The 57671-nt window shown below is 58.3% G+C and carries 57 protein-coding genes (1 of these 57 running past the window's edge); 23 read left to right on the top strand and 34 right to left on the bottom strand.

Annotated features, from left to right (window positions below; genetic code table 11):
• From NITLEN_RS13940 to NITLEN_RS13895, 10 genes are all read right to left on the bottom strand, one after another.
• Positions 1-493: the 5' portion of a Tll0287-like domain-containing protein gene (locus tag NITLEN_RS13940; protein ID WP_121990243.1), read on the bottom strand. 269 nt of this gene lie to the left of the window's left edge; only the first 493 of its 762 coding nucleotides appear in the window; the start codon lies at positions 491-493; the stop codon falls past the left edge of the window.
• Positions 494-513: 20 nt separating this feature from the next.
• A complete protein-coding gene (locus tag NITLEN_RS13935) occupies positions 514-1599 on the bottom strand; it encodes a substrate-binding periplasmic protein (RefSeq protein ID WP_121990242.1) in 1086 nt (361 codons plus the stop codon).
• Entirely contained in the window at positions 1569-2201 is a 633-nt protein-coding gene (locus NITLEN_RS13930; protein ID WP_121990241.1) for a hypothetical protein, read from the bottom strand. Before NITLEN_RS13930 ends, NITLEN_RS13935 begins: the two co-directional genes overlap by 31 nt.
• Before the next feature lie 10 nt (positions 2202-2211).
• Complete coding sequence (locus tag NITLEN_RS17910) at positions 2212-2457, bottom strand: hypothetical protein (protein WP_146216196.1); 246 nt, start codon at positions 2455-2457, stop codon at positions 2212-2214.
• A 212-nt stretch (positions 2458-2669) separates the two neighbouring features.
• Positions 2670-3629, bottom strand: coding sequence for a multicopper oxidase domain-containing protein (locus NITLEN_RS13920; protein WP_425464145.1), 960 nt, complete (start codon positions 3627-3629; stop codon positions 2670-2672).
• Positions 3630-3810: 181 nt separating this feature from the next.
• Complete coding sequence (locus tag NITLEN_RS13915; RefSeq protein WP_181416873.1) at positions 3811-4503, bottom strand: Crp/Fnr family transcriptional regulator; 693 nt, start codon at positions 4501-4503, stop codon at positions 3811-3813.
• A gap of 4 nt (positions 4504-4507) precedes the next feature.
• Positions 4508-6373, bottom strand: coding sequence for a transketolase (locus tag NITLEN_RS13910; RefSeq protein ID WP_121990238.1), 1866 nt, complete (start codon positions 6371-6373; stop codon positions 4508-4510).
• Between the two features lie 202 nt (positions 6374-6575).
• Complete coding sequence (locus NITLEN_RS18905; RefSeq protein ID WP_181416872.1) at positions 6576-6941, bottom strand: fibronectin type III domain-containing protein; 366 nt, start codon at positions 6939-6941, stop codon at positions 6576-6578.
• A gap of 479 nt (positions 6942-7420) precedes the next feature.
• Complete coding sequence (locus NITLEN_RS13900; protein WP_121990236.1) at positions 7421-8254, bottom strand: sulfite exporter TauE/SafE family protein; 834 nt, start codon at positions 8252-8254, stop codon at positions 7421-7423.
• Between the two features lie 2 nt (positions 8255-8256).
• Positions 8257-8691, bottom strand: a complete 435-nt coding sequence (locus NITLEN_RS13895) for an RrF2 family transcriptional regulator (RefSeq protein ID WP_181416871.1) — start codon at positions 8689-8691, stop codon at positions 8257-8259.
• A gap of 277 nt (positions 8692-8968) precedes the next feature.
• Between NITLEN_RS13895 and NITLEN_RS13890 the strand changes: the two genes are divergently transcribed.
• From NITLEN_RS13890 to NITLEN_RS13835, 12 genes are all read left to right on the top strand, one after another.
• The gene (locus NITLEN_RS13890) at positions 8969-9889 is read left to right on the top strand and encodes a glycine--tRNA ligase subunit alpha (RefSeq protein ID WP_121990234.1); all 921 of its coding nucleotides are present in this window, start codon (positions 8969-8971) and stop codon (positions 9887-9889) included.
• 18 nt (positions 9890-9907) lie between these two features.
• Positions 9908-12091, top strand: coding sequence for a glycine--tRNA ligase subunit beta (gene glyS, locus NITLEN_RS13885; RefSeq protein WP_121990233.1), 2184 nt, complete (start codon positions 9908-9910; stop codon positions 12089-12091).
• A 15-nt stretch (positions 12092-12106) separates the two neighbouring features.
• Positions 12107-12616, top strand: coding sequence for a hypothetical protein (locus NITLEN_RS13880; RefSeq protein ID WP_121990232.1), 510 nt, complete (start codon positions 12107-12109; stop codon positions 12614-12616).
• Between the two features lie 31 nt (positions 12617-12647).
• A complete protein-coding gene (gene ppdK / locus NITLEN_RS13875) occupies positions 12648-15515 on the top strand; it encodes a pyruvate, phosphate dikinase (protein ID WP_121990231.1) in 2868 nt (955 codons plus the stop codon).
• On the top strand, positions 15512-16630 hold the full coding sequence (gene ribD / locus NITLEN_RS13870; RefSeq protein ID WP_245924491.1) for a bifunctional diaminohydroxyphosphoribosylaminopyrimidine deaminase/5-amino-6-(5-phosphoribosylamino)uracil reductase RibD: 1119 nt from the start codon (positions 15512-15514) through the stop codon (positions 16628-16630). Before ppdK ends, ribD begins: the two co-directional genes overlap by 4 nt.
• Before the next feature lie 487 nt (positions 16631-17117).
• On the top strand, positions 17118-18254 hold the full coding sequence (locus NITLEN_RS13865) for a carboxylesterase family protein (protein ID WP_245924490.1): 1137 nt from the start codon (positions 17118-17120) through the stop codon (positions 18252-18254).
• Positions 18251-19042 (top strand): hypothetical protein, encoded by a 792-nt coding sequence (locus NITLEN_RS13860; RefSeq protein WP_121990229.1) that lies wholly within the window; start codon positions 18251-18253, stop codon positions 19040-19042. The genes NITLEN_RS13865 and NITLEN_RS13860 overlap by 4 nt, the downstream gene beginning before the upstream one ends.
• On the top strand, positions 19039-20208 hold the full coding sequence (locus NITLEN_RS13855) for an MFS transporter (RefSeq protein ID WP_121990228.1): 1170 nt from the start codon (positions 19039-19041) through the stop codon (positions 20206-20208). Before NITLEN_RS13860 ends, NITLEN_RS13855 begins: the two co-directional genes overlap by 4 nt.
• A gap of 60 nt (positions 20209-20268) precedes the next feature.
• Positions 20269-20925, top strand: coding sequence for a riboflavin synthase (locus NITLEN_RS13850; protein ID WP_121990227.1), 657 nt, complete (start codon positions 20269-20271; stop codon positions 20923-20925).
• A gap of 128 nt (positions 20926-21053) precedes the next feature.
• Positions 21054-21995, top strand: coding sequence for a TIR domain-containing protein (locus tag NITLEN_RS13845; RefSeq protein WP_121990226.1), 942 nt, complete (start codon positions 21054-21056; stop codon positions 21993-21995).
• A 12-nt stretch (positions 21996-22007) separates the two neighbouring features.
• Positions 22008-22709 (top strand): adenylate/guanylate cyclase domain-containing protein, encoded by a 702-nt coding sequence (locus NITLEN_RS13840; protein WP_121990225.1) that lies wholly within the window; start codon positions 22008-22010, stop codon positions 22707-22709.
• Positions 22710-22831: 122 nt separating this feature from the next.
• The gene (locus NITLEN_RS13835) at positions 22832-23563 is read left to right on the top strand and encodes an abortive infection system antitoxin AbiGi family protein (RefSeq protein WP_121990224.1); all 732 of its coding nucleotides are present in this window, start codon (positions 22832-22834) and stop codon (positions 23561-23563) included.
• Positions 23564-23905: 342 nt separating this feature from the next.
• Here the strand turns inward: NITLEN_RS13835 and NITLEN_RS13830 are convergent, their stop codons facing one another.
• A complete protein-coding gene (locus tag NITLEN_RS13830) occupies positions 23906-24376 on the bottom strand; it encodes an IPT/TIG domain-containing protein (RefSeq protein ID WP_146216195.1) in 471 nt (156 codons plus the stop codon).
• Positions 24377-24552: 176 nt separating this feature from the next.
• Positions 24553-26442 carry an acetate--CoA ligase gene (acs, locus tag NITLEN_RS13825; RefSeq protein WP_121990222.1) on the bottom strand — a complete coding sequence of 630 codons (1890 nt, stop codon included), beginning with the start codon at positions 26440-26442 and terminating at the stop codon, positions 24553-24555.
• Positions 26443-26668: 226 nt separating this feature from the next.
• On the opposite strand from acs, the gene NITLEN_RS13820 reads away from it, so the two are divergent.
• Positions 26669-28033 carry a caspase family protein gene (locus NITLEN_RS13820; RefSeq protein ID WP_181416869.1) on the top strand — a complete coding sequence of 455 codons (1365 nt, stop codon included), beginning with the start codon at positions 26669-26671 and terminating at the stop codon, positions 28031-28033.
• 10 nt (positions 28034-28043) lie between these two features.
• On the opposite strand, the gene NITLEN_RS18175 is transcribed toward NITLEN_RS13820, so the two are convergent.
• Positions 28044-28214, bottom strand: coding sequence for a hypothetical protein (locus NITLEN_RS18175; protein WP_181416868.1), 171 nt, complete (start codon positions 28212-28214; stop codon positions 28044-28046).
• Positions 28215-28392: 178 nt separating this feature from the next.
• Between NITLEN_RS18175 and NITLEN_RS13815 the strand changes: the two genes are divergently transcribed.
• The 6 genes from NITLEN_RS13815 to NITLEN_RS13790 all read left to right on the top strand — a co-directional run bounded on the left by NITLEN_RS13815 (position 28393) and on the right by NITLEN_RS13790 (position 33003).
• Positions 28393-28959 (top strand): LPP20 family lipoprotein, encoded by a 567-nt coding sequence (locus NITLEN_RS13815; protein ID WP_121990220.1) that lies wholly within the window; start codon positions 28393-28395, stop codon positions 28957-28959.
• Between the two features lie 51 nt (positions 28960-29010).
• Positions 29011-29619 carry a penicillin-binding protein activator LpoB gene (locus tag NITLEN_RS13810; RefSeq protein ID WP_219999458.1) on the top strand — a complete coding sequence of 203 codons (609 nt, stop codon included), beginning with the start codon at positions 29011-29013 and terminating at the stop codon, positions 29617-29619.
• Positions 29620-29753: 134 nt separating this feature from the next.
• On the top strand, positions 29754-31124 hold the full coding sequence (locus tag NITLEN_RS13805) for a COG3014 family protein (protein ID WP_121990219.1): 1371 nt from the start codon (positions 29754-29756) through the stop codon (positions 31122-31124).
• Positions 31121-32266: an LPP20 family lipoprotein gene (locus NITLEN_RS13800; protein WP_121990218.1), complete on the top strand. Its 1146-nt coding sequence runs from the start codon at positions 31121-31123 to the stop codon at positions 32264-32266. Before NITLEN_RS13805 ends, NITLEN_RS13800 begins: the two co-directional genes overlap by 4 nt.
• 19 nt (positions 32267-32285) lie before the next feature.
• Complete coding sequence (locus NITLEN_RS13795) at positions 32286-32555, top strand: hypothetical protein (RefSeq protein WP_146216194.1); 270 nt, start codon at positions 32286-32288, stop codon at positions 32553-32555.
• Between the two features lie 4 nt (positions 32556-32559).
• Complete coding sequence (locus tag NITLEN_RS13790; RefSeq protein ID WP_121990216.1) at positions 32560-33003, top strand: type II toxin-antitoxin system VapC family toxin; 444 nt, start codon at positions 32560-32562, stop codon at positions 33001-33003.
• 15 nt (positions 33004-33018) lie between these two features.
• Here NITLEN_RS13790 and NITLEN_RS13785 read toward each other — a convergent pair whose 3' ends face one another.
• On the bottom strand, positions 33019-33528 hold the full coding sequence (locus NITLEN_RS13785) for a hypothetical protein (protein WP_121990215.1): 510 nt from the start codon (positions 33526-33528) through the stop codon (positions 33019-33021).
• A 168-nt stretch (positions 33529-33696) separates the two neighbouring features.
• On the opposite strand from NITLEN_RS13785, the gene NITLEN_RS13780 reads away from it, so the two are divergent.
• Complete coding sequence (locus NITLEN_RS13780) at positions 33697-33891, top strand: hypothetical protein (protein ID WP_121990214.1); 195 nt, start codon at positions 33697-33699, stop codon at positions 33889-33891.
• A 37-nt stretch (positions 33892-33928) separates the two neighbouring features.
• On the opposite strand, the gene NITLEN_RS13775 is transcribed toward NITLEN_RS13780, so the two are convergent.
• The 15 genes from NITLEN_RS13775 to NITLEN_RS13705 all read right to left on the bottom strand — a co-directional run bounded on the left by NITLEN_RS13775 (position 33929) and on the right by NITLEN_RS13705 (position 50651).
• Positions 33929-34795, bottom strand: coding sequence for an HAD-IIB family hydrolase (locus tag NITLEN_RS13775; protein WP_219999457.1), 867 nt, complete (start codon positions 34793-34795; stop codon positions 33929-33931).
• A 392-nt stretch (positions 34796-35187) separates the two neighbouring features.
• Positions 35188-36426, bottom strand: a complete 1239-nt coding sequence (locus tag NITLEN_RS13770) for a glycosyltransferase family protein (RefSeq protein WP_121990212.1) — start codon at positions 36424-36426, stop codon at positions 35188-35190.
• 526 nt (positions 36427-36952) lie between these two features.
• Complete coding sequence (gene sugE, locus NITLEN_RS13765) at positions 36953-37267, bottom strand: quaternary ammonium compound efflux SMR transporter SugE (protein ID WP_121990385.1); 315 nt, start codon at positions 37265-37267, stop codon at positions 36953-36955.
• 67 nt (positions 37268-37334) lie between these two features.
• Entirely contained in the window at positions 37335-38456 is a 1122-nt protein-coding gene (locus tag NITLEN_RS13760) for a calcium:cation antiporter (RefSeq protein WP_121990211.1), read from the bottom strand.
• Positions 38457-38534: 78 nt separating this feature from the next.
• Positions 38535-41693, bottom strand: coding sequence for an efflux RND transporter permease subunit (locus NITLEN_RS13755; RefSeq protein WP_121990210.1), 3159 nt, complete (start codon positions 41691-41693; stop codon positions 38535-38537).
• Positions 41693-42913 (bottom strand): efflux RND transporter periplasmic adaptor subunit, encoded by a 1221-nt coding sequence (locus tag NITLEN_RS13750; protein WP_181416867.1) that lies wholly within the window; start codon positions 42911-42913, stop codon positions 41693-41695. Before NITLEN_RS13750 ends, NITLEN_RS13755 begins: the two co-directional genes overlap by 1 nt.
• A gap of 26 nt (positions 42914-42939) precedes the next feature.
• Complete coding sequence (locus NITLEN_RS13745) at positions 42940-44226, bottom strand: TolC family protein (protein WP_121990208.1); 1287 nt, start codon at positions 44224-44226, stop codon at positions 42940-42942.
• A 43-nt stretch (positions 44227-44269) separates the two neighbouring features.
• Positions 44270-44704, bottom strand: a complete 435-nt coding sequence (locus tag NITLEN_RS13740) for a hypothetical protein (protein ID WP_121990207.1) — start codon at positions 44702-44704, stop codon at positions 44270-44272.
• A 70-nt stretch (positions 44705-44774) separates the two neighbouring features.
• Positions 44775-45167 carry a response regulator transcription factor gene (locus tag NITLEN_RS13735; protein ID WP_181416866.1) on the bottom strand — a complete coding sequence of 131 codons (393 nt, stop codon included), beginning with the start codon at positions 45165-45167 and terminating at the stop codon, positions 44775-44777.
• Positions 45168-45525: 358 nt separating this feature from the next.
• Entirely contained in the window at positions 45526-45933 is a 408-nt protein-coding gene (locus NITLEN_RS13730) for a response regulator (protein WP_181416865.1), read from the bottom strand.
• Between the two features lie 69 nt (positions 45934-46002).
• The gene (locus NITLEN_RS13725) at positions 46003-46275 is read right to left on the bottom strand and encodes a hypothetical protein (RefSeq protein WP_146216193.1); all 273 of its coding nucleotides are present in this window, start codon (positions 46273-46275) and stop codon (positions 46003-46005) included.
• A gap of 139 nt (positions 46276-46414) precedes the next feature.
• Entirely contained in the window at positions 46415-46849 is a 435-nt protein-coding gene (locus tag NITLEN_RS13720) for a response regulator transcription factor (RefSeq protein WP_121990203.1), read from the bottom strand.
• 163 nt (positions 46850-47012) lie between these two features.
• Positions 47013-47654 (bottom strand): response regulator, encoded by a 642-nt coding sequence (locus NITLEN_RS13715; RefSeq protein WP_121990202.1) that lies wholly within the window; start codon positions 47652-47654, stop codon positions 47013-47015.
• Positions 47651-48772: a sensor histidine kinase gene (locus tag NITLEN_RS13710; RefSeq protein WP_121990201.1), complete on the bottom strand. Its 1122-nt coding sequence runs from the start codon at positions 48770-48772 to the stop codon at positions 47651-47653. The genes NITLEN_RS13715 and NITLEN_RS13710 overlap by 4 nt, the downstream gene beginning before the upstream one ends.
• Before the next feature lie 223 nt (positions 48773-48995).
• Positions 48996-50651, bottom strand: a complete 1656-nt coding sequence (locus NITLEN_RS13705) for an alpha-keto acid decarboxylase family protein (protein WP_121990200.1) — start codon at positions 50649-50651, stop codon at positions 48996-48998.
• Between the two features lie 147 nt (positions 50652-50798).
• Between NITLEN_RS13705 and NITLEN_RS13700 the strand changes: the two genes are divergently transcribed.
• Complete coding sequence (locus NITLEN_RS13700) at positions 50799-51992, top strand: class I SAM-dependent rRNA methyltransferase (RefSeq protein WP_219999456.1); 1194 nt, start codon at positions 50799-50801, stop codon at positions 51990-51992.
• A 43-nt stretch (positions 51993-52035) separates the two neighbouring features.
• Here NITLEN_RS13700 and NITLEN_RS13695 read toward each other — a convergent pair whose 3' ends face one another.
• Complete coding sequence (locus NITLEN_RS13695; protein ID WP_121990198.1) at positions 52036-52497, bottom strand: helix-turn-helix domain-containing protein; 462 nt, start codon at positions 52495-52497, stop codon at positions 52036-52038.
• Positions 52498-52667: 170 nt separating this feature from the next.
• On the opposite strand from NITLEN_RS13695, the gene NITLEN_RS13690 reads away from it, so the two are divergent.
• Both NITLEN_RS13690 and NITLEN_RS13685 read left to right on the top strand, forming a co-directional pair.
• Positions 52668-53009, top strand: coding sequence for a hypothetical protein (locus NITLEN_RS13690; RefSeq protein WP_121990197.1), 342 nt, complete (start codon positions 52668-52670; stop codon positions 53007-53009).
• Positions 53010-53063: 54 nt separating this feature from the next.
• Positions 53064-53870, top strand: coding sequence for a TrmH family RNA methyltransferase (locus NITLEN_RS13685; RefSeq protein ID WP_121990196.1), 807 nt, complete (start codon positions 53064-53066; stop codon positions 53868-53870).
• Positions 53871-54087: 217 nt separating this feature from the next.
• Here the strand turns inward: NITLEN_RS13685 and NITLEN_RS13680 are convergent, their stop codons facing one another.
• From NITLEN_RS13680 to NITLEN_RS13665, 4 genes are all read right to left on the bottom strand, one after another.
• Positions 54088-54510 (bottom strand): Na-translocating system protein MpsC family protein, encoded by a 423-nt coding sequence (locus tag NITLEN_RS13680; RefSeq protein WP_121990195.1) that lies wholly within the window; start codon positions 54508-54510, stop codon positions 54088-54090.
• A gap of 315 nt (positions 54511-54825) precedes the next feature.
• Complete coding sequence (locus NITLEN_RS13675; RefSeq protein ID WP_121990194.1) at positions 54826-55176, bottom strand: isocitrate dehydrogenase; 351 nt, start codon at positions 55174-55176, stop codon at positions 54826-54828.
• Positions 55177-55210: 34 nt separating this feature from the next.
• Positions 55211-56227 (bottom strand): isocitrate/isopropylmalate dehydrogenase family protein, encoded by a 1017-nt coding sequence (locus NITLEN_RS13670; RefSeq protein ID WP_121990193.1) that lies wholly within the window; start codon positions 56225-56227, stop codon positions 55211-55213.
• 229 nt (positions 56228-56456) lie between these two features.
• Complete coding sequence (locus NITLEN_RS13665; protein ID WP_121990192.1) at positions 56457-57506, bottom strand: L-threonylcarbamoyladenylate synthase; 1050 nt, start codon at positions 57504-57506, stop codon at positions 56457-56459.
• Positions 57507-57671 lie beyond the last annotated feature (165 nt).

The following is a 57671-nucleotide window of genomic DNA, read 5'->3' as shown; positions in this document are numbered from 1 at the left end:
GCGGTTGAAGCGCAGTTTGTTTCAGTTGGACATGAGACCGTTTTGAAAACCGCGCGGCCGCTTGACTGCCGAAGGTGGCGGGAATGAAGTTCTTATAGCCGATTCCTCGCTGATTGATGACGATCTGCGCATCAGAGACGACCTCTTTGCCGGCTTCAATCAGGGCCGGCAGGAGCGTGCGTGCGAGTGGCGGCACGGCCAATGCCGTTTTTGTTGCCGGCGCGCTCAGATCGATTCCGGTTCGCTGTCGAAAGACCTCGTACATCTGCCGTTCGAATACGTCCGGAGCGAAGCCTTTGTCTCCTTTGTGCGCATCATCAATCAGGGTCTGATTCTGCTCGATCACCAGGCGTCCGGCTTGCAGCAGTTTTGCCAGCAGTCGTGCCGTTTCTTCCGCCTCGGCACGGAGCTGTTCAGGAGGCGCCGCGTGAGCGGTATTCAGGCCGATCATCATTGTGAGCAAAATAAGTGAAGTTCCGATAAGGCGTACCATGAGACCTCCTCAACTGCCGACTATCGCGATGATGTCCGGCAAGTTCCCTGGGCATAGTGATCCGGCATCTTGCTCACATCAAAGGGCAGCCCTTCCGACGATGCCCGGCGTGGGTAGGCATAGGCTTCGTCGATCCAGCGATGCCGCATCCGTTCCAACCGTCCTGACTCGTCGAGCTGAAAAATGACGTCGTTGATGAACCGCCGCAAGGCATAGCGTTCTTCCGCCATGACGACGGCATAGTCGGCTTGTGTGAACCGCAGCGGCGCGTGCCCATCTTTTGTCAGAAGCTGCCAGTCTCGGCGGGTGGTTTTCACCATGAATTCTAAAACCGGATGCGCTCCGATGATGACATCAATGGGCGGAGACTGGCCGGTTGCGGCGTGCTCGAATGCGGCGGGCAGAGAACTGCATATGAGCACCGTGGTGGCGGAGAGTTTGGCTTCTGCATAGAGGTGCGCGGCTGTGCTGTCCTGCACGGCGACCGTCATGCCATCCAGGAGGCGGTGGCGATCCGAGACTTCGCCTGAGGTACGAAGGCGTGTCCGGATCCGATCGGCGACCTCGGGGCGTGTGGCGATCGCGCCGATGCCTCCTTGTAAGAAGTAGGGCGTGGAATACGCAAATCCTGACCGGCTTGGCGAGGGCGTTTCAGCAGCGACGGCGGAGACGAAGAAATCCAGTTGGCCTTCGTTCAAGAGCAGAAATAAATCCCGGAATCGGACCAGATGCAAGACAGGAATGACAGGGGTATTGCAATGAGCGGTCAGCGCATCGCTCACGGCACGCACCAGTTCAGTATCGAGTCCTGTGACTCGGGCGCCTTCATCGGTCCAGATGGCGGGGAACACGAACGGCCGGAAAGGCTCGACTGCCATGCCGACCTGGACCTGCTGCCGCCGGCAGATCGTATCTATTTCGTCGGTTGTGACGGGGTAGATCTGTTGAACGGCATCAAACAGCAGTCCGCAACCGGGTAGCAAGAAAAACAGGCCGTGCAGAGCGATGGCCGATAGCACCGGCTTCCACTTAGGGCGGAAGCCGGCCGTACGGCGGATCGTCCGCAGGAAGCGGCTCAATATCGGAACCCGGTTAGAAACAGCCATTGTTGCGATTGTCCCGACTCTCCGCGGAAATTGACATCGTATTGCGTAAATTGCAGGCTCAGGTCGAGCGAGATTCCCCGCGCCACGGGAAAGCGCACGCCGGTTTGCCCGCCGTAGAGCAAGCCCGGTGAGGTGCGTCCTTGTCCTGAGATGACGGTGCCGAGCAGTGCGCCTACGTAAGGAACGGCGCGATCTTCAAGGGGACCGAAAAAAAGATGTTTGAGCATTCGGCCGATCGGCATCGAGGCCGGAAAGTTGAAAAGGTCTAGGACGTTATTCCAACGCGGATTGAGAAATAGCGCATGTTGATCGGTCTTGAAGTCGTCGGTATGGACGCTGAAATACTGATACCCGGCCCGTATTTCTCCGTCGCCGTATCGTAGTGCCGTGATCCCGGCCTGCAGCGTCACTTCCCGATCGTTCGGGGCGAAGGTTTGCTGGCGCAGGGCGACATCAAAGTTGAACGGCCGTATGGGTAGGATTTCGAGTAACGCCTCTTGCGCCGATGCCGAAAGGGGATCGAAGAGTGTCAGTGCGATTACCCAGAGAAAGAGGTGGAGTCGTAAGCCGGCTGATGGGGCCCGTCGAATATGTGCCGGCATAGCATAACCGTCAGTGAGTATGAGCCGACCCATCGGCCAATTGTGGTGAATCGATGTCCTGGGCGGGCAACCCTGCTGTGATGCAGGATTTCATGATCTCCACCCGGCACTGACTCCCGCGCATGGCTGTATTTGCGATGATGGCAACCGCTTCTTCGGTCAGTTCTTGGCGAACAATGTCGACTAGCACATGGTCCGGCATCAGTTCTGTGTCCACATGGAGTATGCCGGTCTGCTGCCGAAGAGTGGAGGTCATTGCCTTCTGTACTGAAGGGCAGTCAAGGCCGCTTAGCATCAGCGCGACGCGATCGTGTGCCGATTCAGCTTGAGCTGTCTCGTGTGCGGAAAGGAGGAGGCTGAGACCAATGAGCAGGATAGTGAGTCTGTTCGGCATGCGTTTCTCGTGAGTGATGGAGGAGGGATGATACGCTCCGGCTGGTCAAAAGACCAGCCGGAGCGAGAGCAGAATTACTTCTTTGCCGGGAGTTCCCAGGGAACCATAGGCATCAAGTTCGTCGAGGGCTTGGCGTCGGGGGATGCCAAGAGGACGGCGATGGCGCCGCGGAGCGCGCCGGTCAGGGAGTGGGTGACCAGCGGATAGGCACCGGCTGATTCCACGACGACGTCGAACGTCGCGGCGCTGCCCGGTCCCACCACATAGGTCTGCACGCCGGTCAGCTTGTTGGCCGGATTGCCGCTCTCATAGACGTTGTCCCAGATTTCGCCGATCGGGTGGAATGATGAGAACTCGTTCGGACCGGCATTCACGAAATAGACACGCACGCGTTCGCCCGGCTTGGCGTCGAGCTTGCCGCCGCCGGTGACGAAGGGGTGATATTTGAAGATGCCGCCGTTGAACATCATGCCGTCGAACTTCCGGTCGAACATCGCTTGCACATCACCGGGGTTCTTGAAGAACTCGGATTGGATCAGCACGTATTCACGATCCGCCTTAGGCCAGACCGATGCGTCTTTCGGATCGACGATGATGGCGCCGAACATGCCGCGGGCGATGTGTTGGATCATCGGCGGTGCGCCGCAGTGATAGAAGAAAATACCGGGCTTCTTGGCGACGAAGGTGTAGCTGATCGTTTCGCCGGCATTGATGGCCTTGTAGTTCTTCAAGAAGTCGATCTCCGCCGCATGGAAGTCCATGGCGTGCGGGTTCTTATTCGTGGCGGGATTGGTCAGGGTAAAATTGATCGTATCGCCTTCGGTCACGCGGACGACCGGTCCCGGCATTGTGCCGTTGAAGGTCCAGGCCGCGTACTTCTCGCCTCCGCCATCGATGACGATGTCGGACTCCACGGCAGTCATGTGGATGTCATGGGTCTTCGCGGATGCGGGGGACGTGTGTCCCAGCAATCCGGCGAGCGCAATCGCCGCGGCTCCTGCGAGCATCATGACCCGTTGGGATTCTCTTGTCATCATTGGAAACTCCTCTCTGAATGGTTGGTCGAACTCCTGCCGGCGATTGTGCTGATGGTCCTTGTTGTGAAGGGTTCAGGTCCACGTCGACTATGTGCGTGAGGATACGGAGTGTGCAGTCAAAAGAATATGACGTACATCATGTTTTGAAAATATACTGAGCGGGCGAATCTTGGGGTAATCAGGCGGAAGCGAGGGCCTTGAGGCCGGCGAGGTCGCGGATGATGAGGCGGGTTGCCGTTCCGGACACGAGACGATCGCGTTTGAATCGACCCATGATGCGAATGGCGGTTTCGGTCGTCGTGCCGACCATATTGGCCATGTCCTGACGGGTCAGTCGCATCGGCAGTATGATGCCGTTCGGATCTTTCACGCCGTTCTTGGTTGCCAGGTCCACCAGGAGCGAGGCGAGGCGTTGGTCGGCCCGGTCGAGAGCCAGGACCTTGGCTTTCTCCTGGGCTTCGTTGAGGCGGTTGCCGAGGTGCTTAATGACTTCAATGGCGGCTTCGGGATTGCGGCGCAGCATGTCGAAGTAGGACTTTTTGTTCATGCGCAGGATGCTGACGTCGCCCATCGGCTGAGCCGTGCCCGGATGCAGGGCTCCCTCGAAGGCGGCGGCGTCGCAGCAAAAGAGATCGCCGGGCATCAGCATTTTGAGCGTGCACTCTTTCCCTTCCGGGCTCGATTTGACGCACTTGACCGTGCCTTCTTTCACGATGTGAAAGAATTCGGTGGGATCACCTTCACGAAAAATGACGTCGCGTTTGGTGTAGTGCTGCTCGGTCAAGTCCTGAAGCACGCGCTGGCGGTCTGTGCTGGAGAGAATCTTGAGCAGAGGGATATGGTTGAGCTCATCCGAGGGCGATGAGCTCAACCGATTACTTGATGATTTGTCTGGTCGCTTCGACAATGGATCGCGCTCCGATGCCAAAATGATCGACGAGTTCATCGGGCTTGCCGCTATGGGGAATCACTCGGACGGCGAGCTTATGGACCTTCACGCCTTCCGCGCTGACTGCGCTCAGGACGGCATCGCCGAGCCCGCCGTGGGCGTAGTGGTCTTCTACGGTGAGGAGACGTCCGTGAGTGGCGCGCGCACTGGCGATGAGGGTGGCCTGGTCGATGGGCGCGATGCTGTAGAGGTCGATGACGCGCACGGCGATGCCTGCAGCTTTCAATTGATCGTAGGCTTTGAGGGCTTCAAACAATGTCACGCCGGCGGCCACGATCGTGAGGGCATCGTCAGCGCTTTGGCGGATGACTTTACTGCCTCCGATAGGAAAGGTTTCTTCCGGTCCATAGAGTACCGTGGATTTCGGGCGTCCGGCACGGATGTAGACCATCCCTTTGTGGTTGGCGGCGGCTTCGACGAGTCGATAGGTGCAGGTCGCATCCGATGGATAGAGCACAATGACGCCGGGCTGTGCCGCCATCATGGCAATATCTTCAAGCCCCATTTGCGACGGGCCGTCTTCGCCGATGCTGACACCGACGTGGGTGCCGACCAGCTTGATGTTGGATTGACTGATGGCGGCCATCCGAATGAAGTCGTAGGCGCGCGTAAAGAAGGCGGCAAAGGTGGCGACGAAGGGAACTTTTCCGCAGGCGGCGAACCCAGCAGCCGCACCCACCATGTTCTGCTCGGCGATGAAGTTTTCAAGGAATCGATTCGGAAACTTCTTGCCGAACTTGTCCGTATAGGTAGAGTTTTTAACGTCTGCATCCAGGCCGACGACAGAAGAGTTTGCGCTGCCCAATGCTTCGAAGGCCACGCCAAAGGCTTCGCGTGTGGCGGCGGCGTCGCCAACTTTATAGGGTGAAGGCGGAAGCGCAGTTTTTGTCGCCGGTGGGAGTGTGGCCGCGGCGGGCGGGTTGATGTGCACGGTCCCGTTGCCGGGTTTCAACTGCTTGGTCAATTCATCGATCGCCTTTTGAGTCTCTTCTCCTTTGGGGACCGGCTTCCCATGCCAATTGGGACTGTCTTCCATGAAGGAAAGGCCGTGCCCCTTGAACGTCTTCGCCAGCAAGACGGTTGGCTTCCCTTTTGTGCGGGCAGCCTCATCGAAGGCGGCAACGAGCGCGGCAATGTCATGACCGTCGACGACGATGGCATGCCAGCCGAATCCTGACCAGCGTGCGCGATAGCCTTCCATATTGTGTTGCAACATGGTGGGATCGCTTTGTCCAAGCCGGTTCACATCAATGATGGCGCAGAGATTGTCCAAGTTGTATTGCCGGGCCACTTCAGCCGCTTCCCAGTTTGATCCTTCGACGGATTCGCCATCGCCCATCAGGACGTAGGTCCGGTGGTCCAGTTTATCGATAGATTTCGCGTTGAGGGCAATGCCGATTCCAACGGGGAGTCCTTGCCCGAGCGATCCGGTGGCCATGTCGACGAATGGCAGGCGAGGCGTTGGGTGACCTTCGAGGTCCGATGCCAATGTTCGTAACTTCAAGAGGTCGCTCTTGGGAAACAATCCCGCTTCGGCCCAGGCTGCGTAGAGCAAGGGCGCGGCATGGCCTTTTGACAGGATGAATCGATCACTGTTCAGGGCTTTGGGGTTCTTCGGATCGTAGCGCATGACCGAGAAGAAGAGTGTCGCCACGATGTCGGCGGCGGAGCAGCAGCTGGATGGATGGCCGCTGGCCGCTTCAGATGTGGCTCGAACACTTTCGATCCGGAGTTGCGTGGCCTTGTTCTGGAGGGCATAGAGGGACTCTTGGGACAGGGCTGCACTGGCCATCGGAACTCCTTTCTGAAATTGAACGCGTAGTCGGTTGCCGGCACATGCTTCTCTACGTCAGAGATCGGCAGGAACGCGGCGGGACTTGAGGCTAACAAAACGATGGAAGGGAGTCAATGAAGAGCCCCACGCCGTTCTTGCTTGAGGCTCGGAGGGCTCCAGCAAGAACGGCGTGAATCAACCTATGGACGGATGGTTTTGGCTAGGCCTGAGAAGAGGGTGTCACGGTCGAGACTTCGCTAGAACAGTTGCTCTCGAGGCCATTGTAGGAACTGACCGTAAAGAAGTAGCGAGTGTTGGGCTGTAGGTTGGAAATCGTAGCACTCGGCGATTCGACAAATTGGGCCGATTCATACGAGCAGGAGCCCGCCTGCCCGGGAGATTGTCGTCCGTAGTGGACGTAGTACCCGATTATCGACGAATCCTGTATTGGGTTCCACGCAAGCGAGGCAGTCGGAAGTGCTGCGCTTGAGGACGATGAGACCGTGGGGGATCCTTCCCCGCCGCCGCCACAGCCGGTGAGTAGTGCGCAGATGGTCAATAAAATGCTGGTGGGCAAAATACGCATGGATGGGTTTCTCGATTCATCTCTCATGTAATAGGTTTCTTTCTGCTTGAAATTGAAGGCGAGAACTACAACCTCAGAATGTCGAACGGCGCGGGCTGTTCGTCAGAGGCGTTGAGCTAGCACTCAACGCCACAGCCGCCATGATGAGTAATATGAAGAGGATCATTATTGCCTACTTCCGTGTTGATGGAAGTGCTTTAAGCAAAACATAGGCCAAGAATAAATTGATCTCTATCTCAAGCGTCTCATTGATATTTTGAATGCAATCTCTTGTGTGCATAGCAAGATCAGTATGGTTTACCCTTCAGGTATGTGAGTGGCGTAACGGATTTTAATGACATGTATCCTGCAGAGAGTGTAGGCGTATCCCTTCACTTTCTGCATGTATTTTTCTGGATTGAGGTGTGACGACCTGACTGAATGCGAACGGTTGAGGTCTTAAGAAGTCGGTAGGATCTTGATTCGAGGCAATGGAAGATTCACGGAGCTGCGCGGCTTCGAAAATAGCGGTACAGGAGAAATGCATTGAGCAGAACGACGATCGAAAGAATGCTGTAGGTGGTGAAGGAGCTTGCGAGATTCAGTTCGACCAGCACTCGTGACAGTCCGAATCCGACGACGACGGCATCAAAGCTCATGCAGAGCCGCCGGAATGTTTCAGGATCCATCCAGCGGATCAAGAATGCGCCGAGCGGAATGCCCAGTAAGACGCTGGGCACGATGTAAGGCATGACCTTCATGCTCTCAACGCTGTAAAACCCGATGATGCCGTAGGCGATGGCGGTCAACGTCGCTTCAGCCACTCGGATCACGCCCAACGCCGCGCGAAAATCCTGTTTTTCATATCCCTGATTATTGAAGAGGAGCGCCAGCGGAGGGCCGGAAATGGTCGTGACGGAATAGAGCGTGCCGATGCCGACCCCGAAGGGGACACCGATGGCTTTTTCAGCTTTGATCGGTTTGCGGATGCCGGCGGCTTGCAGCAAAATCAATGGGAGCAGCATGAAGTAGGTGACGAATTTTACCCACGCCGGTTGCACCAGCGAGAGGATGTAGCTGCCGATGGCGACGCCCATGGCGAGGCCAATCAGGATGGGCACGACACGCCGGAAAATATTGGGGATGTTTTGCCGATTGAGAAAGAGGACATAGCTATTCAGAACTAGCTCGACGAGTACCATGGCGGGATTCAAAATACGATTGGTATAGAAGAGTAGGGCAACCGGCATGGTAATCGAGGAGAAGCCGTAGCCTATCGCGCCGTTGACGGTGGCGGCGACGAAGGTAATGAGAATGAGGACGATCAGATCCATGGTTATCCTCTGCGATGGCTTGCTGCAAAATCGTTGAGCGTACAATGATCGAGGATGCCGGCAATTGCATCGCGAACCGGTCCCATCACATGCTGGACCGGGCATTCGGCTTTGTCCGTGTAGGGGCAATCCCGGCACTTTTGATAGGCTGTTTTGCTCACACAGCCGATCGGGGCAAGAGGACCATCCAGGATGCGGATCACTTGACCGACGGTGATCTCTCCAGGGGGCTTGATAAGGGTATAGCCTCCCTTGAGACCGCGTCGGCTGGCCAGTAATCCCGCCCGCTTCAATGCCAGAAGGATTTGTTCTAAAAACTCGATCGGAATGTGCTGGCGCTTGGCAATTTGATGGCGCTGTAGTGTCGCTTGTTCGTAAGCAAGCGTGAGCTCAATCAGCGCTCGGAGTCCGTATTCGCTTTTCTTGGACAGCTTCACGCAGTGTCTTTCTAAAATGAATTGACTTAGTCAAGTTTAGCCACAGTAATGGAGGCCGATCAGATTCGTCAAGCTCCTCGTGCCTCGTACGCTTGAGAAGCTATTCAAATGTTGACTCGATACCTCGGTTCGTTTCTCTCTCAGAAATACGATGCAACTCTTTGATCCATGAGGGAATGTTGCTTGACAGCATGAAAGCATTCTTGTTAGCTTGGCACGCTATTTTTCTCAGGCAGCAACTGATGAGTCTTCTCTAGAATCAATCATTGGACCTCGCGTGAATTATCAGGACCTCATTCTGACGTTAAGCAGGTTTTGGGCGGATCGAGGCTGCGTCATTCAGCAGCCGTACGATATGGAAATGGGGGCCGGAACCTTTCATCCGGCCACCTTTCTGCGTTCCCTCGGTCCGGAACCTTGGCGGGCTGCCTATCCGCAACCCTGCCGTCGCCCTACGGATGGCCGCTACGGGGAAAATCCCAACCGCATGCAGCATTACTATCAGTACCAGGTGGTGCTGAAGCCGGCTCCCGACGATATCCAAGAATTGTATCTTGAGAGTCTCGCTCAATTAGGCATCAATCCCAAACAGCACGACATCCGATTTATCCAAGATGACTGGGAGTCCCCCACGCTCGGGGCCTGGGGGTTGGGGTGGGAAGTCCGCTTGGATGGGATGGAGATTACCCAGTTCACCTATTTCCAAGAAATCGGCGGGATCGAGCTGGCGCCCATTACGGGCGAGATCACCTACGGCACGGAACGCATCGCTATGTATCTGCAGCAGGTGAACAACGTCTATGACCTGGCCTGGACCGATCAGATCAAGTACGGCGATATCCATCACGAGACCGAAGTGCAGGGCTCTCGCTACAACTTTGAAGAAGGCGATGTGACGATGTTGATGCAAGCGTTTCAAGCGCACGAGGCCGAGTGTAAGCGGTTGCTTGCGCAGACCGAGAAGCGCTTGACGTTGCCAGCCTACGATTACTGCATCAAGTCATCGCATGTATTCAACATGCTCGACGCGCGCGGCGCGATCAGCGTGGCGGAGCGGACCGGTTACATCGCACGGGTGCGCGCGCTGGCCCGGCAATGCGCGGAACGGTACATCGAAGAACGGGCTGCCATGGGGCACCCCCTCATGGCTCGTGCGACAGCGCCGGGGATTCAACGCACCAGTCGCACGCGATCTTAACTGTTTGAGAAATTGTCTATGCCGAAAGCTCAGAAACCATCTCGCGTCACGGGATCCACGAAGAAGAGTAGCGGGCGGTCTGCTCCGGCAACCGCAGAGTTGCTGCTGGAGATCGGTGTTGAAGAACTGCCCTATCAATTTATCAGCCCCGCACTGGCCCGCTTAAAAGAGTCCGCCGAGCAGTTACTCTCAGAACAGCGACTGACGTTTCAGGCTGTCCGCACACTTGGAACTCCTCGACGGTTGACGCTGGTGGTCGAAGGACTGCTCACGCAACAAGCTTCCGTCATGAAGGAGGCCATGGGGCCGTCAAAGGCCGTCGCGTTCGATCAGGCGGGGCAACCGACCAGAGCCGCAGTCGGCTTCGCCGCCGGGCAGGGTGTGGCGATTCAGGATTTGGAAGTTCGGCAGACGCCGAAAGGCGAGTATCTCTTTGCGGTGAAGCGCGAGGATGGGCGTCCATCCAAAGTCGTCCTGATGGAACTCTTGCCGCAACTGGTGGGCAAGCTGACTTTCCCGAAGGCCATGAAGTGGAACGACGCGGGCGTGCGCTTTGCCCGGCCGGTACGATGGCTGGTTGCCCTCTTCGGCGGTACGGTCCTTCCGATTGAGGCCGCAGGAATCAAGGCGGGGAACCGGACTCGGGGCCATCGGGTGCTGGGCGCGAAGCACGGGGTGGTCGTTCGGGATAGCGCGACGTATGTGAAGGCGCTGGCGAAAGAAGGCGTCATTCCTGATCCTGGGTGCCGCCGAGCGATTATCTCTGAGCAAGTTGCGACATTGTGCGAGAAAACGGGATTTGTGCTCAATCAAGATGACGCGTTGCTCGATCAGGCCGTGTATACGACGGAATGGCCGTGCGCCATCATCGGGTCGTTTAAGGACCTGTATCTAGACGTCCCGGAAGAGATTCTGATCACCTCGATGAAAGAGCACCAGGGGTTTTTCTCGCTTCGTCACAAGACGGCCGGGAAGCTGGTGGCGCATTTCATTGCGGTGGCCAACAATCGAGTCAAGGACATGAGCCTCATCCGTGAAGGCAATGAACGGGTGTTGGCGGCGCGATTGGCCGATGCCAAGTTCTTCTATGACAATGACCGGACGATTAAGCTGGAAGATCGGGTTGGCAAACTCGACGGAGTGACCTTTCATCAGAAAATCGGGACCATGGGGCAGAAGCAGGCGCGTATCGCCGCGCTGGCGGCTTCGCTTGCTCGACTGGCCGGTCTGGACGACTCTGTGGTGAAGGGCTGCGAGCGGGCGGGCGCGTTGTGCAAGGCTGATCTGTTGACCGGTATCGTCGGAGAGTTTCCCGAATTGCAGGGCGTGATGGGCGGGTATTATGCGCGGCACGACGGGGAAGCGCCGGCGGTGTGCCAGGCGATTCTTCAGCACTATCGACCCCAGTCGATGGAGGGCGCCATTCCAGAATCCATCGAAGGGCAGGTCTTATCGCTGGCCGATCGTTTGGACAGCCTCGCGTCGTTTTTTCATGTCGGCATGGTGCCGACCGGCTCCGAAGATCCCTTTGCGTTGCGTCGTCATGCCACGGCAGTGGTGCGCATTCTCTTGGAAGGCGGCGTTCGATTGAACCTGGGCCGTGCGATCAGCGAAGCGCGGGCCATTGTGGCGGCGGCGGGAATCAAGGCTGGTTCAGCGCCGGGCGATGGCCAGCAGCGGCTGGTCGACTTCGCGTTCGAACGCGTCCGTCACTACGCCCGTACCGTCCATGGGTTGAGGGATGATGTCGTGAATGCCGTCGTGAGTGTGACCGATCGTCAGTCATTCGATCTGCGAGATCTCCTGGCCAAAATGCAGGCGTTGCAGGCGGTGACCAGCCGACCGGAGTTCGATCCGTTGATCGTGGGATTCAAGCGCGCCCATCGGCTGGTTGAAAAAGAGCAGTGGGATCGTCAGCCGGTCGTCTCAACAGTCTTTCAAGACGCCGCTGAGTCCGCCCTTCATAAGGCGGTTTCCGAAGAGCGAGGCCGAATGGAGAGTTCGATGCAGGCGAGCGACTACGGCAGGGCGCTGGAATCGCTGGTGTGTCTGAAGCCGGCTATCGACGCCTTCTTTGCCGCGGTGATGGTGAACGCCGACGACAAAGCCGTGCGCAGCAATCGGCTCTCGCTCTTGAAGGGGGTGGATGAGCTCTTCATGTCGTTCGCGGACTTTTCCCAGATTGTGGTACAAGGGAGTTAGTTGAGGCATGGCCTTATGGTGCAGGATTTCCCATCGCAGGTTGACCTGTCCGCACCGGGGAATGCTGCGCTGCGTTCCACCCGTGTGCAGCGGTATGCGCGGGTCATCACGATTGTCCTGATCGTACTATGCAACGGGATTTTCCTGTTCGGCATGTGGGCGAGCGGCGTCAACCTGGATGAGTTGGTCAACACACAGGATCAGTTTAATCCTCAAAATGACGTGTGCCTGCGTCTCAGTTGGCAGCGTCTCGCCGGATCGACTGAGCCCATCCGTCTCTGCTCCGAATGGATCAATCTCTCGGATCCGACAGGCAGGCCTCATGTGCTGGACAAAAACACCAAAGTACGGCAGGGTTCCGATGGGCGCTATTATGTGGACCAGGGCATCAAAGCCGATTATCGTCTCATGGGATTTGTCGGATTTGTCGCGGCGGTCATCGCTTTCGGGATGTTGATGCGGCGGTATCTGGTCAATCGGTATCGGTTGCAACTTGAGTTGGCTGCAGACAGACCAGTCGTCTAGGTTCAGTGGTCGATCGCAAAGGAGAGCAGGCGTGGCAAAGAAATACGTGTACTACTTCGGAGATGGCAAGGCAGAAGGCACGTCCAACATGAAAGAATTGCTGGGCGGCAAAGGCGCGGGTCTGGCCGAGATGACCAACCTGGGCATTTCCGTGCCTCCGGGATTCACCATTACCACAGAGGCCTGTGTCGAGTACTACAAGCTGGGGAAGAAGTATCCGCCCGGGATGTGGGAGACGGCGTTGGCGTCGCTCAAGCGCGTGGAGCGGTCGATGGGCATGGGATTCGGCGACCCGGAGCGGCCCCTGCTGGTCTCCGTGCGTTCCGGTGCGCGCGCGTCGATGCCGGGGATGATGGATACCGTGCTCAACGTCGGCCTGACGCTCAAAACGGTCGAAGGTCTGGCGGCCAAGACGAAGAACGAACGGTTCGCGCAGGACAGCTATCGCCGGTTCATCACGATGTTCGGCAGTATCGTCATGGGTGTGCCGCGCGAACATTTCGAAGCGATTCTGAATCACAAAAAAGAAGAAATGGGTGTGAAGCACGAGACACAGCTCGATGCGCGCGCGTTGCGCGATCTCGTGGAGCGCTTTAAGTCGCTGGTCAAGGAAGAGACAGGCAAAGGGTTTCCGGACGATCCGAATGAACAGCTGAAGCTGGCGATCGACGCGGTGTTTTCCTCCTGGAACGGCGCGCGTGCCATCACGTACCGTCGGTTGAACGGTATTCCGGATCATTGGGGCACGGCGATCAACGTCGTGGCCATGGTCTTCGGGAACATGGGCGACACCAGCGGCACCGGCGTAGCGTTTACGCGCGACCCCAACACGGGTGAGCGGAAGTTCTTCGGTGAGTGCCTGATGAATGCGCAAGGCGAAGATGTGGTGGCTGGAATCCGGACGCCGTTGCCGGTCACGGAACTCGGCCGGACGGTGCCTCCTGCCTACAAAGAATTGGAACATACCTATAAGCGGTTAGAGAAGCATTACCGCGACATGCTCGACCTGGAATTTACGATCCAGGAGGGCAAGCTCTATATGTTGCAGACGCGCGTTGGGAAACGGACCGGCATTTCCGCCGTGCGGATCGCCGTCGAGATGGTTAAAGAGGGTTTGATCACCAAGCGCGAGGCGGTGCAGCGAGTCGGTCCGGATCAGCTTGCGCAGTATCTCTATCCGATCTTCGATACCCAGGCTGAAGCGGGTTCGACTCCGTTGGGCAAGGGCCTGCCGGCCGGTCCCGGTGCGGCGGCGGGAAAGATTGCGTTGACGCCGGATCGCGCTGTTGAGATGAAGGCGGCCGGGCAGCGGGTCGTGTTGGTCCGTGACGAAACCAGTCCCGACGATATTCATGGCATGAACGCCGCGACTGGGTTTGTGACGGCGCGCGGCGGGATGACCTCGCATGCGGCGGTCGTGGCGCGACAGATGGGCAAAGTGTGCGTGGCCGGATGCGAAGCCGTCGAAGTCATCGACAATCAATCGGTGCGCATCGGTTCGAAAGTGTTTCGTGAAGGCGACTATCTGTCGGTGAACGGTTCCACCGGCAATGTCTATGACGGCGATATTCCCGTCATGGAATCCGAGATCATTCAGGTGGTGCAGGGAAAGCTGGATGCGAAGAAGTCGCAGAAGTATCAGCTGTTCTCGACGATTCTTTCCTGGGCGGACAGTGTGCGGACGATGAAGGTGCGGGCGAATGCCGACGTGCCGGATCAAGCCAAGATTGCCCGGGGATTCGGAGCCGAGGGGATCGGACTCTGCCGCACGGAACATATGTTCTTCGCCGAAGACCGTATTTCGATCATGCAGAAGATGATTTTGGCCCGGACGAAAGAAGATCGGGAAAAGTATCTGGAGCAGTTGTTGCCGCTGCAGAAGCAAGACTTCATCGGCCTCTATCGTGAGATGGAGGGATTCCCGGTCACCATTCGCTTGCTTGATCCGCCGCTGCATGAGTTCTTGCCGAAGCGTGAAGAGCTGATGGTGGAAATCGCCCAGCTGGAATTGACCGGCAAGGACGGGGCGAAGCTGGAGGAACAGCGGCGCTTGCTCGCTCGCGTCGAAGAGTTGCATGAATTCAATCCGATGCTGGGGCTGCGCGGCTGCCGGCTCGGCATTACGATGCCGGAGATCACGCGCATGCAGGCGCGCGCCATTATCGAGGCGGCCTGTGAGCTGGCCAAGGAAGGCAAGAAAATCGTTCCGGAGATCATGATTCCGTTGGTGGGCATGGTGGCGGAAATGAAGTCGCAGAAGGATCTTATCCGCGAAGTCGCGCAAGAGACCATGAAGCGATTCAATGTAAAGCTGTCGTATCTCGTCGGGACCATGATCGAATTACCTCGCGCCGCCGTGACCGCCGAACGGATTGCGGAAGAGGCTGAGTTCTTCTCGTTCGGGACGAACGATCTTACCCAGACGACCTTCGGATTCTCCCGCGACGATGCCGCGAAGTTCATCGACTACTATCGAACCGTGAAGATCATGGATGCGGATCCGTTTGCCACGCTTGATCGTGAGGGGGTGGGGTCGTTGATGAAGACGGCGATCAGCGGCGGGCGCAAGTCACGGCCGGGGATCAAGCTCGGGATCTGCGGCGAACACGGCGGCGATCCGAGTTCCGTCGAGTTCTGCCATCAGCTCGGGTTGGACTATGTGAGTTGTTCGCCGTTTCGCGTGGCCATTGCTCGGCTGGCGGCGGCTCAGGCGGCGATTGCCGAAGGCGATGCGAAAGCCACGGTGAAGAAAGCCATTCCGGCGCGGGCAAAAGCCGTCACCGTCGTGAAGGCCGCGCGTCGTACCAAGTCGACCAAACCGGCGAAGGCCGTGAAGAAGGCTGTGAAGGCCACAAAGGCATCGCGCCGTTCGTCTTCAACCACCCGCAAGAAACGGTGACCGTCCGCACGCACGATCTCCACTATATGACGCTGGCCCTTCGCCTTGCGGCGAAGGGCCTCGGTAAGACCAGCCCCAACCCGATGGTTGGGGCCATCGTCGTCTCCAACGGCCGTATTGTCGGCCAAGCCTATCATCACGCGGCGGGCCAGCCCCATGCCGAAGTGCTCGCGCTTCGACAGGCCGGATCTCTGGCGCGCGGCGCCACGCTCTACGTGACGCTTGAACCCTGCAGCCATCTGAAGAAACGCACCCCTCCTTGCGTGCCGGCGGTGATTCAATCCGGCGTGCATCGCGTTGTGGTCGCCATGCGCGACCCCAATCCGGCGGTCAGCGGGAAAGGCATTGCGCAACTACGTCGTGCCGGGCTGTCCGTCACGGTCGGCGTGGCAAGACCGGATGCGGAGGCGCTGAATCGGGCCTATTGCCACTGGATTGTCAGCAAGCGACCCTACGTGACGCTCAAGGCGGGAATGACCTTGGATGGGCAGATCGCGACGGCGCGCGGGGAGTCCAAGTGGATTACGGGATTGCAATCGCGGCAGGAGGTTCACCGGCTGCGCAGTTCGGTGGATGCCGTGATTGTGGGGATCGGCACAGTGCTGAACGATAACCCGTCCTTGACGGCGCGCAGACCGCCTGGTCTCACGGCCCTGGCTGCGACCCAGCCGACGAGGATGGTGGTCGATAGCTCTTTGCGTATCGCGCGCTCAGCGAAAATTCTCACACAACAGTCGAGTTCGAAGACGATCATCGCGACGACGAAGGCTGCACCGCAAGCCCGACGCCGGGCACTAGAGCGACAGGGCATCGAAGTACTGGTGCTGCCGAGTCCGGGTGGACGCGTATCACTCAAGCATCTCCTGACTGTCTTGGGACAGCGCGGGATGGTATCGGTGATGGTCGAGGGGGGCGGAGAGTTGAATGCCGCGTTCCTCAGATCCAAGCTGGTGAATCATGTTCAGCTGTATGTAGCGCCGACTCTCTTGGGTGGGACGCAATCAAAGGGCGTCATCGGAGGCGCGAGTCCGCGTCGGCTGGCTGATGCCTGGAAATTGAAACAGGTGCGTACCAGGGTGCTCGGAACGGATGTCGTCGTCGAAGGCGATGTCTAAGGGGTGCTTCCGAGTTTCGTGTGAGGGCCATTCCAGCTTCTCCCCCTCCTTCGTAAGGAGGGGCGAGGGGAGGTCGAGTCTTCCGGCTGCCGTGCGGGCAGGTGAGGTCGTACGGCGTCGCAACCCAAGAAACTCTACCCCTCCTTGCCTCCCCTTACAAAGGGGAGGAACCGGAAGAGATGGTGATTTTGCAGCGATCAGCGTTCACTCCTTCGTGAGAAGAGGCCGAGGGATGGCCTGTCCACAAGCTGAGGCCACAGAGGATGCGTGACCCATTTGATATCCGAAGGCGACCTATGATGCAGCCATGACGAATTCCTCTACGATCAGACGTGCGATACGGTCTGTGTGTCTTCTGCTGGTCTGGTGTTGTCTTGCGGCAGGGGGAGCGTCGGTAGGGTTTGCTGAGCCTCAGCCCGCGAGTCAGCCTCTCGCAGCCGACATCTTTGCATATCTCGACGAAGCGGATAGCACGAAGGCGGAAGTGATGCTGCAACGACTACTCGCCAATCCTGACACGACGATCGACCAGGTCAGCCGCGCTATCCAGACCGGGCGAACCTATCCGGCCATGCCGGTTGGAACCATGGCGGATGAACAGATCGTGGTGCGCGAACGGACCTACCACTATGCGCTCTCGGTTCCACTGACGTATCAGCCCGGCAAGGGGTATGGGCTGGTGGTCTGTCTGCACGGGGCGGGCTTTTCCGGCGACGCGTATCTTGAGCGATGGCAGCATCGCTTAGGCGATGACTATCTCCTGGTCTGTCCGACCTATCCCTCAGGCGCCTGGTTTACCAGACAGGCGGAAGATCTCGTGCTTGCCGTTATCGAGCGAGTGCAGGCGCAGTATCACGTCGATCCGGACCGGGTGTTTCTGACGGGCATGTCGAACGGCGGGATCGGAACCTGGTTGATCGGCATGCACCATGCCCAGCGCTTCGCCGGTCTGGCTCCAATGGCGAGCGGTCTCGACAGTGTTCTCCTGCCGTTCCTTGCCAATCTGCGGACCACGCCGGTCTACATCATTCATGGCGCGAAAGATCAGGTCATGCCGGTGGAATTGAGCCGGACGATCTCGCGTGAGCTGGCGGCGATCGGCTATCCGCATATCTATCGTGAGCATGAGCGCGAACATCCCATGGCCGGCGGTCATTTCTTTCCTCGTGAGGAGTTACCCGATCTGGTGAGCTGGTTCAATGCCCAGCATCGAACCCCCGTGCCGACAGCGCTGACGGTGATCCGCGAGGCCAGCCACTTTCAACCGTTCGGTTGGGTGCGGATTGATGCCACTGATCCGATCGCTGCCTTTGCGGACGATTTGGTGTCCAAGCGCGATGAGTTGACCAGGAAAAAACGCTACGCCCGGCTTGATGTTTCCGTGGCCGCGCCCAATCGCATCGAAGTTGAGACAGGGCTCGTCCAACGCTATACGCTGTTTCTGAACGATCAACTGGTGGATGTCTCCAAGCCGGTCACGGTCGTGACGAACAAGCAGGTCTCGTTCGAAGGCATGGTGACGTCGACGGTCGAGACGCTCCTACGGCAGGCGCGGGCGCGTAAAGATTCCCGGCAGCTCTTTACGGTGCAGCTGGCCATTCAGGTGTCGAACCCTGCGCCATGAGCAGGGTCGCTGTCATTGGAATTTGCGTCGCGCTTGTGCTCGCGAGCTTGCTGCCGACGCGCGCGCAAGCGGAATCCTGTCACATCGCTCCGCAACATGCCGGCGTCACGTTTCCTGTCGAGCGTATCGATGCGGCGTGGGTCTGCCGTCTTCAGCCGATCATCGATGGGTTTACCACTGCCAATAAAGTCGGGCCGATTCAGACGCCATTGCAGGAATCGGTCTACCTGTACTTGTTGGATCGTCCGCCGCTCGCGGCCGCGCTCGTGAACCGGCTTGATTTAGGGCTGTATAAGGCCGAGACGCGGGGGCCCGGCCGCTATTGGGGAGATGACGGCGAAGGGACGGTGGGATTGGTCGAGCTGGTCTATCAAGATTCACGGCATCGTCTGTATTATCTGGAAGGGGCACATCACAGTACGCTGTTGCCGCACGTAACCGGCAAGGCCGTCGTGATGCTCAGCATGGAGACAGTAAACGATGCGGCCGGGCAGGAGGCCGTCGAAACGACGCTGGTGTCCTACACCAGACTGGACAATCGTGTGCTGGCCGGACTTGTGTCGTTGCTGCGTCCGCTGGTCGGGCGCACAGTCTCTCGCAAGCTGATGAAGGGGGTAGATGCAGTGAATCGGCTGGGAACGGAAATGCGGCGGCATCCCGATCGCGTCCTCTTTGAGGCCATGGATCCGCCGCCATTGCCGTCTGAGGACGTGGCCTTCTTAAAACAGGCGCTGGCGGGTATGCCTCGGACCGGCAGCATCCATGAAAAGGAGCCGGCATCACGATGACGTCATCGCGCAGCTTTCTTCTGCTCTGTACCGTCGGAATCTTTTGCTTCATCAGCTACAACATGGTGCGTATGCCGGTGCTGGCCTTGTTCGCCGAGCATCTCGGCGCAGGCCCCGAGCGGATCGGGCTCATCGTGTCGGTGTCGACCTTGACCGGCGTGTTGCTCAAACTGCCTTCCGGCGCCTTGTCCGACATCTATGGCCGGAGATTTCTGCTGCGCATCGGAGTTGTGGCCTTCGGCCTGCCGCCGTTTCTCTATCTCTTCATCACGGATCTGAATAGCTTAACGGCGTTGCGATTCGTGCACGGGTTGGCGACGGCCATCTTTGCCCCGACCGCGCTGGCGACCGTCGCGGAACTCTATCGTGAGCGCCGGGGGGCGGCGCTGGGAACCTACACGGCTTGCACACAGTCGGGGGCGTTGCTCGGGCCGTTTATCGGCGGATATCTCGCCCATGTTGCCGGGTTCGATGCGGCATTCATCACAGCCGGCGTCTGTGGTTGTATCGCAATCGTGTTGTTTTACAGTTTGCATCTGGAGGTAGCGACGCCGCGCGTAGTGCAGAAAGGCCTGCGACCGCTGCTGGCGGAGATGTGGAAGGGATTCGCTATCGTGGCGCGGAACCGCAAGGTGCTGATCACCAGCGCGACCGACGGCGCCAAGATGATCGCTAACGGCGCGCTCATGGCGTTCCTTCCGCTCTATGGACTGACCGTGGGATTGAATCCCGGCGAGGTCGGGCTGTTGTTCAGTGTCCAGGCCGGCACATCCTTCTTCTCCAAGCCGATCATGGGGCGCGTGTCCGATCGGGTGGGGCGGCAGCCCCTGATTATCATTGGCCTCTTGATCTGCGCTGCCACGTTCGTCTGTATGCCGCATGTCTCCATCTTTGCCGTCCTACTGTTACTGTCTGCCGGATTCGGATTCGGCGAAGCCGTCGTGTCGTCCTCCTCATCCGCCTTCGTAGCGGATAGTTCGGAGTTCAAGACGCTGGGTGCCGGGATGGGCATGCAGGGCACCATCGGCGACATCGGCCACGCGAGTGGGCCGTTGCTGGCCGGCATTCTGATTGCCAATATGAGCTATGCTGGCGCCTTCACGATCATCGCGAGCCTGCAAGTCGCCGCCGCCGTGATGTTTTGGGTAACGATGAGGAATCGATAAGCCGATGCTATAATGACGCCGCGAGCAGCGATTGTTGCACATCATCATGAGGAAAGACTGATGTTCACCGGCATTGTCGAAGAAATGGGCGCAGTGATTTCGTTGGAGAAAACGCTGGCCGGGACGAGGATGACGCTGCTGGCGTCGACCGTGATGAGCGATCTCAAGATCGGCGATAGTGTGAGTGTGAACGGAATCTGCCTCACGGCGATTTCTAAAAGCGACAGCAGTTTTTCGGTGGAAGTGTCTCCTGAGACGCTCTCAGTCACGACGCTGGGCCTGCTTACGGCAGGCACGCCGGTGAATCTTGAACGGGCCATGAAACTGAGTGAGCGTATCGGCGGGCATCTGGTCGCCGGGCACGTCGATGGCGTCGGCACGATTCGCAGCCGGCAGCAAGACGGGAATGCCGTGATCTTCACCATCGAAGCGCCACAAGACATTCTGCGCTACTGCGTCGTGAAGGGCTCGATCACTGTCGATGGCATCAGCCTCACGATCAACGATGTCACCAATCACGGATTCTCCATCGCCATCATTCCGCACACCGCCAAAGTGACGACGTTAGGTCTCAAGCAGGTCAACGATCCCGTCAATCTCGAATCCGACCTCATCGGCAAATACGTCGAACGTCTGCTCCAAGAGCGTGGACAAGTCGCACCAAAGCCGACTCCTGTCATCGACAAAGACTATCTCCAGAAGCGGGGATTGATCTGAAGTTTGAAGGGGCCATAGTGGCGCGGTATACGGACAGAAATAGGCAGACCCGGCTCTTATGCGGATCGGCCTAAACATTGTTAGACCGCAGTCGTGGTTCTCACTGTGGTTCCCAATATTGAGGTGCTGTGGCTAGACCAGCTAAGCGGTCCCCCTCCGAGAAATGGCCAAAGTTCAGTGGCAGCGCTGGCAAACGGCGGCTACTAGAGAGCCTTCGCGCCCAGCCACTAATTTCAGGTGACAGTAAGCTAGCCATAAAGGCTGCCGCGGCTGGCGAGATTCAGAGGCATTCAACTGGCGACGTGCTTCTGAAGCAGGGCGACCAAGACAATGACATCCTCCTGATACTATCAGGGCAGGTTTCTATCACGGTTAACGGTCGAACACTGGCGGTTAGGGCTGCGGGAACTCACGTGGGCGAAATGGCGCTTGTCGACCCTCTCATGAAGCGGAGTGCAACCGTCCGCGCCACTGAGGATACAGTTACGCTGAAGCTGAGCGAGCAGAAATTCTCGAGCATCGCAGAGAGGCATCCCGCTCTCTGGCGCCGGGTGGCGGCCGAAGTGGCTAGGCGCTTGAGAGAGCGAAGCAAGTTCCTACGAGAACCCCACGCCCAGCCTGTAGTCTTCATTGGGTCATCTTCCGAAGCCCTGACCTGTGCAGAAGAGGTCCTTAGGCAGCTCTCAAGGCACCCGCTGATTCCGCGCCTCTGGACGCAAGGAGTCTTCGAAGCTTCAAAGACTGCCATTGAGAGCCTCGTTGCTTTGGCAAACGAGGCAGACTTTGCGGTCCTTCCCCTGACGGCGGACGATGTAACCATTTCGAGAGGAAAGAGGAAACCATCCCCTCGCGACAACATCGTGTTCGAGATTGGCTTATTAATGGGTGCGCTTGGGCGTGAGCGAGTGTACATTCTTAAGCCAAAGAAGCTCGATATCCGTGTCCCCTCGGACTTGCTTGGCCTCACGATGATCGAATATTCGAAAGGTGGCCCGACTCCCCTTTCCAAACGTTTGAAGAAGCCATGCAACACCATATGGCAGGCTGTGCAGGCTGCCGGACCACGATAGGATTGCAATACTATGGCAACAGCTAAAGAGCTTCAGGCAGAGGTGGCTGCCATTCTCGCCACCAAATGGCAGCGAAGAGATGGGACCGTTGTTCCGGATACCTCCAACATCAAGCTTGGAAATGATGCAGCGGATTTGGACGGTACAGTCCTCTATGCCGACTTGGCCGATTCCACTGGCCTCGTAAACAATTATAAGGATTGGTTCGCTGCGGAGGTATACAAGGCCTATCTCGTCGTGGCCTCTCGAATCATTCGGAACAACGGTGGTGAGATCACGGCCTTCGACGGGGATAGAGTAATGGCCGTATTTCTCGGCAACACTAAGAACACGAACGCAGCTCGTACAGGCTTGCAAATCAATTGGGCCGTGTCCCAGGTGATTAACCCTGCACTAAAGGTCGCTTATTCCAATTCCAGCTTTCAGCTCAAACAGAGGGTTGGAATTGATTCGAGCAAGCTTATGGTCGCGAGGACGGGGATCCGAGGCTCCAATGACCTTGTTTGGGTGGGCCGTGCGGCCAATTATGCCGCCAAGCTGGCGGCCCTGAGTGATACCACCTACCCCACCGTGATAACTGATACCGTGTTCGCTCGCCTGTCAGAGGAAACGAAGCTAGGCGGTAGTAACAAGCAACCGATGTGGGAGAAGACTCTCTGGACGGAAACAGGACTCGCTATTTATCGGTCAAACTGGACATGGTCTATTGCCTAACCCAGGATTGCTGCCTAGCTAGCGCATGACAATACAAAGGGATCAGACCCCTTAATACCCTCCCGGTAGAAATGGGCAGATCCGGTTCTTATGCGGATCCGCCAAAACATTGTTAGGCACCTATGAGATCAAGAGGGTACGTTAGCAATGAGTTGGTCCATTGGACCGGACGTGAGAAAAGTGATGCTGAAGCCTTCGCGATTCTGCGAGCGATTTGTAGTGAGGAAATTTTGCGTCTTAGCTACTGCCCAAACCATGTCAACGCAGGTTATCGCAAAGAATCTGCGATGGTGTGCTTTACGGATATCCCGCTAAGACACAGCCGCGAGCATTGCTCGAAATTCGGCAGATTCGGAATTGGATTCAGTAAGTCCAGAATGATCGAATACGGGGCGAATCCAGTCCACTACACCACGAGAGCTCACTTCGAAAAGATCGTACACGTTGCCCGTATGCTCGAACGTATGAAGGATAGTGAGAAGGATCGTGAATGGAAAGAAGATGGTGAACCGTACTCCTTCACTGAAAATGAAACCGTGGCTTTGCTGGAAGTGGGTGAATTCCTTCAGGAGTATGCGTATAAGAATGAAGATCACTCGAGCTACGTAACGTACTATCAACGAGAGTGGCGGCTTACCTTCAATTCTCTTCCATTCGCCGGCGGAACTTCGGAACATCGGCCGGGCATGAGTTGCTTTTACATTCGTGACGGTAAGTCGTATCGGGTTTTCAAATTCTCGCCCGATGACATCGAATTTCTGATTGTGCCTTGGCGCTACTATCTGAAATCCAGACAACTAGCAAAGCGGTATGGCTACAAAGTTAAGTGCTATGAGTTGCACGTCGGCACCTAATAATCAAGGCGACGCGAACCTTTGCAAGCAGGCTTTACCCGCTCGCTTGCCCGCTTGATTGCAACGTTGGACGACTGTCGGTGGGGCTGCTCTGCTCTGCTCCTGTAACTGTTGGGCACAATTGGCGAAACAAAGAAGGTTTCTCTTTGCTCTAACTACTTGCAGGGAAGGACAAACGGGGACTGCCTGAAAAATCTGGGTGTGTGTTTAGATAGATATGCCTGCCAAGCCACTTTGCGAGTCCGAACCAAAAAGCTTCCTGGAAAGTGCGGGCTAGCGCGGGACTAGTGCCCCGTTCTCAACCTTGTGCCTGGTTAAGAACGGGGATCCAATCTTAATCGCTTATTTCATCAAAAACGTTTTTGAGACTTCGCCCGATGCGGTTGTGACGGTGAGCATCGCCAGGCCTTTGCGTCCGCCACTGGGGACGGTTGCGGAAATCTTGCTGTCGCTCTCGATTTTGAATGTGGCGGCGTGGCCTGGCCCGAAAGAAACACTGCGCAGGCAATCGCTGTTTCCAAAGTTCGTTCCCGTAATGGTCACCTTGTCGCCGGCCTTACCCTCATCCGGGCTGACTTTGTCGATGCTGGGTGCCATGCCGAAGCAGGTCGGAGCTTTTCCGGCAGTCTCGGCGCTCTGATATTTCGCGCCGGTGGCCGGCGCCTTTTTCGCGGTTGACTTTGTGGCGGCTGAGGGTTTGGATTTTGCTGTCGGTTTTTCAGGTTCTGCAGAATAGCTTGGCCCGCTGAGGGCGATCCCCAGACTCAGTACAGCAAATAGAAACACTCCTCCCATTAGACTTCGATTTCGCATGATGGTCTCCTCGTGTATGAGAGCTCACCAGGGGGTGAGCCATCGGTGTGCGGGGTGGACTGCAGCCGCACTTGTGGCGGCGGATCGGAACGGCTTGTCGTTTAGTGGCGTGGATGGACGTTCAGTCTTCTTCCATTCTGGTGATTTGAGGCCTCCAAGGCCTGTCTTTGCTGATGCTACTCCTCGATCGTCGAAATATCCCCTGGGTCCTGTCCGAGTTCCTTGGCCTTCAGGACGCGCCGCATAATTTTCCCTGAACGGGTCTTGGGGAGTGACTGCACAATATCGATTTCTGACGGCACGCCGATCTTTCCCAGCTCTTTCATCACTTGATCTTTGATCGATTGAATCAAGGCCGGGCTTTCGATCTCGCCTTGTTTCAAAATAATGAAGGCCTTGATGGATTCGCCCACGGTTTTGTGGGGTTTGCCGATGACGGCCGCCTCGGCGACGGCATGATGACTCACCAGCGCGCTTTCGACTTCGGCGGTGCCGAGCCGGTTGCCTGCCACTTTGATCACGTCGTCCGCGCGGCCCATGAACCACATGTAGCCGTCGGCGTCTTTGTGGCAGACGTCGCCGGCGGTGTAGCAGTTCGGGATGGTGTTCCAGTAGGTCTTGTAGCGCTCCGGATCTTTGTAGATGGTGCGCATCATGGAGGGCCAGGGTTTCTTGATGACGGCAAATCCGCCGGCATTGGCGGGAAGACTGTTGCCTTCACGATCCACGACATCGGCTTCAATCCCAAGGAACGGGCGCGTGGCAGAGCCGGGCTTCAAGGGGACCGTCGGTAGGGGCGTAATCAGGATTGAGCCGGTTTCTGTCTGCCACCAGGTATCCATGATTGGTTTGTCGCCGCCGGTGACGCGGTGGAACCATTCCCAGGCTTCCGGATTGATCGGTTCGCCGACGCTGCCGAGGATGCGCAAGGTTGAGAGATCGTACTTCTTGGGCCAGTCTTCTCCATAGCGCATGAGCAGGCGGATCGCCGTCGGCGTCGTATAGAAAATCGAGACGCCATAGCGCTCGATCAAATCCCACCAGCGGCCTGGGTTCGGATAGTCCGGCTTGCCTTCGGCGGTGAGGATCGTCGCACCGTTCAGGAGCGGGCCGTAGACGATGTAGCTGTGACCGGTGACCCAGCCGGGATCGGCCACGCAGAAATACACATCGTCGTCCTTCAGGTCGAACACATATTTCGATGTGATGTAGGTGCCGACCATGTAGCCGCCGTGGACATGCACGACGCCTTTGGGTTTGCCGGTGGTGCCGGAGGTGTACAAGATATACAGCGGGTCTTCGGCGTCCAGCTTGACCGCTTCACATTCAGCGGATTCCCCCTTCAGCCATTCGTACCAATCAATCTCCTTGGGAGCGGCAAGCGAAACTTCCGGCTTCTGCCGGCGCACGACGATGACATGCTCGACCGTCGGGCAGGTTTTTAGGGCTTCGTCCACGACCGACTTGAGGGGAATGACTTTTCCGCGGTCGTAGCCGACATCGGCGGTGATGACCAAATGGGATTCCGCATCCTGGATGCGACTGGCCAGAGCCGGAGCGCTGAAACCGGAATAGACCACGCTATGGATCACGCCGATGCGGGCGCAGGCCAGCATGGCCACGATCTGTTCAGGAACTTTGGGGAGATAAATGGTGACGCGGTCGCCCTTCTTCAGTCCCAGCTTCTTGAGGGCATTGGCGCAGCGGTTGACCTGGCGATAGAGTTGCCCGTAGGTGAAGACGCGCTCGGTATCGTTCTCGCCGACCCAGATAACCGCGACTTTGTTCTTCCGGCCGTTTTTGACATGCCGATCAAGACAGTTATAGGAGATGTTGCAGGTGGCCCCCACAAACCATTTCGCGAAGGGGTAATTCCACTCCAGTACTTTGTTCCACGGCGTAAACCATTCGAGTTCCTTGGCGACTCCGCTCCAAAAGGCCTCGGGATCGGCTATCGATTTCTTATATTCGGTGTCGTAATCCTGAATATGGGCGGCGGCTTTGGTCTTGGCGCTGGGCTGGTAGGTTCGGCTTTCCTTCAATAGAGTCTCGATCTTCTCACTCATGACGCACACACCTCCTCGGTCGATAGCCGTCCCGGCACGGATAGGATGATTATGGAGAAAGGGGCCTTCCCCTGCAACCCATACATTTGTACGGGGATTGCCGCTGTGGCAACTGAGTCTTTGAAATGAACAGGTTGGCCTGGCCGATTCCTTGACAGCCGTCACGGCCCAAGGGTAGGCTCACTCAGAGCTGCTTATGCGAATATTTTGTCGATCGATCACCACTATGTTCACGAGAAATTTGTGTGCGAGAAGTCTTGGTCTCGGGCTGTTGTTGCTTGCCTGTTTGAGCGGATCGTCTCCTGCCTCTGCCCAGTTAGGAAAACCTGAGGGGCTTTACTATAGATCATGGGCCGTCGTCGTCGGGATCGAGCACTATTTGCTGGCACCATCAATTCCCGGAGCCTTGGCGGATGCCAAGACGATGGCTCAGGCATTTCGTCAGATGGGCTTCGACGAGGTGGTCGAGGTCTATGATAAGGATGCCAGCTTTCGCCATCTGCAGCAGCTCTTCTCGGACATGCTGCCGCGCAAGGTCGGGCGGATGGATCGTCTGGTGCTCTTCTACGTAGGTCATTCCGGCGTGACGCAAGATGCCGATGGGAAGGACCTCGGCTATCTGGTTCCATCGGATGCGCAGGTCAATAATGTCGCCAAGTCCATTACTTTCGACCAGCTCAAGGACTTTACCCGGCGTCTGGCGGCGAAACACACGCTGCTCATTCTTGATACGGCGGTCCGGGGCTGGGAAGCCACGGCGCCTCAGCAGTTGTCGCTCGAAGGCCGCTTATCCCCGGAGAACGACACGGAACGGCGGGCGATGCAGGTGATTACTGCGGGGGATAAGGGAGAAGTGTCTAAGCGTGTCGGAGATGCGAGTGTCTTTGTCAAAGCGCTGCTGGCTGGACTCCAGGGTGCGGCGGATCTGAACAAGAATGGCTGGCTGATGGCGTCTGAGTTGGGAGCCTATCTTGAGAAGGAAATTCCCGGCGTCACGCAGGGCCAACAACATCCGATATCCGCCAGACTGGACGGGGACGGCGATATCGTTCTCATCGAAGGGCGCAAGGCGGCGTTCGTCCTCGGCGCAGGGCCTCAGACGCCGGCTGAACGGCAACAGGCGGCACGGGCGCACTATGACCAGGCCTTTGCGTTGCTCCAGGAAGGGAAGCACGTCGATGAGGCTTTGGAGCGGCTGAACCGCTCGATTGAATTGAACCCGGAATTCGGCGATGCCTATGTGCTGAAAAGTTATCTCCGGTTGGAGGTCTTGCCCAATCTTGACGAGGCCTTGACCGCCGGCCAGCTGGCTGTTCAGCACGCACCCACGAACCCCGATTCGTACTACACACTGGGGTTGATCTATGAAAAACGAAGCCGTTTCCCTGAGGCTGAACAGGCGTTCTTGCAGGCGCTGAAGGTGAGTGCCGGTTACCAGGATGTCTATTTTTCGCTCGGCCTGCTCTATGCCGACCGTCTGAAGGATCAGGCGAAGTCCGTTGAGGCGTTTCGCCGGTATCTCGAGTTGGGCGGGACCGATTCCCGCGCGCGCGCGGCGGTGAGCCAGGCCGATACTCCATCAAAGCCCTAGCCCGAACCCCCTAGTCTTTCCCACCGCCCTTGAGATAGCCCAATCCGATCTTCAGCGCGCGTCTGGTAATTTCAGCCCAGCGCACTTGCGGATATTCTGCCAATACCGCGGCCGCTTTGGGGTCCTGAATATCCAAGCTGGCGATCTTAATAATGCCGTCTTCTATTTGAACATCGGCCACAGTGTGCGCCTCCCTAACAATCATCACGGAATGGTTTGAATCTGTGCTGTCTCGTCAACCGTTTCTGCCGCGTTGCGTTGACTGAAATAAGGTCGCATGCTAGCATGAATCCACGCGAATTTTCGAACCGTTTGAGTCTCCACGTCATCAATTCCCGTTATGCCTGAAGGAGGATCGCATGGCTACATCGCAAGGGCATTTTACGAGACTGGCCGGCACCGGGCTTGCCATTGTTCTCCTGGTCGGACTTGCCGCCTGCGGTGGCCCTCCAAAGTGGGTGCAAAATGGGTCGGGCGCGTTCAACGAGAAGGATAGCAAGGCCTTCTATGGGGTGGGGGCGGTGGTCGGTGTGCGGAACGAGCCATTGGCCTGGGATACGGCGGAAAATCGTGCGCGCGCTGAAATTGCCAAGACCTTTGAGACCTATACCGGGTACTTGATGAGAGATTATGCGGCATCGACAACCGCCGGCGATTTCACCAGAAACACGGAAGAGCAGAACGTCGAACGGGCGATCAAGACGGTCACGACGGCGACGCTGAGCGGCGTGCGGCCGATTGATCGGTATAAGGACGACAAGACCAATACCTATTATGTTCTGACCAAGCTGAACCTCGAGGAAATGAAGAACAACTTGGAGCAGGCGAAAGAGCTCAATGCGCAGGTGCGCGACTTTGTCAGGAAGAATGCCGACAAGATGTTCGATCGGCTGGAGAAAGAAGAAGACAAACGGTTAGCGCGATAACGTTTCGTGTGTCTCTTTCTTATGAGGATGTTCAGTGGAGGGACTGGTGTGATGGCGATGAAGGCTGGCTGGCTGGCGCTGGGAGCGGTGTCGGTGTTGACTCTGGCGGGATGCGGGCATGAAACGAAAGTCACGCGGGTCGATGCCGGTGTGGTGACTGACCTGAGCGGCCGATGGAACGACACTGACTCGCGGATGGTGGCCGAGACTATGGTGAAGGAATCGCTCGACTATCCCTGGCTCGGCAACTTTACCCAAGCCAAGCATCGCGAGCCTGTCGTGGTCGTCGGCACGATCCTGAACAGCAGCCATGAACATATCAGCGTCCAGACGTTCGTGACCGACCTCGAACGCGAGCTGACGAACTCACAAAAAGTTACCTTCGTCGCGGGCAAAGGCGAGCGCGAGGAGCTTCGAACCGAGCGCAAAGAGCAGGCGATGTATTCCCGCGAGGATACGCAAAAGGCTCCCGGAAAAGAAATCGGCGCCGACTATATGATGAAAGGTACGATTTCGACCATCCTCGACGAGCTGGACGGGACGAAGGCGGTATTTTATCAGGTGGATCTCCAGATGATCGACCTGGAGAGCAATGCCAAAGTGTGGTACGGGCAGAAGAAGATTAAAAAGGTCATCGAAAAGAAGCGAACCATTTTCTAGGCTCCAGGACTCTGTTGAGCCCACTCTTCTCATGTCTTGCCCACAGTCCTCAGGCGCTGTGGCGCGTCGTCTGTTCATCCCTTCGATTCGCTCTACCGGTCGGACTGCTTCTGTTGACCGCCTGTGGCCCTTCCGTGAATCGCTATCTGTTAATTGAGCAGAGCCTGGCGGCGGGTGATGCCAAGCAGGCCGACGCGATTGTTCAACAAGCTGAAAAATCTTACGGAGAAAAGAATCGCCTGCTCTACGACATGGATCGGGGGATGACGCTGCAATTGGCCGGTGAGTATCCGCAGAGCAGCGCGGTCTTGGAACAGGCCGAGGAGGAAGTGGAGCGGCTCTATACCAGGACGGTCCGTTCCGAAGCCGCTGCCTTTTTGATCAACGACAACGTGCTCCCCTATGAAGGGGATGCCTACGAACATGTCATGATCAATGTCGTCAAGGCTTTGAACTATGCCGCGCAGGGGCAGTTTCAAGACGCGCTGGTGGAAGCCCGTCGCATCGATCACCGCCTCAACGTACTCACGGATACGGTCAAGGACAAGACGCGCTATCATGAAGACGGGTTTGCCCGGTATCTGACGGGCATTCTCTATGAGGCGACCGGTGACATGAACAATGCGTTCATCGCCTATCGGATGGCCTATGAGGCGTATGAAACCAATCGAACCTGGGCGCGTACGCCGGTGCCGACACACCTCCGCGCCGATCTCCTGCGGACCGCCGATGCGCTTCATTTGGCGAATGAGTTTGAGGAGTATCGGCGGCTCTTCCCTGACACGGCATGGCAGGGAAGCGCGGCGCAGCGAGGCCTCGCCCAAGTGGTATTGATCAGCTATAATGGCCGCGCCCCCTACAAGGAGGACCGCTTTCTTGACTTGCCGATCAGCCTGGATGCCTTGCAGCTCGTGCTGCTGAATCGCGGGTTCTCACAGTCGTCGCGGCATCAGAACCGGGGTGTCGATAGCGTCTTGTATGGCCTCAATGGGCGTGTCGTGCGCGTGGCGTTGCCTCGATTGGTGACGCAGAAAACGCAGGTGCCCGGGGAGCAGCTGACGCTGGTCGGCGAAACTGGCCGGCAGGTGAGCGTCTCATCGGAGCTGGGGCAAAACATCTCCGCGCTGGCCGATAAAAGTCTTTCCGAGCGGTTGCCCGGCATCACGGTGAAGGCCCTGGCTCGTGCCGCCTTCAAGTTCGCGATGTCGGAAGGGGCCACACGCGGGGCCCAGCAAGCGGCGGGGAAAGACGCTGCGCCGTGGGTGGGATTAGTAGTGAGTCTTCTCACCAAAGGACTCGCGGTGTTTTCGGAAGAGGCCGACAAGCGAAGTTGGCAGACGCTCCCGGATGAAATTCACATCGCGCGCGCCTGGGTCGAGCCCGGGCAGTATGCCGCGTCGGTGCAGCTCCTCGGGCGAGGAGCCGGCTCCACCAAGGAGAGTCGACGCACGCTCATTCTGGCTCCCGGACAAACGATGGTCATGATTCAACGGGTGATTCAATGAAGACCCCGGCCGGCCTGAGGGGTGTGGTCGTGTTGCCGCTGGTCATGCTGTTCATCGGCGGCCTAGCCCTCTCGGGGTGCACGTGGTTTGGAGGAACGTCGAAGCCGGCCTGGGTAGACGGAGCGACGGGTGAATTTTCGTCGAGCCAATATCTGCTGGGGCAGGGCCAGGCGGCCAACAAGAGTGCGGCAACCGATCAGGCCTATGCGGCAGTCGCCAGAATTTTTAAGGCTGAGGTCGCGGCGCAGGCCAAGGACTGGGAGTCCTACTTACTGGTCGAACATCGCGGAAGCACCAATACGGAACGGCGATTGACGCTGGATCAGGTGACCAACGTCTCAACCGATAAAGTGCTCGAAAACGTGAAGATCCTGGATACCTGGTACGACCGGCATCAGGGGATGCACTATGCCTTGGCGGGGATGCATCGCGGCCAAGGCGAAGCGGCGATGATGGACAAGATGCGCGAGCTGGATCGGATGATTGAAACCGACCTGCTCGAAGCGAGGCAGACCACCGACAAATTGACGAAAGTGCGGGACCTTCGGCGTGCCACACGGAATCTTGTGATGCGTGACGCGTACAATGCGGATCTGCGCGTCATTCGTTCTTCCGGCCAGGGGACTTCGGCGGCGTATCGGGTGAATGAATTGTCGAATGAACTGGATCAATTTCTTTCGACGAACCTGGTGCTGGCGGTTGAGGTGACAGGGGATCATGCTGAGCCGATCCAAGGTGCGCTCACGGAAGGGCTCATTCGTGAGGGATTGCACGTGACCACCCAACGGGCCGGCAGTGAACTGCTGGTGCGCGGGACGGTCCATATCTGGCCGATCGATGTGCGCGATCCGCAATTTAAATATGTGCGGTGGTGCAGCGACTTTGATGTCGTAGAGTCCGCGACGCAGCGCGTGGTCGGCGTGGTCTCGCGCGGCGGGAAGGAAGGGCACCTGTCCGATCGCGAAGCCACTGCGAAAGCCCTACGGGTTATTCAACAGGAATTTTCGTCAGACCTTGCCAAAGCAATCGCATCTCATGTATTTGGAGAGGCGTCATTGCCGGTTCAGGCGTCGTCGCCGGCCGGGTGCCCGAGAGAATCCACACCGGCGAATCCGGCGTTGTCGAGCCCGCGCCCATTTTAACGAGGAGGACACCAGTACTGTGACACAGTCTACAGAGAAATCGATGGGCCGCGCCCCACGGAGCCGCGGACGCGGGCTGACGAAGCCCGGACGGAAACTGTCGAGCCGATTGGCCAAGCGCAAGCTGGGCGACCGGCTGAAGGACGACACCGCATCGTTCAATCAAGGCAATCTTGCCGATACGCTGCGCAAGCAGGGATATGAGGAAGTGCCGCTGGACGAGCTGCAAGACCGACTTTCAAAACTCCAAGGGCCCCTGGCCGCCCTGATCATGAAGGGGAGGGTGTGACAGGATGCCATACTACTATTTTGATTCCACCGCGCTCGTGAAACGCTACAGCATGGAACGAGGCACTCGCGTCGTCAACAAGTTGATGGTCAAGCGCGGGAAAGTCGCCATTCTGCCGACCTGGACGGTCACGGACTTTTACGCCACGCTGTCCAATCGAGCTCAGCAGGGAGAAATCACCCGGGACGATTGTTATTCGGTGTTGTATAAATTTGAGCTGGAATCGAAAGCCGGGCTCTTTGAATTTATCGCGCCGACAATGGGGACGTATCTGGCTACCAAGGAGCTGGTCCTGGAATATCCCTTTCTTCGGGCGACCCAGGTCATGCATCTGGCGTTGGCGCTGGAGTTGAAGCCGTTGCGACTGACGATCGTGAGCGCCGACTCTCAGCTGTTGGCGGCGTCAAAGACCGCGGGCTTGCATATCATCAATCCGGAAGACGACTAGCGGCGGAGTGTGCGGTTAGAGACAGTGGTATTCGGCGATTATGGAGTCGACCACCTGCCTCCAGGTGTCCGCAGATGCGCGAAGACGCGTGTCCTCCTCAAGGAGGCGAGTGTCTTGCGGAGCGGACGAATCTAGCTCGGTGACATGGCCGAGGCTCGTGCGGGCGAGGGCCAGGCTGCCGCAGACACCCGAGGACGCCGGCAATTGACCGCCGGCTCGTCGAAAGAGTGCCATGGCCCGGTAGGTGTGTTCCTGCGATCGGAAGAGTGCTTCCTGGCTCTTGCGGAAGGCCGTCTTCGATCCGGCCTCCCTCTTTCCGAGCTGCGCGGCGAGCAATGCGGCTCGACCCATCATCATCGCGGCCCCGTCCGCATCGTCATTCCCGATCGCCTCTTCGGCTTTTGACTGAAGCCGGCCCAATTCAGCCTCATCTCCCATCACCTGCGCGTCGCTCAGAGTAGGAGACATCGTGAGGCCGGCGAGCAAGAGCGCCGTCAATCCGCCGATTCGAAATGAGTTGGCCATCAGACCTTTCTCGAAGACAGGGGAGCTTATGTATAGACCGGTACTCTACCCATGAGCGGCTATGGCTGGCAAGTTGCCACCGTCTTGAACGGATCAGTATAATCCGCTGGCTTTCAATGGAGCGGGTGGCGGCCGGGTCGTCCGGCTTTTTCTAGGAAGGAGTTGATCGTGCAGTATTGGGTGAAAGTCATGTTTGTGGACAATCAGGAATTGCTGATCAAAGATGCAGTCAGTCATCGATTGTCGGAAGACCAGGAGTTTATTTATTTGGAGTCGCCGCGGGAAATGATCTTGGTTCCGATCAAGCAGATCAAATACCTTTCCTGTGATGCCGCGGTGTTTGCGTCGAAGAAACCCGCTTGACGTAGGCCCGCTGATTCAGAGGGGGCCTTCGCCTCCGCTAGGCGACCAGCTGCAGCAGATGCAGAATGGCGTGATTCCATCCGATCGGTCCGATGCCCGGGGCATGAATCAGCTGCGGAACATCGATGTCCCGATCGTATGTCCCGTCCGATTTCTGCACCAGCACCGGATGATCCACCGCAAGCAGGAGCGGGAGGTCGTTCAGGCTGTCCCCGATCCCTACCGTTTCAACCTTGCCGAACGGCCCATCCAAATTCCATTGGCGTTTGTAATATTGGAGGAGTTTCAAGGCGGCCTGACCTTTGTTGTTCATTCCGGTCAGATGAAAAAAACGCCCGCCCTTCGTCCATTGTAATCCGCGCATGACGATCTGACGGCACACCTCTGCGGCAATCGTGGCGGGACCTTGCACCAGGTAGGGCTCGTCATATTCGCGAAGCTTGGCCAGGATCGCGGCCTCCCGGGATAACCCGGTCAGCTCCATAATCTCCTCGCTGGAAAGATCCCCGAATCCTAGGAGCGGCGTTCCGACGGCGTCCTCGATTTGCTTGAGGACGTCGCGCAGCATGGCGTAGGGCGTTCCGAACTCGATGACGTGGTAGGTTTCCCGGCGTCGCGCCTGCGTGATCGAGAATCCGAACGTGCCGAGCGGCACGAATACGGCCCCGCCGTTTTCAACGATGAAGGGGCCCTGGTGATTGAGTTGCTGCCGAAGCGGTTCGATTTCCGCCCGCGTTTTGCTGGAGACCAGGACGACGGGAATCTGGTTTTCCTGGAGCCGTTCGAGAGCCGGTCGAGCCGCCTCGAACGAATAGGTTTGGCTGTCGAGAAGGCAGCCATCCAGGTCGGTAAAGACAAGGTAGGGAGGATGCATGGGGGCCTCAATGGTGGTGAACATTATCATGACTCGGTCCGTGTAACGGAGCCGTCAAGCCATGACTGTGCGAGGTCTGTGCTTCTCAATCTGAACGCCAGCGCTGTCATGGCGGCGCTCAGCAACTGGATTGTCCGGTGGGAACGATGGCCAGTGTTTGCCGGACGAGGATGGATACGGGTTCGAGTAATGCCTTAATCCATGGTGATGCCATGATGCTCTCCTTTATTTCTGATGCGTTAGGGCTATCGTGTCACGCGATCCGCTTTCCAAGGCTCAAACGTCCGGCCCAGAGATTGGAGATTGAGTCCCTCTCTGCGCAGACTGGAGCGTTCAGTCCAGGCTGCCAAGGGGGTGATGGTCGAATTCGGCATGGGCATCAGGTGAATAGGGTGCGAGATTCTTGCGAGTGGGTAGTCATGCTATGTAGGGGCCAACTCGCTGGCCGGTTCCCACTCATGGTCACTCTCGACCGCATCGATCAAGAGCCCGAAGACATCAGGGACGGCGGCCACGACGCGGCTCCAATTGGAAATCATGGGGACGCCCAGAGGATCTTCAATGAAACTCTGTGTGGCGAGCTTCATGCCTTTGAGAAACACTTCTACGGCAGTGCGTTCCTGGTGGCGATCGAACTGGAGCGAGTTAATCATCGCGTCGTTTTCGTAGCGGCTGATCGCATCGTGCGCGGCTTGGAGGTATGTGGCTCGCAGTGTCTTCAGCAGGCTGTCGGAGAGGATGACCCCGTCGCTGGCCAGGTTTCTGAAGAGGGCTTTGGTAATGTCGGTCGACATCTTTAACAGGCCGGCACCGGGATTGTCCGCTGAGAGTTCCTGGTGTTTATGTTCGTAGGCGTCGGCGATGTCGACCTGGCAGACGCGGCGGAGCGCACAGTTGCGATATACCTCGGCAAGGACCCCCACTTCGAGACCCCAATCTCCCGGAATACGATTGATCCAGGCGAGATCGCTGACCATGGCGAATTCACCGGCCAGCGGATAGCGGAAACTATCTAGGAAGGTCAGGAGGGGATGCGTGCCGACCAGCTGTTGAAGGCTGCGTAGAAGGGGAGTCATGAAGAGCCTGGTCACGCGGCCATGAAGGCGGTCGGTAATCCGGCTGTAGTAGCCTTTGGCGAATTCATATCCGAGATTGGGATTGGCGATGGGATAGCACAGCCGGGCGAGGTACTGCCGGTCGTAGCTCACAATATCGCAATCGTGCAGAGCGAGCACTTTGCTTTGGTGGCGGGCGAGTATATATCCGAATGCGGTCCAGCAGCCGCGCCCTTTGCCGGCCAAGCCGACATCAATGGCATTGTCGGTCAGGCGCTTCAAGATGTGCTGAATACGATTCCCGTCGTTCCAGATCACCCGGACGCGCTGCGGGAGGATCGAAAAGTATTCCTTGGCCAGGCGGAACTCCCGCGCCGAAGCTCGATCCAGAGAGATGACGATCTCATTCACATAGCGCACCTCGGTCAGCGTCTCGACGATCTTTCTGAGCGCCGGTCGCTGAAGCTCCGAATAGAGGGACGGGAGGATCAGGGCAATCGGATTCGTCGATGCGTGCCGCTGGAGTTCCGCCTCAAGTTGATCGAGATTCGGTTTGCCGAGCCGATGGAGTACGGTCACCACGCCGTTTTGATGAAAGTCCGACATGTTCTTCCTCCCTGTCCGTTTGGGCGGCCACGCGGGCACTCGGGATGGAATCAATCGTGGAAGCCCAGGATCGTCGTATTAAAGAAGCAACGCCTGTGCCGCTCTAGGCCCCGAACGAGTGACGCCACGACGGTGTGATTAATGCCTTGATCGCCTGGAGATATTCTTCCGGACAGCCCTCCTCGCCGGACCGATATGCGGGTGATTGTTGTCTGGCCAGTGAAGCATTGGCGGTGAAGCCCTTCACTCCGGTCAACCTGTACGGGAGCGCCCACCGCACGGAGACGGGCAAAGCTGTCCGCTGTGAGACGGACCACACCCGTATATGGCTCCCCTGTTGCGAGCCAGCCTGCATTCTGGCAGACGATACTCACTGTAGAGTAACAAGTGGGTCTGGGTTGATGAACTAGGCGAATCCCGCAGATGGATAGAAGAATGCCCTAGCTCGGATGGGAAGCGGGCTGTCAGGCGTGTAGTGCCAGTGTGAGTGAGCCGGTGGTGAAGGCGGTTTGATCTGACGGGCCGATTATGTGCTTAACTTGAGTCCCATCATGCCCAGCACGATCAGTGTAAGCGACACGAGCCTGAAGGGCGCGACTGATTCCCCCAAGATGACCATACCGAGCAGCGCGGTTCCTACCGCGCCGATCCCGGTCCATACGGCGTAGCCTGTGCCGATCGGAATCGTCCGCAGTGCCTGCGATAGGAAGTAAAAGCTGGCGATCATGGCCGTGATCGTCCCGATGCTGGGCCATAGCCGCGAGAAGCCTTCCGTGTATTTCAGGCCGATCGCCCATCCCATTTCAAGCAGACCCGCGAGGATGAGGTAGATCCACTCCATTGACACCATCTTCTTCGTCCTCCTCCGTCAGGGTTGCGGCACCCTGGTCAGATCGCAAGCCCGTTTGTTACCGTTCGAAAATCAACATGACATAGGCAAGAAAGAGCAGCAGATGCACCGCGCCGAGCAAGACGTTGGTGCGGGCGCTGGCAAAGGTCAGGAGGCTGATTCCCAGCGTCAAGAGCAGCAGGGTCATGCCGACGGCATCGAGCCCGAGGATGATGGTCTGGTCCATGACAAATCCGATGGTCAACACGGCGGGAATCGTCAGGCTGATGCTGGCCAGCACCGACCCCAGCAAAAGATTCACCGAGCGTTGCAGCTGATTGCCCATCGCGGCGCGCACCGCGCTCATCGACTCCGGGGACAAGACCAGCACGGACACGAGTACTCCGCCCAAGGCCGACGGAGCGTGTAATTCGTGGATGGCGTGGGTGATGGGGACCGCGATTTGACCAGCGAGGATGATGACCGGCAGCAGATACATGATCAACAACAACAGCAGTTGTGAAACCGAGCGGTCGTGGTCGTCAGACGAGCATTTCCAGTAGGGGGCCTCAGCCGGCTCCGGCGAGATCGGCGCCATGAAGTAGTTGCGATGGCGGAAGATCTGCATGGCGAGGAAGACGGCGTAGAGGCCGAGCGACATGATGATCAGAAACACCGATTGACGCGCCGACAACGTTGGCCCGGGCGACGATAAAGTAAAATTTGGCAGGACCAGGCTCAGTACGGCCAGGGGGATAATCACCGCGAGGAAGGCGTTCGCTCCTTGCAGATTGTAGGTTTGTTCGTGATACCGCAACCCTCCCAGCAAGAGTGAAAAGCCCACCATGCCGTTGAGCGCGATCATCACGACGGCAAACATCGCATCCCGCGCGAGGGACGGATTGCCTTTGCCCGTCAGCATGACGGCACTGATCATCATGACTTCAATCCCGGTGACGGCTAGCGTCAGAATGAGCGTCCCACCCGGCTCTCCCAGTTTCGTGGCCAGGCTCTCGGCATGCCGGACGACGGCAAAGGCCGACAGCAGGATGACGGTGAAGAGCCACGCAAACATGAGCGTAAACCAGGCCGGATGCGAGAGATCGGCCAGCCACCGATGCCCGAAGACAAGAAAGGCCGCCGAGGTGCCGCCGCTCACTAAGAGAAACCATTCCTGCCGTAGGGTGGGTAGTATGTTCATGGTAGGGATGCTAGCAGCCTGCGCAAGGTATGTGAAGGCCTGTGGATGTTCCGATGAGCGCAGGCGATGCCGCCGAGGCTAGTGTCCTCCATGGGCGGATTTGATGACGGGAAGGACGCCGGTCGGCGGCGTATCCTGTTGGGGTCGATCCTCTAGCCATCGATAGAGAATCGGCAGAACGATCAACGTCAGCAAGGTGGAGCTGACCAGTCCGCCGATGACGACAATAGCCAGCGGACGCTGCACCTCCGAGCCGATGCCGTGGGCGAAGGCGAGCGGGACCAATCCCAGTAACGCAACCAATGCGGTCATGAGGACCGGCCGCAGGCGCAGCAACGCCCCGGACATCACGGCTTCGTCCAGCGTGGCGCCTTCCTCGCGCAGGGCGTTCATGCAGGAGACCAGCACGATGCCGTTCAGTACGGCCACGCCGAAGAGGTTGATGAATCCGATGGAGGCCGGCACGCTGAGATATTCCCCCGTCAGCCAGAGCGCGACCACTCCGCCGATCATGGCGAAAGGAAGATTCAGAATAATCAGGGCCGCCTGCCGTAGCGAGTCGAAGGTAGAGTACAACAACAGGAAGATCAATCCGATGGTGATGGGCACGATGAGCCGCAGTTTGCCCATCGCCCGCTCCATATTTTCAAACGAGCCGCCCCACGCGACGGTGTAGCCGGCGGGCAGCACCACTTGGGTGGCGATTTTCTGCTGCGCTTCGGCGACTAAGCTGCCGATATCGCGTCCCATGGTATTGAACCCGATGGAGACATACCGTTGGAGTTTTTCACGGCTGATCCGGCCGGGGCCTTCCTCAAGGCGGACGCTTCCGAGGTCGGCGAGCGGGACCAGAGCTCCGTCCCTGCCGGTGACCAGGATGTTGCTGATGGTTTCGGCGCTGTTCCGGTATTGCTCCGGGAAGCGGACGAGCAGTTCAAATCGTTGCTGACCTTCGTAGACACGTGTCGCGACTTCACCGCCGATCGCGGTGCTGATGATGTCTCGCACATCGGACACATTGATTGCGTGGCGCGCGATCTTGCCGCGATCGATGTCGATGGTGAGATAGGGCTGCCCGAAGAGTTGTTCGATCTTGATATCCCGCACACCGCGCACGGTGTTCAGCTGGGCGGCGATCTCCTCGGCTTTGCTGTGCAGGACCTCCAGGTCTTCCCCGAACAGCTTGACGGTCGCTTCTGTCCGGACGCCGGAGATCAGCTCGTCGACCCGCTGTTGGATGGGCTGGCTGATCAGGAACGTCGCGCCCGGGATTCGGGTCAATCGCTCGCGGAATTTTTGCATCAGCTCCGGCATCGTGCGAGCGGTGGTCCATTGATCCAGCGGACGGAGCCGGACGACGGGATCGCTTTCGTTCGGTTCCTGCGGATCGTTTCCCAGTTCCGTGCGTCCGATCTTGGAGACCACCATTTCCACTTCCGGGAACTCCATCATGGCCTGCTGCATGCGCTTCTCGATTTCGATCGACGCGGGGAGGGAGACGCTCGGCAGGCGGATCGTTTGCGGAGCGACAGAGCCTTCGTTGAGGATCGGGATAAATTCGCTGCCGAGTAACGGAAACAAGGCAAGGCTGCCGATCAGCGAGCCGACCGCGATCGTCAGCACAATGCGGGTATGTCCCAGTGCCCAACGGAGCGATGGGGCATAGAGGCGCTTGGTCAAGCGGACAATCCAGGGGTCTTCTTCGCTCCCTCGTTTCAACATGAGCGAACAGAGGACCGGCGACAGCGTGAGCGAGAGCACCAGGGACGTCAGCAGGGCGATCATGATGGTGTAGGCGAGCGGCTTGAACATCTTGCCCTCCATCCCTTGCAAGGACAGCAGCGGCAGGAACACCAGAATAATGATCAAGATGCCGAAGACGACCGGCTGCCCGACTTCCTTGACGGATCGGGTGATCAGCTCAAGGCGCGGGGTTGCCGCGGACGAGGGCTCCGAGAGATGACGGTAGACGTTCTCCACGACGACCACGGAGCCGTCTACGATCATGCCGATGGCGATGGCCAGCCCGCCTAATGACATGAGATTGGCCGTGAGTCCGACCTGGCCCATGACGATGAACGTGGCCAGCGGGGACAGCACCAGCGTCGCGACGACGATCAGCGCGCTGCGGAGGTTGCCGAGGAAGAGCACCAGCACCACGACGACCAGCACCACGCCCTCGGCGAGCGATTTGTAGACCGTGTTCAAGGCGGACGTGATCAATTCGATTCGGTCATAGAACGGCACGATCCGCAGTCCGTCCGGCAGCAGATGCAGACGGTGGATGTCGTCGATGCGCGCTTTGATGTTTTCGACGACGTCACGCGCATTGCCCCCCCGCAGCATGAGGACGATCCCGGTGACCACCTCGCGCTCTCCGTTCAACACGGTCGCGCCGTGCCGGACCGCATGGTCGATCAGCACCTGCGCCACATCGCCGACAAAGACCGGGGTGCCGCCGGCTTCCTTGATGACGATGCGCTGGACGTCTTCGAGCGACCGAATCAGGCCGATCCCGCGCACAATATATTTCTCATCGTGCTTTTCTAGAATATTGCCGCCGGCGTTGGCGTTGTTGCTGGCCACGGCATCGAAGACCTCCCGAAGGGTCAGGTCGTATTTCCGCAACATGGCCGGCTCGACCAGTACTTGATATTGCTTGACGAAGCCGCCCATGGAGTTCACGTCGATCACTTCCGGCGTACTCTTCAGTTGTGGCCGGATAATCCAGTCCTGAATCGTGCGCTGATCGATCAAGCTTTGGTGAGCCAGGGCCTGGTCTTGGATTGGGCCGCGGGCGTCGTCCAGATAGTATTGGAAGACTTCGCCCAGTCCGGTGCTGTTCGGCACGAGCATCGGTTCCGTGCCGGGGGGAAGCTGTTCTTTGACTTCGATCAGGCGTTCGAGCACGAGTTGGCGCGCTAGGTTGGTGTCCATCGAATCGTCGAACACGATGGTCACCAGCGACAAGCCGACTTTGGTCAGGGAGCGCATTTCCACGAGCGCGGGAACGCCGGTCAGTTGCAGTTCGATCGGGTAGGTGACCAGGCGTTCGACTTCCGCGGGAGATAAGCCGGGCGCCTTGGTGACGACCTGGACGAGCACGCTGGTGACATCGGGAAAGGCATCGATCGGGATGGTGCGAAACGAATAGAGTCCGCCGATGCCAAGCATGAGGGCGAAGATCACGACGAGCATGCGCTGGCGCAATGAGATGTCGAGCAGGCGAGTAACCATCAGACTTGTTTCTTCAGGAACTCGGACTTCAGGATGAAGGCGCCTTGCGTGACGACAGGCTCGCCTTCGGTGAGGCCTCCGAGGATGGTGATCTGGGCGCCGTTGGATTCCCCGACTTGGACCTCGCGGATTTCATACTCCGTCGCGGCGCGTTGCACGAAAACGAAGGTTCGGTTCTGATCCCGTTGCAGCGCGGCTTCTGGGACAGCCAGCCGGTCCGGCTGCGATTCGGAGAAGAGACGGATGGTGGCGAACATCTCCGGTTTCAGCCGCCCCTCGGGATTGGGGAGTTCGAGCCGCAGCTGCATCGTGCGGGTAGCTGGATCTAGGACATCGCCCACATAGGTAATCGTGGCCTTGAACGTTTCCTTCGGATAGGCATTGACGCGCACCTCTGCCTGTCTGCCTCCGGAGGCATGGATCGCATGGACGAAGGGAATATCTTTCTCAGGAATGTTGGCCCGCACCCAGACTTCAGACAGGTCGGCGACCACGAACAGTTTTTCGGTGGTTTCGACAACTTCGCCTCTGGTCAGGTTGCGGCCGATGATGCGCCCGGCAAAGGGCGCCACAATCGGGATATGGGAGCGAATGTCCCGGCTTTTGTTGAGGCGGCGGAATTCGCCGTCGCTCATGCCGAGCAGCTTGAGGTGGTCGCGCGCCTCATGGGATTCCGCCTGCATGCTGAGCAGTTCCGCATGCCGGCGTTGGGCTTCTGCTTCGCCGATCACTTGTTCTTGCAGCAAAAACTTGGCCCGCGCGTAGGCTTGTTCGGCGACATGAAGTTTCGCCTGGGACTTCAGATAGGCGGATTGCGCCAGGCCGAGGTCGCTGCTGTAGAGGATGGCCAGGAGGGCATTGGCTTCGACCTGTTGTCCTAAATCTGCGTAGACATCCACGACGCGGCCTCGAACCAGGGTGGTAATATCGGCCACTGCATGCTCGTTCGGTTGTAAAATGGCTGGAAAGTCCCGATGGGTGCGGAAATCGGTTCGAGACGTCGGTTGAACGACGAGTCCGATTCTGGCGGACTCTTCAGCGGACAGGGTAATCAGTCCCGGAGTCGAGGTGGGCGCGGGTGTCTTGACCGCAACGGCTTCGCCAGGAGCGCGGTCGCATCCTGCGATGATCGCGACCAGGCCGAGCAGCATAGCGGCGGCCAGGTGGCGGGAGCCCCGGGACTTGGCATCCTGCGTCATCGGCTGCGTCTGTTGTCTCATGCGTAGGTGTCTGACTTGGAGTTGCGTCATAGTGTTCCCCCGACGGCTCGTTCAAGGTGCGCTAGGGAAACGGACAGTTCGTACCGCGCGTGGGCGTAGTCCATCTGGATCTGGCGTTGGACGCGCTGGGCATCAAAGACGTCGAGCAGGCTCGATGCGCCTTGCTGAAAACTGAATTGCGCGAGCCGCAAGGCCTCTTGCGCTTGCTTTAATAAGCCCTTATCGAAGACATCGATCAATTCCGCCGTTGTCCTGGCGTCTTGATAATGCTGGAAAATAGCTCGCGCCAGTTCGTTGCGTGTCCGCAGCAACTCGGCTTCATGATGCCGCTTGGCGCCTAGCGACGCGGCGATTTCTCCTTCCCGGCGGTACCAGAGCGGCATGGGGATGGACAGGCCTCCTTGCACCGCTTCTCGGCCGATCTCGCGCCAGTAGCTGCCGTTGACCGTCACGCTGGGCACTCTCGATTGCCGCTCAAATTCGATTTTCCAGTCCGATTGTTCGACCGATTTCAACAGCCGTTGAATGGATGGATGCTGAGTGCCCATGCGGACGATCAATCCGTCCAGGTGGACTTCTTTCGACAGGCCCATGAAGTCTCCTTGAATGACATACGTCGGTCCGAGCGCGCCTCCGGTCATAGTATCCACCACGGCCCGATTGATGCGCACGGCGTTATCCGCGCGAGCGAGCTGTTGCTTGGCTTTCAGCACTTCGACTTCTGCTTTGATGGATTCGAATTGCGGGGCTTCTCCGGACTTCACGCGCGCCTTGACGATCCGCGTGACACTCTCGACGGTGTCGAGATTCTGTTGAGCCAGCGCGGCATCCCGTTGGGCCAGCAACAGGTCGTAGAACGCGACTTTGACTTGCGTGGTCAGATGCAACCGTGTTTCCGACATGCCGGCGTTGGCGGTTGCCAGACCCGCATCGGCCACCCCTTGGCGGGCCTTGCGCATCGCGGGCCATTCCAATGGTTGCCCGATGGTCACGTTGTATTCCGTGAGTTTTTCACGGTCGAGGGATTCGCGGATATTAGCCCGGCCGGTGTCCCGCACTTCCCCGTAGCCCATGTACCCGGTGACCGTGGGGTTGGGATAGGCGCCGGCAGCCGTCTGGTGGCCGCGCTGCTGATCGATGGTGCCTTCCGCGGACGATACGGCCGGGTTTCTGGCCAGCGCCAGATCGAGGATGGAGTCGAGGCTATAGGCTGCCGGGGCCGGCTCCAGCGCAAAGCCGAGCGACGCCGGTATGGCGGCGGCATAGAGTGCGGCCCCGAGGCCGATGAGCGAAAGCACAGCGCGAATGGTCATATACAGGACTCCGATGAGAACGAGGAGTATATCAGTTTCACCGTCAGGTCGGTCGTGTCGAGACGACAATCCTTGCGGTGGGCGTCATGCTCCTCAACGGATCGTCGAGATTGAGCCAGACATTGTATTGGATGGACCCGGCCTGGGAGAAACACAGGCTCACATAGCCATTAGGTGGAATGGTGGCCGTATCGTCGAGCGATCCAAAACTCGAGAAGCCTGTTTGGCAGGAGACGCCCGATCCGGAGAGATGGCTGAGCAGGCTGATTTTGACCGGCTCGCTCCGTAGATTGTGCCAGCGGATTTCGTCACCGACATGGACATCCAAGCGCTGCGGAGTGACGCCATTCTGAATCTGAATGTGATGGGTAGGGACCGAGTCCGTGCCGGGCGATACCGCCGCGCAGGCGGCTAGGAGTCCGGCCCCAATGCAGAGCCCGGCCGATCGGATTGCGCGATGCGCGGCGGGGAATCTCATAGTCCTTTTGTCCATATCGTGCCTTTCGGTGTGAAGGGAGCTGCCGGTTGTTCCCTTGATTCCACAGAGGTCATGGTTTTGGGAGCAGGGTGCCGATCGATGCCAGCAATGCGTCGATCTCATAGGGTTTGTGGATGATCTGATCGGCGCCGAACGAAGTGGCCACAGCCAAGAGGTCGGCCCGGCTGCTTCCGCCGCTCATGGCGATCAGTTTGATCCACGGGATTTCTCGCCGCAAAGTCAGAATGGTTTCGAGCCCTTCTTTACCGGGCATGAAGAGGTCCACAATCGCCAGTGCGCATCGCCCTTCCTTGGCAATAGCGATGCCGGCGCCGCCCTCTTGAGCGTCTCGAACGCCATAACCGGCTTCTTCAAGTGCGAGACGAAGGAGCTTGCGAATGTCGGGATCGTCGTCGATGATAAGAATCGTGTGAGTGTTCGGCATATCAATTCTGTCGGTCATCTCATTCCTTGCGACTACTTCCGCACATAGCATCGGGCCTCCTCTCCCTCAGGGGAGGCGGGTGTGTCGTGAACGCTTCTGGACTGGCTTGGACGATGGTGTCTGCCGGTCCCGCCAGGGTGTGTGCCCTGGGCGGCGGTCTACTCGGGGTCATCTGGGGCGAGAAGCACGGCGACCGGTCCTGTCGGGTGGTTCGTGCGCAGCATCACCGCGTTTCCAGAGCCGAACCAATGGGTGCCCGATTCCTTTCGACGAATCCCGTTCAGGGGGCATTGCGATGAGGCGATGCCACGTGATTGGCCGTTGGTCTTCGGTCACCCATTGGTTCGACTGTGCTGGAGACGGTTGGCAATTCATATTAGGTTCGGTGCGGACGTCCGGAGAAGACTGACGCGCACTTTAGTTTCAGGAGTTCCGGGTCAACGGGTTTCACAAGGTACTCTTGGGCCCACATCCTGACTGCATTCCGGAGCTTGTCGATGTGGGACGCCTGGGCCATGACAATGACCGGAACCGTTGGGTGGCGGTCCTTCATTTCCTGGAGGACGGCCATGCCGCCGAGGACCGGCATATCCATTTCGAGCAACATGCCTGCGAACTCTGGAGCTGAGCCCGCTTGAGCGAGCCGCGCGAGCCCCGATAGGCCGGTGTCTTTTCCCTCGGCCTCGAATCCCCACTGTGCTAATTGGCTGCATACAGACAGCCGGATCTCATCATCATGATCAACCACCAGAATGCGCCGACGGACTAATGGATCTGTCGTCATGTGCGTACTTTGTCCTGGCTTTAGATTGCCCAGGAATGCGGGTGCCAATTTCATTGCGGATATTCGCCGTTAGGGTGATTGCGACGCTTTGTTCCGATCGCCGCTGCCGTGAAGACCCACGTTCGTGGTCGGCTGGTGCCGCGACTGCCTGGCTGAAGCGGGGGTAGTCTGTGGTTGCGGGTGCTGCTGAATCGGGGCATCCGGTCCGGTGCCGCCGGCAGCGTAGTGGCTCCCGCGTCCGAACGTGATGAGTTGGTGATAGAACCGTTCACAGTCATGACAATAGGCATCCTCGATTATGGCGTTGTCCGGCCCGAGCACAGTGTCCTTCGAAGTTCCCATCTCCGGCCCTCCGCTTGCCGAATCGGCCTCGGCTTGCTCGGGGGTGAGACGCCGGCAAAACCAGCAGAGTGTCAGGTGCATAGCCACGATGACGTCCTCTCACGCGATTCGACCGCTCGCGTCGCGGGGCTGATCCTCTTTATCGGTCTTGGCGCAGGACCGCCGGCGATGGTTGTATCGGCACCGCATGTGGCGCACGGTTCTGTGTGTGAACGTCGCCGATCAGAGACCGCAATGAGCCGGTTAAATCCGTCGTGGCTCCTTTAATGAGATAGCCGGCGGCTCCCGCCGCAAAGGCGGAGGCCTTGTAAGACGGTGCGGCGTGGGCGGTCAGAAAGATGATGCGTATGTGCGGCGCGACATCTTTCAGGGTCCGGGCCGCTTGGAGACCGTCTATTTTGGGCATATCAATATCGGAAATGATGACATCGGGTTGCAAGCTCTGGGCATATTGCAAGAGCGTTTCGCCATCCTCCACGGCACCCACGACTTTAAACTCCGGTTCCAGAATGATGCGGAGGAGTTCACGGATTTGCGGATGATCGTCTGCCAGCAAGATGCGAGTCCGTCTCATGGCCCACCTCCATCCATAGAGATGATCGTGCCGCGGATATGTGCCCGCTCCCTATGGAAGAAGTGTATGTCGGGAATCGCGATTGGGGTACTAGACAGGTCCCCAGGTGGAGCTGGGGAAATCCCTGGGTTTTTCAGTCGAATGCGCGCGACTATCGTGACGATTATGAGGAGATGAGCCCGTGGGTCAGCGCATAGCGCGTGAGTTCGGCGGTAGTGTGCAAGTTCAGCTGATCCATCAGTTGTGTTTTGTGAAACTCAACGGTTTTGGGTGAGATCTCCAACGCGACCGCGATTTCCTTCACGGTGTTGCCTTCGGCGACTAATTGGAGGACTTCCCGCTGGCGGGGTGTCAGCGCCGCGCCGCGTTTCATGGTCGGCGTCCGACCGGTCACGGCGGACTGCACCAATCCTTTGGCGATCAGCGGCGTAATGTAGTTATGCCCGCTCATGACGGCCTGGATGGCCTGGACAAGTTCCGATCCGGCGGACCGCTTCAGCAAATAGCCCTTTGCGCCTGCTTTGAAGGCTTCGGTGACGTAGGCCTGGTCGGCGTGCATCGTGACGAAGATGAGGTTGGCGTTCGGCACATCCTTGTGCAGTTTGCGGGCGGCATCGATCCCATTCAGATGCGGCATGGAAATATCGAGCGTCACGATATCGGGCTGGAATTGCTGTGCCAGCTTCAACAGGGTGCGGCCGTCTTCGGCGGCGCCGACGATGTCGCAGGAGCCCTCCAGCAATTTGCGGTAGCCGTCCAGAACCAAGGTATGGTCGTCAGCAAGTAGCACGCGGGGTTTTGTCACGCTTCCTCCATCAAGGGAATGCTGGCTTGGAGCCTGGTGCCGGTGCCGATCGCCGATTCGATGGACAAGGTTCCACCGACCAGAGCGACGCGTTCTTTCATGCTCAATAACCCGAGGCCTCCGGATTCAGTTCGGGGCAGATCGGTGAGAAACCCGACGCCATTATCGGTAATGGTTAAGGTCAGTCCTATCCTGGACTGAGCCAAGGCGACGTCGACCCGCGAGGCCTTCGCATGGCGGACGACATTGTTCAGACTTTCCTGCGCGATGCGGTACAGGCCGGTTGCGATATCCTGGGAGAGCGTGGCCGGCATGTCATGGCAGCTGATGCGGGTCTCCAGATGGTTGCGCGAGCCGACATCTTCCACCAGCCGCTGTAGGGCGATGGAGAGACCGAGGTCGTCGAGGATCGAGGGATGGTAGTGATAGGCCAGATGCCGCACATCTTCGGAGAGCTCGGCCACGCGATCCGAAATCGACCGGATGGCTTGGGTGAGTGACGGTGTGAGCGCGGGCAGTTGCCGCTGAATCCCTTCCAGTTCGATGGACAGAAGCGCGAGCCGCTGGTTGATATCATCGTGCAGGTCGCGGGAAATTCTTCGCCGCTCATCTTCCTGGACTCGGATCAATTGCGACGCCAGCCGTGTGAGTTCCCGGCGGCTGAATTCAAGGGAGTGTTCCGTGCGCATGCGCTCCGTAATCTCGACGACCAGCGCCTCATTCACCAGGGCGAGTTGCCGGGTGCGATCCCGCACGCGTTCCTCAAGCTCCGTATTCATCCGTTGGAGGAGCAGTTCGTGGTCGCGGCGTTGACGGAAATACCAGACGGGCACCCACATGGCCCAGATGCTAAACGCGCGATTGGAAATAGGGACCCACAGCGGAAGATCATGCGGGTTCTCGCTCATAAGCCCTGCGACGATAATCAGGACCGTGACGATGCCCGAGATGATGAACGGATAGGACCGCTGCGAGGAGAGTAACGAGAGGAGCACGGGGCCGAGGTACAGGATGTGATTGGCCACGCCTAGCGGCGTGTGAAGGTCGACTACCAAGAGCGCGACCGTCAACGCGGCGACGCCCGATGAAATAACCCATTGTGGAGTTGTCTGTTTCATGGAAGTCTGTGGGGTGAATTATCCTCTCCATTGCCGGGCTATTCAAGCGAGTGTGGTCGTCACGTGAGCCCTGGGAGATGTCCGAGCCGCTGCTGCCGCGCGCGGGGGTGTGGCTGAGGAGCCCGTGTCTTGAGCGTCTTGACGAGGACGGCCGTCCTTCCGATGGGGACGAAGTGGTTATGAGCCGGACCTCTATCGTCAGGGCGCGGTCGTTGCCCCCACGCTACGGTTTATCCGTCGAGAGCTTTTTCCCTAGGCGGCGAGCCAGGCGAACCATGCCGGGGGAGCGATCGGCTGGATTCAACAGCACGTTGAGCACATGCACCTGTGTGGAGTCGGCCAGCGCGGCGGCGATGCGTTGTTCAAAGCCCTGTTGGGTTGTGACACGGGAGCCTACGCCTCCGCCTACCAGATCGCAGATGCGTTCATACTGCCATTCGTGAATATCGTTGAACGGGCCTTCGAGGATTTCGCGTTCGGTGGAGTAGCCGCGGTTGTTGAGAATGATGACGATCGGGGCTTGTCCGTAGCGCACGCAGCTGGACAGTTCCGTTCCGGTCATCTGAAAGGCTCCGTCTCCGACGAGCACGATCGGGCGGAGGGTCGGATCGGCGCAGGAGGCGCCGAGCGCGGCAGGGATGGCAAACCCCATGGAGGTGTAGTAGGCGGGGGAGAGGAATTCAAACCGGCGGTGGACATGCAGATCGGCGGCGGCAAACAAGGATTCTCCGACGTCCGCGATCACCAGCGTCTGTTCGTTCAGGATCGTGTCCAGATGGCCGAATAGGCCGCGCAGCGTGATCGGCCCAGCGGGGTCTAATGCGGGGCCGGCTGGAGACGGCGGAGCCGGTAGGGTCCGTGATGGGAAGCTGGGAAGCGGGGCTTCGCCGAGCCCACGCACAAAATCCTGAAACCGGATGGCTTCGTATCGATGATGCTTCACGGCGATACGGTCGGCCGTGGCGTGAATCGTCCGGCCTTCGGTCATGAGCGGCGACCGGGCATCCACGTCTTCGACATCGGAGAGAATCGAGCCGAGAATCAGGAGGCAGTCTGATTCGTTGATGAACTGCTGCACTTCGTCGCGTCCGATCAGGCCTCCGTATACGCCCACATAGAGCGGATGGTCTTCTCGAATTACGGATTTCCCCAGCAAGGTGGAGGCAATGGGAATGTTCAGCCGCTCAACTAGTTTGGCGAGATCGTCGTGCAGACCGAATCGTCCGACTTCCGCGCCGACCAGTATTGCCGGACGGTGCGCGGCCGACAGCATCATGCGGACTTCGCCGATGGCTTCGGCCAGTGCCGCCGCGTCGCTGAGCGCCTCGTCGATGCAGGCCGGTTTGCCGCTGCCGTGGAGCGGGCTATGGACCATGTCTCGCGGGATTTCAATGTAGATGGGGCGGCGATATCGCAACAGGGCGGCAAAGGCGCGGTCCATTTCTCGTTCGGCCGTGAGGGGGTCGTCGAGCGTAATGGCGGCGACGGTCATTTGTTCAAACACGTCCCGCTGGGTGGAGAAGTCTCTCACCATATGGTGCATGTAGGGAGTGCGCGTGCGTTCGGAGAGTCCCGGTGATCCCGTGAGCAGGACGACGGGAGATCGTTCCGCGTAGGCGCAGGCGATGGCATTGACGGTGTTGAGTCCGCCGACACAATAGGTGACACAGGCGGCGCCGATGCCGTTGATGCGAGCGTAGGCATCCGCGGCAAATCCCGCGCAGTCTTCCCTGGTCGTCCCGATATGCTTGATGGGCGATGCTTCGATCAATTGATAGAGTGACAGCACGTAGTCGCCGGGAATGCCGAAGATGTGCCGGACGCCCAGGCCATGGAGCCGGTCGAGGACGGCCGTTCCGATGGTTGCAGGATGATTCATGTGTGTGCTCCAGAGGACGACAACAGGGCGGTGCTCCGCATGAGCACATCATATTGCCCGGGCAGCGTCAAGTCATGCGTGGGTGCGCGCGCGACAGCGCGGGGAATCCCCTTGACCTTTCATAGTGCCAGGTTGGATAAGTGACGCATGACAATACAAACTGATGCATCCACCGCTCGCGTGACGTTACTTCATCAGATGGGGAGGGAAGGGCCCGGCCATCTCTGGCTCTATGCCGGTCATGTGGCGAAGATCGAGGGCCAGCCGGTTGCCGGTGATGTGGTCGATGTGGTCACGCCCGCCGGACGATTCTATGGCCGGGGGTTCTATAACCCGGAGTCCAAGATTCGGGTTCGTTTTCTGACCTTTGACGACATTCCGATCGATGAGCCGTTTTGGCTTGAGCGGATGCGTCAGGCGGTGCGTCTGCGGCAGCGGATCGTGACGAATTCGACGGCGTACCGGCTCATCCATGGGGAAGGCGACCGCCTGCCGGGATTAATCGTGGATCGGTACGATCAGGCGCTGGTGATGCAGACGCTGGCCTTCGGGATGGATCGCCGGAAAGCGATGCTGGCCGATTTGCTCGCGGAGGTCACCGGTTTGAAGACGATTTATCTGAGAAATGATCCGAAAAGCCGGACACTTGAGGGATTGCCGCTGGAGCGGGGATTCGCGAAAGGGAGCGGAGCGACGACCGTCGAAATTACGGAGGGGCAGGCGATTTTCCGTGTCGATATGGAGTCCGGACAAAAGACCGGGTGGTTTTGCGATCAACGGGAAAATCGATTAGCGGCGGCGCGGTATGCGAACGGCGCTGAGGTGCTGGAGGCATTCTGTCATACGGGTGCGTTCGGGATTCATGCGGCGCTGGCCGGTGCCGTATCGGTCGAAGGGCTGGATGTCAGCGAAGACTCCCTGGTGATTGCGCGGGAGCATGCGCGTCGGAATCGTGTCGAGTCTCGTTGTCACTATCGCGCGGGTGATGCATTCGACGAACTGCGTGCATTGATCAAGACCGGAAAACGCTACGATATGGTCATGCTCGATCCTCCGGCGTTTGCCAGGAGCCAACAGGCGGTGCCCAAGGCGCTCACCGGGTATAAGGACATCAATCTGCTTGGAATCAGGCTCACCAAACCGGAAGGCTTTCTGGTGACGAGTTCCTGTTCGCACCACATCTCAGACATGCAGTTTTGGGATGCGATCCGTCTGGCGGCACGCGACGCCAAGCGCGAAGTCCGATTGATTGAGCAGCGTGGACAGAGTGGCGATCATCCGATCCTGGCGAGCATGCCGGAGACGCGCTATCTGAAGTGCCTCATCCTGCAAATCTTCTAGTAGACTGTTGATCCGGGTCAGAAATATCAGCCGATGTCGGCAGTTAGTCGCTGGGTGGTTCGAAATGCCCCGAAGGGCGCTGTTGCCAGGGGACAGTGGCTTGCCGTGATTGCTTGACGAGACTGCGGAGACTCATTTCTGCCGCGCGTAGCAGTTTCGGATCGCCTGCCTGCATCAGCGCCGTCAACATGACATACAGCGATCGATCCAAACGTGAGCCGGTCAGAATGCGTTCGGTGACGGGATCGGTGTGGTCTGGAGGTGGGGGCTCATCGTCGCCGGACTCGTTGAACAGGCAATCAAACGATTTGGGTGTATCAAACAGCCATGAGGGTGGAATGCGCAGGGCAGTTGCGAGTGATTCAATGGTTGCTGAGGAAGGATCGGTCTGATCGGTCTCGATGTCTTCGAGCTGACTAGTCGAGATGCCGGCAGTCTTTGAAAGGGTTTCAATTGACTGGTTTCGAGAGAGTCTCCAGGCCTGTATGAGTGCACCGATCGGCATGCGCGGATGATATAGAAGTCTGGATTCTGCCGCAAGCGACCCACTGGGTTGAATTTGATAAACGTATACACATCAATGACTTACGTTGATATTTGTCGGGTGGCGGGTGAGAGGTGAATTCAGGTACAATATGCCCGTTTGAACGTAGGTCTTTGAAGGAGGGCGGGAACATGTTGGGAACGGACATTCGTGGCATTATGGCTGAAGAAGAAGAGGTGCAGCGGCGCCAGCAGGCCTTGAAGTCACTCATGACGATGCGGGCGCGCCAGCTTCGCGAATCGCTGGATGCTCGGATTAAGCGGGCCGGCAATACAGGCGACTGGAAGCTTCTCTCGAAAGCCGAGTGCGCGGATTTACATAAGCAAGAGAAGGCTCACCTGAAGTCCCAGCTTGAAAAACTGCAGACCGAGCAGGATCGCACGCGCGGGAAGCTCACGCTGCTCAAGCGCGCTAAGGCGCGGGCCCAGCGGATTCGTGCTGCAGAAGCCGCGTCCGAGCGGAAGCGGCGGTAGTTCTCTGCCAGGCGTTCTCTCCGAGCCTGGCCCTGTACGGTAAGAGGGTCGAACGTGTCTGCTCTGCTCCGCCCTCTTACTCGTGCGCATGGGTCGTTGGTTCGGCATCTTCTCCAGGACAAGAAGTCACGTCTCAGTGAAGGCGCCTTCGTCATCGAAGGCGCCCACGCCTGTCGCGATCTCATTCTCTCTTTTTCGCAACAGATCATCAGTCTCACTGTTTCCTCCCGATATCTTGAGCAGGAAGACGACGAGAGTCGCGCTGCCAGAAATGCGTTGCGGGCGACGCAATATTCCTGTTCGGATGAGACCTTTGAAAAGCTCTCCGATGTGGATGTGCCGCAGGGGATTCTCGCGGTTGTCCACTTGCCGAAATGGAATGAACGCGACGTGTTGGCTCAGCAGCGAGTGCTGGGTATCTATGGCGAACGTCTACAAGATCCAACGAATGTGGGTACGATCGTTCGGACTGCCGCAGGGCTTGGTTTGTCAGGGGTCTGGCTCAGCTCCGATTCCGTTGACTGTTTTCATCCGAAGGTGGTGCGGGGCACAGCCGGAGCCGTTCTCGCGCTTCCGGTGTTTCAGGGGGCGGAGCTGTCCTTTCTGAACGCGTCAGGCTGCGTGCTCTATGCTGCCGTCGTCTCGTCGCCCAAGGCCTGTGATCTCAGAAGTATTACAGCGCGTGCTCCTCGATCTATCATTGCCGTTGGGAATGAAAGCCAAGGTTTACTCCCTGCATCCATCGCAGCGTCATCGCACACCTATTCAATTCCCCTTGTACGGGGCATTGATTCCCTCAATGTCGCGGTCGCGGCCGCGATTTCGTCGTATCATTTCAGCGGGCTTCCCGTCGCGCGATAAGCACACCATGAATTCGGTCAGGAGTGAGCGTGGGCAATCATATGGGGGGCTGGGAGACCAGTCTTTCGTATGCTTCCTCTTACAAGGGAGCAAGGGGGAAGGTGAAGCGCCTGTCAGCGTCGTTTTCTGACCGGCTATTGCGTCCGTGTAATGCCGTTTAGAACGAGATCGATCGAGGCTCCATCTATCGAGAAGAGATCGAACAGGCGGGGGCCGTTCATTTTATCGAGTGTTCGCTCGCTCCGAGCAGATTGATCACCATCGTGCTTTTTCCTGTAGGTGGATCCAGGTCGGTGCGCAGTTCATAAATGTGTTCGCCAAGGATTTCTGTGAGCTCTTTCTGCAAACGGTCTTGTCCCGTCGCGAACAGCGCCTGGTGCATCTCTCTCAGTTGAATGCATCCTTCCTGGGTTTGAGCCAGCCGCTCTTCCGCTGGAATGGGGGAGGTTCTGGTCAGATCGACCTCGATGGTATTCTTCACGAACCGAACCTGGATATGGGAGTAGTTGGATTGCATGAAATCCTTTTGGAAGTTCAGCACGGCCAGCATAATCGAGTACTCGACATCGGCCCCGCTCGTCGAGCCATTTGAAACTTTTTCCCGAGGAAGACTCCCCCTGTTTCCAGCCGTGTGCGTCATAGATATTCTCTATCCAGAGGCGGTTCAATAACTCCTGCGGTTTGCTGACCCAGGAGAGGGATCGCATATGTCATCGTGTTGAGAATGCGGGTGCTGCTCAAGGACATTGTCGTGAATTCCTCGGAGCGGACAAACGCTCCTTGCCGCGCGCCTCCGTCATAGCGGAGCCGTCTTAGGGGTGATCGGCACCATCTTCTAATTGCCTGGCTGCTGGGGCGGGAGTCGATGCGCACCTCCTCAAATCTTGCGAGGTGCGCATCGCGGTCTCCCTTCATCTTTCGACTGCCGGCTTTGGCCGACGGCGTAGGTGTGACGCTAGTAGGCCTTACTGAAACCTGGCTCGCCGTCGTAGTTCCACAGCTTCTGAGCCGCAGACCACCACCAACCCTTCTTCGTCAGGGCGTCCAGGAACGCATTGACGTCCGCGTCCTGCACATTCTTGGTGGCCATGAACCGGCAGCGGTACCAATTGACCTGCAGCAGATCGGGGCTCACAAACCCGGGCCAGACCTTCGTGCCGCGGTTCGAAATGAATTCACATTTAAAGGCTCCGATCTCATCGAATTTCGGGATGCCTTTCTCAGTGATGATGTACATATCGATTCCGACGAGTGTGACCTCTCTCTTCTTCTTTGTCGCTTTCGCGATTTCCGTTAACGTTGGCATTGGATATCTCCTTGTTCAGTCTGTGTGCGGAGGCTCAGGCCTTCGCGTGCATTTTGTCCACGATCGCTTGCGCATACTCGTCTGTGGTTGCCGTGCCGCCGACGTCGTACGTTACGTGCTTTCGTTCGTCGAGCACGGCGAACATGGCCTTCTCGATCCGGGCCGCGGCCGCATCCTCTTTTAACCAGCGAAGCATCATGATGCCTGAGACCAGCACGGCCGAAGGATTGACCTTTTTCAGGCCGGCGTATTTCGGCGCTGAGCCGTGTACCGCTTCGAAGATCGCGCAGCCATCGCCGACATTGGCGCCCGGCGCAAATCCCAAACCTCCCACCAGCCCCGCGCAGAGGTCCGTCAGGATGTCGCCGTAGAGATTCGGCAGCACGAGGCAGTCGAACTGAGCCGGATTTCTCACCAGCTGCATGCAGCAGTTATCCACGATGATGTCGCCGGACTCCATGTCGGGATATTGCTTGGCGACTTCCCGAAAGGCATCGAGAAAGAGTCCGTCGGTCATCTTCATGATGTTGGCCTTGTGGACGCAGTAGACCTTCTTGCGCCCGTTGGCTTTGGCCCACTTAAACGCAAAGTCCGCAATGCGATAGGAGCCTGGCCAGGTAATGACTTTCAAACATTGCGCGACTTCGTCCGACACCATATGCTCGATGGCGGCATAGCAGTCTTCGGTGTTCTCGCGAAAATTCAGAATGTCGATCTTATCCCAGGGCCGTTTGAGCACCGGGATTAATTTCGCCGGCCGCACATTCGCATAGAGGTCGAACACCTTTCGGAGTGTCACATTCGCGCTCTTGTGACCGGTTCCGATGGGCGTGGTCGTGGGGCCTTTCAACGCGATCTTATTTTTGGCGATGGCTTGGACCGTCTTGTCAGGCAGCAGCGTGCCGTGTTTCTCCAAGCAGTCCAGTCCGATCTCCTCATACTCCCATTTGATATCGACGCCGCTCGCATCGATCACCAGCCGGACCGCTTCGCAAATTTCAGGGCCGGTGCCCTCTCCCGGTAACATCGTCACAACATGCTGTGTACCCATTAAAAACCTCCCTTAAGCAGCAAGGGCGATCGGACCATCCGTTCCCTTACTGAGTCACGATTGCAAATCAGATTCCAAACTGACTGAGAAGTTTTGAGGTGAACGAATAGTCGAGATCACTCACTAAATGCACGGTTCCGAAGGATCGGACCTTCGCGGTGCGCGCAGGTTGCTATAACGGTAGAGGTCTGTCGTGCACCGACACACGAGTTGCACGGATAGCAGTGCGTCATTGCTCACTGGAGTTCGACGTTATGTGGATTGATGCGGGTGAAGTGGTGAGGCGGGGTAACGGAGCGAGCGGCGCGGCACAGCGTCTGAGCCGGTCCATGATCGCCAGGCCGAGGCCTTGATCCTCGCAGGGCACGACGTACAGATGGTCGAGGCCAAGGGCGTCCAGTCGCCGCAGCGCCGCGAATAAATTCCTCGCGGCTTCCCGCAGATCGCCGGACGCCGAGAGCACTTCGACCGCATGGAACCGCTCATCCACGTGGCCCGGTGTCGACAGGGCCAGTAGTCCGGCGCGCTCATGCTCTTGAATCGTGTGGGCTGCCCCTTGAGTTGCGAGAATTGTTACCGGTGTCCGGGTCGCGTAGTGGCGAGGGTGTTGGCCAGGCACAACCGTCGTTTGACCAGCAGTCGTATGTCCGAGCGGGCCAATGACCTTCTGGATCTCCGCCAGCGTGATGCTGCCAGGCCGCAGAATTTCCGGCCTGGTTCCGAACATCGACACGATGGTGGACTCCACCCCAATCGGGCACGGGCCTCCATCGAGAATCAGGTCTACCTGCTCGCCGAGTCCGTCGAGCACGTGGCGCGCGCACGTCGGACTCACATAGCCGAAGGGATTGGCGCTCGGCGCGGCGATCGGGACCCCCGCTTCCCGGATCAGCGCCCGCGCCACCGGATGGGCCGGCATCCGAATCGCGAGAGTGGGAAGTCCTGCCGTCACAATATCGGGAACCTCTTCTCGCTTCTGCAGCACTAAAGTCAGAGGCCCCGGCCAAAATGCATCCATCAACCGGTGATCGCCGACGCTGATCGTCTCGACCAGCCGATTGAGGGATGTCCGTGTCGCAATATGCACGATGAGGGGATCGAAATGAGGCCGCTGCTTAGCCTCGAAGACGCCCGCCACCGCCTCCGGATTCAGTGCATTGCAGCCGAGCCCGTACACGGTTTCAGTTGGAAAGGCGACGAGACCGCCGTTCCGAATCACCTCGGCGGCCCGCCGAATGGATTCCGGATTCGATGCGGGAATGACGTGAGCCGCCGCCACTATGCTGACCAGCAGCAGGCGGGCAGGGGAGATTGCGCCGGCGTACTCATGGTGGCGCCGTTCAACCGCATGACGCGCTTTCGATTCATCTTATCCGCCTCACGTCTTGCGGGTAGCATTATTGACTAGTATTGGCGTCGGGGCGATTGTTGTTCCAGTACCCGG

This window comes from Nitrospira lenta (genome assembly GCF_900403705.1).
Lineage (GTDB): Bacteria > Nitrospirota > Nitrospiria > Nitrospirales > Nitrospiraceae > Nitrospira_D > Nitrospira_D lenta.
The sequence above is the reverse complement of the archived record's forward strand: the minus strand, read 5'-3'. Positions and strand labels throughout refer to the sequence as shown.

Bases quoted from the DNA above. Each gene is read 5' to 3' on its own strand.
- NITLEN_RS13935 (WP_121990242.1), bottom strand. From the start codon at position 1,599: ATGGCTGTTTCTAACCGGGTTCCGATATTGAGCCGCTTCCTGCGGACG.
- NITLEN_RS13930 (WP_121990241.1), bottom strand. From the start codon at position 2,201: ATGCCGGCACATATTCGACGGGCCCCATCAGCCGGCTTACGACTCCAC.
- NITLEN_RS17910 (WP_146216196.1), bottom strand. From the start codon at position 2,457: ATGACCTCCACTCTTCGGCAGCAGACCGGCATACTCCATGTGGACACA.
- NITLEN_RS13920 (WP_425464145.1), bottom strand. From the start codon at position 3,629: ATGACAAGAGAATCCCAACGGGTCATGATGCTCGCAGGAGCCGCGGCG.
- NITLEN_RS13910 (WP_121990238.1), bottom strand. From the start codon at position 6,373: ATGGCCAGTGCAGCCCTGTCCCAAGAGTCCCTCTATGCCCTCCAGAAC.
- NITLEN_RS18905 (WP_181416872.1), bottom strand. From the start codon at position 6,941: ATGCGTATTTTGCCCACCAGCATTTTATTGACCATCTGCGCACTACTC.
- NITLEN_RS13900 (WP_121990236.1), bottom strand. From the start codon at position 8,254: ATGGATCTGATCGTCCTCATTCTCATTACCTTCGTCGCCGCCACCGTC.
- glyS (WP_121990233.1), top strand. From the start codon at position 9,908: ATGCCGAAAGCTCAGAAACCATCTCGCGTCACGGGATCCACGAAGAAG.
- NITLEN_RS13880 (WP_121990232.1), top strand. From the start codon at position 12,107: ATGGTGCAGGATTTCCCATCGCAGGTTGACCTGTCCGCACCGGGGAAT.
- NITLEN_RS13865 (WP_245924490.1), top strand. From the start codon at position 17,118: ATGCTGCAACGACTACTCGCCAATCCTGACACGACGATCGACCAGGTC.
- NITLEN_RS13860 (WP_121990229.1), top strand. From the start codon at position 18,251: ATGAGCAGGGTCGCTGTCATTGGAATTTGCGTCGCGCTTGTGCTCGCG.
- NITLEN_RS13855 (WP_121990228.1), top strand. From the start codon at position 19,039: ATGACGTCATCGCGCAGCTTTCTTCTGCTCTGTACCGTCGGAATCTTT.
- NITLEN_RS13850 (WP_121990227.1), top strand. From the start codon at position 20,269: ATGTTCACCGGCATTGTCGAAGAAATGGGCGCAGTGATTTCGTTGGAG.
- NITLEN_RS13840 (WP_121990225.1), top strand. From the start codon at position 22,008: ATGGCAACAGCTAAAGAGCTTCAGGCAGAGGTGGCTGCCATTCTCGCC.
- NITLEN_RS13835 (WP_121990224.1), top strand. From the start codon at position 22,832: ATGAGATCAAGAGGGTACGTTAGCAATGAGTTGGTCCATTGGACCGGA.
- NITLEN_RS13830 (WP_146216195.1), bottom strand. From the start codon at position 24,376: ATGCGAAATCGAAGTCTAATGGGAGGAGTGTTTCTATTTGCTGTACTG.
- acs (WP_121990222.1), bottom strand. From the start codon at position 26,442: ATGAGTGAGAAGATCGAGACTCTATTGAAGGAAAGCCGAACCTACCAG.
- NITLEN_RS13820 (WP_181416869.1), top strand. From the start codon at position 26,669: ATGTTCACGAGAAATTTGTGTGCGAGAAGTCTTGGTCTCGGGCTGTTG.
- NITLEN_RS13815 (WP_121990220.1), top strand. From the start codon at position 28,393: ATGGCTACATCGCAAGGGCATTTTACGAGACTGGCCGGCACCGGGCTT.
- NITLEN_RS13810 (WP_219999458.1), top strand. From the start codon at position 29,011: ATGGCGATGAAGGCTGGCTGGCTGGCGCTGGGAGCGGTGTCGGTGTTG.
- NITLEN_RS13800 (WP_121990218.1), top strand. From the start codon at position 31,121: ATGAAGACCCCGGCCGGCCTGAGGGGTGTGGTCGTGTTGCCGCTGGTC.
- NITLEN_RS13790 (WP_121990216.1), top strand. From the start codon at position 32,560: ATGCCATACTACTATTTTGATTCCACCGCGCTCGTGAAACGCTACAGC.
- NITLEN_RS13785 (WP_121990215.1), bottom strand. From the start codon at position 33,528: ATGGCCAACTCATTTCGAATCGGCGGATTGACGGCGCTCTTGCTCGCC.
- NITLEN_RS13775 (WP_219999457.1), bottom strand. From the start codon at position 34,795: ATGATAATGTTCACCACCATTGAGGCCCCCATGCATCCTCCCTACCTT.
- NITLEN_RS13770 (WP_121990212.1), bottom strand. From the start codon at position 36,426: ATGTCGGACTTTCATCAAAACGGCGTGGTGACCGTACTCCATCGGCTC.
- sugE (WP_121990385.1), bottom strand. From the start codon at position 37,267: ATGGAGTGGATCTACCTCATCCTCGCGGGTCTGCTTGAAATGGGATGG.
- NITLEN_RS13760 (WP_121990211.1), bottom strand. From the start codon at position 38,456: ATGAACATACTACCCACCCTACGGCAGGAATGGTTTCTCTTAGTGAGC.
- NITLEN_RS13755 (WP_121990210.1), bottom strand. From the start codon at position 41,693: ATGGTTACTCGCCTGCTCGACATCTCATTGCGCCAGCGCATGCTCGTC.
- NITLEN_RS13750 (WP_181416867.1), bottom strand. From the start codon at position 42,913: ATGAGACAACAGACGCAGCCGATGACGCAGGATGCCAAGTCCCGGGGC.
- NITLEN_RS13745 (WP_121990208.1), bottom strand. From the start codon at position 44,226: ATGACCATTCGCGCTGTGCTTTCGCTCATCGGCCTCGGGGCCGCACTC.
- NITLEN_RS13740 (WP_121990207.1), bottom strand. From the start codon at position 44,704: ATGAGATTCCCCGCCGCGCATCGCGCAATCCGATCGGCCGGGCTCTGC.
- NITLEN_RS13735 (WP_181416866.1), bottom strand. From the start codon at position 45,167: ATGACCGACAGAATTGATATGCCGAACACTCACACGATTCTTATCATC.
- NITLEN_RS13730 (WP_181416865.1), bottom strand. From the start codon at position 45,933: ATGACGACAGATCCATTAGTCCGTCGGCGCATTCTGGTGGTTGATCAT.
- NITLEN_RS13725 (WP_146216193.1), bottom strand. From the start codon at position 46,275: ATGGGAACTTCGAAGGACACTGTGCTCGGGCCGGACAACGCCATAATC.
- NITLEN_RS13720 (WP_121990203.1), bottom strand. From the start codon at position 46,849: ATGAGACGGACTCGCATCTTGCTGGCAGACGATCATCCGCAAATCCGT.
- NITLEN_RS13710 (WP_121990201.1), bottom strand. From the start codon at position 48,772: ATGAAACAGACAACTCCACAATGGGTTATTTCATCGGGCGTCGCCGCG.
- NITLEN_RS13705 (WP_121990200.1), bottom strand. From the start codon at position 50,651: ATGAATCATCCTGCAACCATCGGAACGGCCGTCCTCGACCGGCTCCAT.
- NITLEN_RS13700 (WP_219999456.1), top strand. From the start codon at position 50,799: ATGACAATACAAACTGATGCATCCACCGCTCGCGTGACGTTACTTCAT.
- NITLEN_RS13695 (WP_121990198.1), bottom strand. From the start codon at position 52,497: ATGCCGATCGGTGCACTCATACAGGCCTGGAGACTCTCTCGAAACCAG.
- NITLEN_RS13690 (WP_121990197.1), top strand. From the start codon at position 52,668: ATGTTGGGAACGGACATTCGTGGCATTATGGCTGAAGAAGAAGAGGTG.
- NITLEN_RS13680 (WP_121990195.1), bottom strand. From the start codon at position 54,510: ATGACGCACACGGCTGGAAACAGGGGGAGTCTTCCTCGGGAAAAAGTT.
- NITLEN_RS13675 (WP_121990194.1), bottom strand. From the start codon at position 55,176: ATGCCAACGTTAACGGAAATCGCGAAAGCGACAAAGAAGAAGAGAGAG.
- NITLEN_RS13670 (WP_121990193.1), bottom strand. From the start codon at position 56,227: ATGGGTACACAGCATGTTGTGACGATGTTACCGGGAGAGGGCACCGGC.